This window comes from Corynebacterium stercoris (assembly GCF_024160105.1).
GTDB classification, from domain to species: Bacteria; Actinomycetota; Actinomycetes; order Mycobacteriales; family Mycobacteriaceae; genus Corynebacterium; species Corynebacterium stercoris.
Genome location: NZ_JAMFTQ010000018.1, coordinates 1 through 43,232 on the forward strand (window position 1 = coordinate 1; position 43,232 = coordinate 43,232).

General features: G+C 64.9%; 39 protein-coding genes and 1 pseudogene. 8 read left to right on the plus strand and 32 right to left on the minus strand.

Annotated elements, in window-relative coordinates; all coding sequences use genetic code 11:
• Window positions 1-484 precede the first annotated feature (484 nt).
• The 19 genes and pseudogenes from tyrS to M5J20_RS10240 all read right to left on the minus strand — a co-directional run bounded on the left by tyrS (window position 485) and on the right by M5J20_RS10240 (window position 20,706).
• Entirely contained in the window at window positions 485-1,756 is a 1,272-nt protein-coding gene (gene tyrS / locus M5J20_RS10150; RefSeq protein ID WP_253579236.1) for a tyrosine--tRNA ligase, read from the minus strand.
• Window positions 1,757-1,818: 62 nt separating this feature from the next.
• Window positions 1,819-2,001 (minus strand): Trm112 family protein, encoded by a 183-nt coding sequence (locus tag M5J20_RS10155; RefSeq protein WP_253579238.1) that lies wholly within the window; start codon window positions 1,999-2,001, stop codon window positions 1,819-1,821.
• 24 nt (window positions 2,002-2,025) lie between these two features.
• Window positions 2,026-2,670, minus strand: coding sequence for a hypothetical protein (locus M5J20_RS10160; RefSeq protein WP_253579239.1), 645 nt, complete (start codon window positions 2,668-2,670; stop codon window positions 2,026-2,028).
• Window positions 2,657-4,240, minus strand: a complete 1,584-nt coding sequence (locus tag M5J20_RS10165) for a vWA domain-containing protein (RefSeq protein ID WP_253579241.1) — start codon at window positions 4,238-4,240, stop codon at window positions 2,657-2,659. The genes M5J20_RS10160 and M5J20_RS10165 overlap by 14 nt, the downstream gene beginning before the upstream one ends.
• Entirely contained in the window at window positions 4,237-5,442 is a 1,206-nt protein-coding gene (locus M5J20_RS10170; RefSeq protein WP_253579243.1) for a hypothetical protein, read from the minus strand. The genes M5J20_RS10165 and M5J20_RS10170 overlap by 4 nt, the downstream gene beginning before the upstream one ends.
• A 39-nt stretch (window positions 5,443-5,481) precedes the next feature.
• Window positions 5,482-6,915 (minus strand): argininosuccinate lyase, encoded by a 1,434-nt coding sequence (gene argH, locus M5J20_RS10175; protein ID WP_253579245.1) that lies wholly within the window; start codon window positions 6,913-6,915, stop codon window positions 5,482-5,484.
• Between the two features lie 2 nt (window positions 6,916-6,917).
• Window positions 6,918-8,132 carry an argininosuccinate synthase gene (locus M5J20_RS10180; protein WP_253579247.1) on the minus strand — a complete coding sequence of 405 codons (1,215 nt, stop codon included), beginning with the start codon at window positions 8,130-8,132 and terminating at the stop codon, window positions 6,918-6,920.
• Between the two features lie 55 nt (window positions 8,133-8,187).
• Window positions 8,188-8,685 carry an arginine repressor gene (locus tag M5J20_RS10185; RefSeq protein ID WP_253579249.1) on the minus strand — a complete coding sequence of 166 codons (498 nt, stop codon included), beginning with the start codon at window positions 8,683-8,685 and terminating at the stop codon, window positions 8,188-8,190.
• On the minus strand, window positions 8,682-9,623 hold the full coding sequence (argF, locus tag M5J20_RS10190; protein ID WP_253579251.1) for an ornithine carbamoyltransferase: 942 nt from the start codon (window positions 9,621-9,623) through the stop codon (window positions 8,682-8,684). The genes M5J20_RS10185 and argF overlap by 4 nt, the downstream gene beginning before the upstream one ends.
• Window positions 9,624-9,626: 3 nt before the next feature.
• Complete coding sequence (locus M5J20_RS10195; RefSeq protein WP_253579302.1) at window positions 9,627-10,793, minus strand: acetylornithine transaminase; 1,167 nt, start codon at window positions 10,791-10,793, stop codon at window positions 9,627-9,629.
• A gap of 32 nt (window positions 10,794-10,825) precedes the next feature.
• A complete protein-coding gene (gene argB / locus M5J20_RS10200; protein ID WP_253579253.1) occupies window positions 10,826-11,779 on the minus strand; it encodes an acetylglutamate kinase in 954 nt (317 codons plus the stop codon).
• A gap of 29 nt (window positions 11,780-11,808) precedes the next feature.
• Window positions 11,809-12,975 (minus strand): bifunctional glutamate N-acetyltransferase/amino-acid acetyltransferase ArgJ, encoded by a 1,167-nt coding sequence (gene argJ / locus M5J20_RS10205; protein ID WP_253579254.1) that lies wholly within the window; start codon window positions 12,973-12,975, stop codon window positions 11,809-11,811.
• A 17-nt stretch (window positions 12,976-12,992) separates the two neighbouring features.
• The gene (gene argC, locus M5J20_RS10210; protein WP_253579256.1) at window positions 12,993-14,048 is read right to left on the minus strand and encodes an N-acetyl-gamma-glutamyl-phosphate reductase; all 1,056 of its coding nucleotides are present in this window, start codon (window positions 14,046-14,048) and stop codon (window positions 12,993-12,995) included.
• Window positions 14,049-14,092: 44 nt separating this feature from the next.
• A complete protein-coding gene (pheT, locus tag M5J20_RS10215; RefSeq protein ID WP_253579258.1) occupies window positions 14,093-16,645 on the minus strand; it encodes a phenylalanine--tRNA ligase subunit beta in 2,553 nt (850 codons plus the stop codon).
• Window positions 16,646-16,661: 16 nt separating this feature from the next.
• Complete coding sequence (gene pheS / locus M5J20_RS10220; RefSeq protein ID WP_253579260.1) at window positions 16,662-17,711, minus strand: phenylalanine--tRNA ligase subunit alpha; 1,050 nt, start codon at window positions 17,709-17,711, stop codon at window positions 16,662-16,664.
• Window positions 17,712-17,963: 252 nt separating this feature from the next.
• The gene (locus M5J20_RS10225; protein ID WP_253579262.1) at window positions 17,964-18,779 is read right to left on the minus strand and encodes a class I SAM-dependent methyltransferase; all 816 of its coding nucleotides are present in this window, start codon (window positions 18,777-18,779) and stop codon (window positions 17,964-17,966) included.
• A 59-nt stretch (window positions 18,780-18,838) separates the two neighbouring features.
• Window positions 18,839-19,135: pseudogene (locus M5J20_RS10230) on the minus strand (TrmH family RNA methyltransferase); the annotation flags it as partial.
• A gap of 113 nt (window positions 19,136-19,248) precedes the next feature.
• Window positions 19,249-19,641, minus strand: coding sequence for a type II toxin-antitoxin system VapC family toxin (locus tag M5J20_RS10235; protein ID WP_253579264.1), 393 nt, complete (start codon window positions 19,639-19,641; stop codon window positions 19,249-19,251).
• Between the two features lie 255 nt (window positions 19,642-19,896).
• On the minus strand, window positions 19,897-20,706 hold the full coding sequence (locus tag M5J20_RS10240; protein ID WP_253579266.1) for a TrmH family RNA methyltransferase: 810 nt from the start codon (window positions 20,704-20,706) through the stop codon (window positions 19,897-19,899).
• A 68-nt stretch (window positions 20,707-20,774) separates the two neighbouring features.
• Between M5J20_RS10240 and M5J20_RS10245 the strand changes: the two genes are divergently transcribed.
• Both M5J20_RS10245 and M5J20_RS10250 read left to right on the plus strand, forming a co-directional pair.
• Window positions 20,775-21,014, plus strand: a complete 240-nt coding sequence (locus M5J20_RS10245; RefSeq protein ID WP_253579268.1) for a hypothetical protein — start codon at window positions 20,775-20,777, stop codon at window positions 21,012-21,014.
• Window positions 21,004-21,432, plus strand: a complete 429-nt coding sequence (locus tag M5J20_RS10250) for a type II toxin-antitoxin system VapC family toxin (protein WP_253579270.1) — start codon at window positions 21,004-21,006, stop codon at window positions 21,430-21,432. Before M5J20_RS10245 ends, M5J20_RS10250 begins: the two co-directional genes overlap by 11 nt.
• Before the next feature lie 83 nt (window positions 21,433-21,515).
• On the opposite strand, the gene rplT is transcribed toward M5J20_RS10250, so the two are convergent.
• The 4 genes from rplT to uvrA all read right to left on the minus strand — a co-directional run bounded on the left by rplT (window position 21,516) and on the right by uvrA (window position 25,851).
• On the minus strand, window positions 21,516-21,902 hold the full coding sequence (gene rplT, locus M5J20_RS10255; RefSeq protein WP_253579273.1) for a 50S ribosomal protein L20: 387 nt from the start codon (window positions 21,900-21,902) through the stop codon (window positions 21,516-21,518).
• A gap of 48 nt (window positions 21,903-21,950) precedes the next feature.
• Window positions 21,951-22,145 carry a 50S ribosomal protein L35 gene (rpmI, locus tag M5J20_RS10260; RefSeq protein WP_234948832.1) on the minus strand — a complete coding sequence of 65 codons (195 nt, stop codon included), beginning with the start codon at window positions 22,143-22,145 and terminating at the stop codon, window positions 21,951-21,953.
• Window positions 22,146-22,173: 28 nt separating this feature from the next.
• A complete protein-coding gene (infC, locus tag M5J20_RS10265; RefSeq protein WP_437177646.1) occupies window positions 22,174-22,764 on the minus strand; it encodes a translation initiation factor IF-3 in 591 nt (196 codons plus the stop codon).
• Between the two features lie 231 nt (window positions 22,765-22,995).
• Window positions 22,996-25,851 (minus strand): excinuclease ABC subunit UvrA, encoded by a 2,856-nt coding sequence (uvrA, locus tag M5J20_RS10270; protein ID WP_253579275.1) that lies wholly within the window; start codon window positions 25,849-25,851, stop codon window positions 22,996-22,998.
• 95 nt (window positions 25,852-25,946) lie between these two features.
• Between uvrA and M5J20_RS10275 the strand changes: the two genes are divergently transcribed.
• The 3 genes from M5J20_RS10275 to M5J20_RS10285 all read left to right on the plus strand — a co-directional run bounded on the left by M5J20_RS10275 (window position 25,947) and on the right by M5J20_RS10285 (window position 30,015).
• Window positions 25,947-26,546 (plus strand): MBL fold metallo-hydrolase, encoded by a 600-nt coding sequence (locus M5J20_RS10275; RefSeq protein ID WP_253579277.1) that lies wholly within the window; start codon window positions 25,947-25,949, stop codon window positions 26,544-26,546.
• A 96-nt stretch (window positions 26,547-26,642) separates the two neighbouring features.
• Window positions 26,643-27,704, plus strand: a complete 1,062-nt coding sequence (locus M5J20_RS10280; RefSeq protein ID WP_253579279.1) for a DoxX family protein — start codon at window positions 26,643-26,645, stop codon at window positions 27,702-27,704.
• Window positions 27,705-27,792: 88 nt separating this feature from the next.
• Window positions 27,793-30,015, plus strand: a complete 2,223-nt coding sequence (locus tag M5J20_RS10285; protein WP_253579281.1) for a HelD family protein — start codon at window positions 27,793-27,795, stop codon at window positions 30,013-30,015.
• Between the two features lie 24 nt (window positions 30,016-30,039).
• Here the strand turns inward: M5J20_RS10285 and M5J20_RS10290 are convergent, their stop codons facing one another.
• From M5J20_RS10290 to uvrB, 3 genes are all read right to left on the minus strand, one after another.
• A complete protein-coding gene (locus M5J20_RS10290) occupies window positions 30,040-30,483 on the minus strand; it encodes a universal stress protein (RefSeq protein ID WP_253579306.1) in 444 nt (147 codons plus the stop codon).
• Between the two features lie 103 nt (window positions 30,484-30,586).
• The gene (locus M5J20_RS10295; protein WP_253579284.1) at window positions 30,587-31,045 is read right to left on the minus strand and encodes a universal stress protein; all 459 of its coding nucleotides are present in this window, start codon (window positions 31,043-31,045) and stop codon (window positions 30,587-30,589) included.
• A 26-nt stretch (window positions 31,046-31,071) separates the two neighbouring features.
• The gene (gene uvrB, locus M5J20_RS10300; protein ID WP_253579286.1) at window positions 31,072-33,165 is read right to left on the minus strand and encodes an excinuclease ABC subunit UvrB; all 2,094 of its coding nucleotides are present in this window, start codon (window positions 33,163-33,165) and stop codon (window positions 31,072-31,074) included.
• A 70-nt stretch (window positions 33,166-33,235) separates the two neighbouring features.
• On the opposite strand from uvrB, the gene M5J20_RS10305 reads away from it, so the two are divergent.
• Entirely contained in the window at window positions 33,236-34,120 is an 885-nt protein-coding gene (locus tag M5J20_RS10305) for a bile acid:sodium symporter family protein (protein ID WP_253579288.1), read from the plus strand.
• Here the strand turns inward: M5J20_RS10305 and M5J20_RS10310 are convergent.
• The 3 genes from M5J20_RS10310 to rpsA all read right to left on the minus strand — a co-directional run bounded on the left by M5J20_RS10310 (window position 34,117) and on the right by rpsA (window position 36,767).
• Entirely contained in the window at window positions 34,117-34,470 is a 354-nt protein-coding gene (locus M5J20_RS10310) for a DUF4259 domain-containing protein (protein WP_253579289.1), read from the minus strand. The two genes, M5J20_RS10305 and M5J20_RS10310, sit on opposite strands and share 4 nt — an antisense overlap.
• A 113-nt stretch (window positions 34,471-34,583) precedes the next feature.
• Window positions 34,584-35,180, minus strand: coding sequence for a dephospho-CoA kinase (gene coaE, locus M5J20_RS10315; RefSeq protein ID WP_253579291.1), 597 nt, complete (start codon window positions 35,178-35,180; stop codon window positions 34,584-34,586).
• 105 nt (window positions 35,181-35,285) lie between these two features.
• Entirely contained in the window at window positions 35,286-36,767 is a 1,482-nt protein-coding gene (gene rpsA / locus M5J20_RS10320) for a 30S ribosomal protein S1 (RefSeq protein WP_253579293.1), read from the minus strand.
• 241 nt (window positions 36,768-37,008) lie between these two features.
• Here rpsA and M5J20_RS10325 point away from each other — a divergent pair, with 241 nt between their 5' ends.
• Window positions 37,009-37,746 carry a class I SAM-dependent methyltransferase gene (locus M5J20_RS10325; protein ID WP_253579295.1) on the plus strand — a complete coding sequence of 246 codons (738 nt, stop codon included), beginning with the start codon at window positions 37,009-37,011 and terminating at the stop codon, window positions 37,744-37,746.
• 573 nt (window positions 37,747-38,319) lie between these two features.
• On the opposite strand, the gene polA is transcribed toward M5J20_RS10325, so the two are convergent.
• Window positions 38,320-40,959: a DNA polymerase I gene (gene polA, locus M5J20_RS10330; protein WP_253579297.1), complete on the minus strand. Its 2,640-nt coding sequence runs from the start codon at window positions 40,957-40,959 to the stop codon at window positions 38,320-38,322.
• Window positions 40,960-40,995: 36 nt separating this feature from the next.
• The gene (trhA, locus tag M5J20_RS10335) at window positions 40,996-41,709 is read right to left on the minus strand and encodes a PAQR family membrane homeostasis protein TrhA (RefSeq protein ID WP_253579299.1); all 714 of its coding nucleotides are present in this window, start codon (window positions 41,707-41,709) and stop codon (window positions 40,996-40,998) included.
• 47 nt (window positions 41,710-41,756) lie between these two features.
• On the opposite strand from trhA, the gene M5J20_RS10340 reads away from it, so the two are divergent.
• Window positions 41,757-42,068 carry a hypothetical protein gene (locus tag M5J20_RS10340; protein ID WP_253579301.1) on the plus strand — a complete coding sequence of 104 codons (312 nt, stop codon included), beginning with the start codon at window positions 41,757-41,759 and terminating at the stop codon, window positions 42,066-42,068.
• Between the two features lie 9 nt (window positions 42,069-42,077).
• Here M5J20_RS10340 and M5J20_RS10345 read toward each other — a convergent pair whose 3' ends face one another.
• A complete protein-coding gene (locus M5J20_RS10345) occupies window positions 42,078-42,731 on the minus strand; it encodes a LysE family translocator (protein ID WP_234948816.1) in 654 nt (217 codons plus the stop codon).
• Between the last annotated feature and the right edge of the window lie 501 nt (window positions 42,732-43,232).

The window sequence follows — 43,232 nt, forward strand, 5'->3', positions numbered from 1 at the left end:
ACTGCAAACAACCAACCCCACCATCCGACGAGGAAAAACATGGGGCTGGCCAAAAAACTTGCAAAAAATGATGCGAATCAATCATGAACCACACCAACAATGGCATCCCCATCAATGGATTCAAGACACCACCACCGGCACACACCAACCACACCCCAAAAACCAGGGTGCAGCCAATGCCACAGGCACACAACCAACCACAAACAAAAAATGCATTGGCACACTATCGAGTTCTCAAACAACACACGCACACTCGCCAGCCGAAACTTTGTCTCGGCCTCTGAAGCGGCTTGTACGACATTACTCACGCCTCTCAATCGTGTCAACCCGGTCTCGCCGCGGCTATTCCGACTGGATATGAACTTGAATATGTCGTCGCTCCGAAGAGCGTGTTGCACACTCTAGACAGCGAGGTGAACAGAACGCAAACTTTGCAGGTCAACGATCGCTATTGGGCTGATAGCTGGCGTCGAAAAGCGTGGTTCTAGACGCGCTTGATGCCGGCGAAGTTCTTCTTGCCGCGGCGCAAGACTAGCCACGCGCCGTGGAGGAAGTCGCTCTCGGCGGGAGTCCATTCGTCGGAGTCCACGCGCTGGTTGTTGGCGTAGATGCCGCCTTCCTTGATCGCGCGGCGGGCGGCGCCCTTCGAGTCGACGAGGCCTGAACCGACGAGAAGATCGAGGATGCCGGCGGGTTCCGCGGCCGGGGTCTCGAAGACGCTGGTTTCGGAAACAGCCGCGGCGAGGGTGCGCTCGTCGAGGTCCTCAAGCTCGGCCTTGCCGAAGAGAGCCTGGGCGGCGAGCTCGGCCGCCTCGCGTGCCTCACGCCCGTGGACGAGGTCCGTCATCTCCTGTGCAAGGCGACGCTGGGCCTCGCGCTTGAACGGACGTTCCGCAACCTCAGTTTCTAGGGCGGCGAGCTCTTCTTGGTCCAGGAAGGTGAACCAGCGAAGGTAGCGAACCACGTCTGCATCTGCGGTGTTCAGGAAGTACTGGTACCAGGTGTACGGGCTGGTCATTTCCGGATCGAGCCACAAGGAGCCGCCGCCAGTGGACTTGCCGAACTTCTTGCCCTCGGAGTCCGTCACCAGCGGTACCGTCAGTGCGTGAACGGAAGCACCGTCCATCCTGCGGTTGAGATCCACACCCGCGATGAGGTTGCCCCACTGGTCGCCGCCGCCGATCTGCAGGATGCAGTCGTGGTTGCGGCGCAACTGCACGAAGTCGTTCGCCTGCAGGATCATGTAGGAGAACTCGGTGTAGGAGATGCCGTCAGACTCCAAGCGGCGCTTCACCGTCTCGCGGCCCAGCATGGTGGACAGGGAGAAGTGCTTGCCCAGGTCGCGCAGCAGCTGGATGGCGGAGAGGTCCTTGGTCCAGTCGTAGTTGTTGACCAGCAGCGCGGCGTTGTCGCCCTCGAAGGAGACGAAGCGCGACAGCTGGCCGGAGATGCGCTGCGCCCAGTCTGCGACGGTGTCCTCGGAGTTGAGGGTGCGCTCCCCCACGTCGCGCGGGTCGCCGATCATGCCGGTCGCGCCGCCGGCGAGCACGATCGGGCGGTGGCCGGCGAGCTGGAAGCGGCGCAGCATGAGCAGCGGCACAAGGTGGCCGGCGTGCAAGGACGGGCCGGTGGGGTCGAAACCGCAGTAGAGCGTGATCGGCGCCTCGGTTGCGTCGCGCAGCGAGTCGAGGTCGGTCGACTGGTTGATCAGGCCGCGCCATTCCAGCTCGTCGACGATATTGGCGGGGGAAGTCATGGAAAGTTCACGCTCTTTCGGAGGTCAGATTGTGCGGGTGGGGGGCTTTCGACAGCTTTCGGCTAGTCGGCGGGTGCCGGGTAGGGCTGAGCTTCGTCGATAAGCAGGACCGGGATGCCGTCGTCGATGCGGTAGGCGACACCGAGACGCTCGTTGATGAGCAGCTGCGCCGCTTCGTCATACCGCAGGGTCCCCTTGTCCTGCGGGCAGACGAGGATTTCCAGCAACCGGGGATCAAGGCTCATGCCGTCGAATCCTACCCGCCGCACCTAACGATCCGCCTCTGGGTAGCTGGTGTCAAGACCCGGCAGCGCGCCGAACTCGTTGCGCAGGAACTGCGCCTGCGAGTCCATCGCGCGAAGGTTGTCCTGCAGCACGCCGTTCTTGATCCGCCCGACAGCCTCAGTAAGGGTCGAAAGCGAATCCACCATCACGTTCACCGCGGACTTGTCGCGGAACTGCGGCGCATCGAGGTACGTCGCGGTGACTTCCGGGTAGTACACCTTGATGATGTTCCACATCGTCTGGCGGTGCTCCGGTGTCGGCTCGAGATGGTCCCACTCGGAGAGGACGAAGCGGGCGTTCGATTCCAGCTCTTTGACTTGTGCGAGTACCGGCGTCGGCGAGCCGGCGTTGAACAGGCGTGACGACGTTTCCTGCAGAGCCTGCCCGAGGATGACCGGCGTGGGGGTGACCGGGGCCGGAGGCAGTGCCTGCTGCTTCGGCGGCGGGGTCAGCGCGACGCCGGCGCCGTACGCGGCCGCGGTAGCCAGCGGCCACAAATACCCCAGGCCGAACGCGAGGTGCAGCGCGACCACGATGATCGCGAGCAGCAAACCGACCTGGTTGCGGCGGGAGACGAGGAAGTTTGCGAAGGCGTTGCCGCCGCCGGCGCCCTGGTTACTGGTAGCCACGGATCTCCTTGAATGCTGCTTCGAGGTCGCCTCCGAGCGCGTCAAATACCTTGCCGCCGGTCATGGCGGCCAGCTCGCGCATTTCGCTTGCGTTCGCGCTGCCGTAGAGGATGACGAACACCGGAATGCGGCGTTTGTCCTCCGGGTACTCGGCGTAGACGTACTTGAGGTCCCGCATTGGCGGGCCGACGTTATCCTCGCCGTCACTGAACACGACGATGGACGGGATGCCTGCCGACGTGTCTGCGTAGGCCAGCGCATCAAGCAGCGTTCGGTACATCGCCGTCGATCCGCTCGCCTCGAGGCCGTCCACGTAGTCGGTGAGCACCTGCAGACTCTCCGGGTTGTTGCGGTCCACCACCGAAGTGACCGGCTCATTGGGCTGGTCGTCGAAGGACCAGAGCGTCACCTTCTCGCGGTCGCGCAGGGAGACATCGCCGGTCAGCGTCGAAGCGGAGCCGTCTACGAGCGAGTGCATGATGCTGCGCAGCGACTCGATGCGCTGGCCACTCATGGAGCCGGAGGTGTCCAGGATGAACGTTGTCGAGCCCGGTGCGCGGTAGCTGTTGTCGTAGGCGTAGAGCAGCTCATCCACCACGCCCTGATTAGCCGGGAACGGGAGCTCGATGACCTGCTGATTCGCTAGTTCCGACGGCAGGTTGCCTACCTGGGTGACCGGGCGGCGGAACGTGCTCGCGATCTCCTCCTGGTGGTCCATCAGCCAGTCGGCGAGCTCGCGGACGTGCTGCGCGGCCTCTGGGTTCGCGGGCTCAGCGAGGGTGGACAGCGGGTAGTCGGCGGAAATGACGCCGTCGGCAGGCACCACGACCTGAATCGGGTTGCCCTGCTCGCGCAGCTGGTGCAGCGTCGATTCGTAGTTCACGATGGCGTCGGCGCGGGTCGGGTCGGCGACGAACGCCTCTGCGAGCCAGCCGGAGGAGCCGGAAACCATTGCCTGCGCCTGGAAGAGTTGCTGCAGCGTCGGGCTGACCTTCTCCAGGTCCCCCGGGGAGAGCGCCTCGCCGGTGTCGGCAAGAGCTGTCGCCACCGCGACGAGCGCGGAGAAGCCGGAGTTGGAGGAAGAGGGGTTGGTCATGCCGAAGGTGAACTCGCCGGCCTCTGCGGCCTTCGCGAAATCGGTCCACGTCGGCTGCTGGGTGTCCCAGCCGAGCCGCCGCGCCGCCTCGTCCCACACGCCGAAGGCGACGGGGCTGGTGGCGATCTTCGTTTCGTCGGCAAGCTTGGCAGAGGCCCCGATCAAGTTCACGTAGCGGTTGGTGGCGAACCAGGTTGCGTCCACCTCGCCGTCGAACTCGCCGCGCTTGAGCGCCTGCGAGTTCTCCAGGGTGCCTGCGGGGAACTCGAGCTCGATGCCGAAGCCGAGGTCTTCCGATGCCTGCGCGATGAGCCCCTGCAGGTCCTTGAGCTCGGTCGCGGCGACGATGCGCAGGTCCGCTCCGGAGCCTTTGCTTTGCGACGACACCGAGCCGCTGCCGATCGTTTGCGTCGAACAGCCCGCCAGCGCGAGGGTGGCGAGCATGGCCATCACGGCCGCCCAGAGTTTCTTCACTGTTCCTCCTCCTCGTGCTTCGGCTGCGGGGCGAGGGTGCCGTAACGCATGCCCACGCCGTCGATGAGCTGCTCAAGCCGGTCGTAGTTCGGCGGGTCGATGGAGTTGACGTAGTCGGCCGGCGGCTGGAGGCCTTGCATTGCCATTTCGTCAGCAAGCGAGCCCGATGTCGCCGGGCGGAAGCCGTGGCGCGCCGCGAGTTGCTGAAGCTCGGGGTCGGTGGTGAGCAGACGGGCCAGCTCTTTGCCCTCCGGCGAGATGCCGACGATGCCGTGGTTGGCTAGCACGGTGGGGCTGAGCTGGAACAGCACCATGTCGTCGCGGATGCGCGATGTCGGGCTCATCTGCTCGCCGATGTACTGCGCCTCGTACACCATGACCATCGGGGCGGCACCCATGCCCTGGCTAAGGTATTCGCTGAACGGGCCGGAGGAGGAAGATTCCGAGTAGCCCTGGCCGGTGAAGAACGGCGAAATCTCCTCCACGAGGTAGCCAACATCGTCAGCGCGGGCCGGGTCGCGCTGCTGGAATTCCCAGGCCAAAATGCTCAGGTACATCGCTGCGGAGTTCGAGGTGCGGATATCCGTGGAACGGATCTGCACGTTGCGGGGCGACGGGAAGGCGTCGGAAAGCTCGCGCCAACGGGTGCCGGACTGCGCGAGGTCCACGTACTTCGCCACGTCAAGGACGTAGGAGCCGTTGTTCTCGGTGACCACACCTTGCTCGACGAGGATGTCCGCGATGGTCTGCCAGCTGGCCACCGCCATCGGGGAGAAGAACGGGAACTCCGCGTTCGCGCCGGAGACCTGCTCGCGCACCTTCTGCGTAGCCGGAGCGGAGGACGGAAAGACGAAGTCCTGCGCCGCGATGTCGATGCCGGTGGCGATCTGGCGCGAACCGGCCGTGGAGAAGCTCACCCGGTAGCCGAGCTCCTCGAGACGCTTGACCACATCCGGGTCCTCGAAGTACCCGCGCTTCTCGGAACCGATCACGCCCTGGACTTGGGTGACGCCGGGTTTGCCGAAGCCGCGGGGACCGTCAGCTTGTTCGCCACTGCCGCCGGCTCCGCCGAAACCGCCCCGCCCAAGAATGACTGCCGCGGCGACCACGCACAGCAAAACGACACCAAGCAGGATGGTCAGTCCGCGACCACCGCGCTTGGTGCCGTTCGACGTGCTCGACGCACTGCTGGGAACACTCATACGGCCATCGTAGAGTGACCAGACTTACGGCGCTGCGGTTTAACTCCGCACCGGTGCCTCCGCCCACGCGCGGTACTCGGCGTTCGCCCGCGCCAAGCGCTCGCGCTGCTCCTCAACGCGCGGGCGCGCCGTGCCGCCCCGCGTTGCGCGCGAGGCCACCGCACCGTCCACCGTCAGCACCTGCCGCACCTCGGGCTTCAGGCGCGTATCGACGCTTGCCAGCTCCTCATCCGTCAGCTCGTCGAGCCCCACTCCCCTGCTTTCCGCGATGCGGACGCAGGCGCCGGAAGCTTCGTGGGCCTCGCGGAACGGCACGCCCTGGCGCACCATCCACTCGGCGAGGTCGGTCGCCAGCGTGTAGCCCGCCGGGGCGAGCTCGCGCATGCGATCCTCATGGAATACCAGCGTGGATACGAGACCGGTGAACGCCGGCAGCACGATGCGCAGCTGGGCCACAGAATCGATGACCGGCTCCTTGTCCTCCTGCAGGTCGCGGTTGTACGCGAGCGGCTGGGCCTTGAGCGTGGCCAACAGGCCGGCGAGGTTGCCGATCAAGCGCCCGGACTTGCCGCGGGCCAGCTCAGCCACGTCCGGGTTCTTCTTCTGCGGCATGATCGACGAGCCGGTGGACCACGCGTCGTGCAGCGTAACGTAGCCGAACTCCGGCGTGGACCACGCAATGATCTCCTCCGCGAAACGGGAGAGATCAACCGCGATCTGGGCCAGCACGTACGCGGCCTCGGCCGCGAAGTCGCGCGACGCGGTGCCGTCGAGCGAGTTGTCGGCCGCAGAATCGAAGCCGAGCTCCTCGGCGATCGCCTCCGGGTCGAGCTGCAGGGACGATCCTGCGAGCGCGCCGGAGCCGTACGGCGAAACTGCGAGGCGCTTATCCAGGTCCTGGATGCGCTCGAGGTCGCGGAGCAGCGGCTGGGCGTGCGCCAGCAGGGAGTGCGCGAGCAGGATCGGCTGCGCGGCCTGGAAGTGCGTCTTGCCCGGCATGATGGCATCCGGGTGCGCCTCCGCTTGGACGACGATGGCGTCGACCAGGTCAGCGACATCGAGAGCCACACCGCGCACCGCGTCGCGCAGCCACATGCGGAACATCGCCGCGACCTGGTCGTTGCGGGAGCGGCCGGCGCGCAAGCGCCCGCCCACCTCGGGGCCGACGCGGTCGATCAGGCCGCGCTCCATGGCGCCGTGCACGTCCTCGTCCGTGGGCAGCGGCGCGAAGGTGCCGTCGGCTACGTCCTTGCCCAGTTGCTCGAGGCCGGCCAGCATGGTCTGCAAATCAGCGTCGGAAAGCAGCCCTGCCCTGTTGAGCACCTTGGCGTGCGCCGTGGAGGCCAGCACGTCGTACGGTGCCAGCACCCAGTCGAAGTGGGTGGACACGCTAAGCGCGAACATCGCCTCGGAGGGGCCGCCGGAGAAGCGTCCGCCCCAGAGGGCACCCTCGTTGGTTCCGTGCTGCTCCATGCCTACTTCTCCTGCGCGGCGGCAGATGCGCGGTCGCGCTTGTTCGCGATCTGGGAGGACAGGCCGTGCAGGCGCACGAAGCCCTTAGCCAGGGTCTGGTCGAAGGTGTCGCCCGTGTCGTAGGTGGCCAGGTTGAAGTCGTACAGGGAGTGGTTGGAACGGCGGCCGTTCACGGTGGCCTTGCCGTTGTGCAGCTCCATGCGGATGTCGCCGGTCACGTACTCCTGGGTGGACTCGATGAACGCGTCCAGGGAGCGCTTCAGCGGCGCGAACCAGAGGCCGTCGTAGACCTCCTCGGCCCAGCGGGCGTCGACGAGGCGCTTGTAGCGGGCCAGCTCGCGCTCGACGGTCACGTCCTCCAGCGCCTTGTGTGCGGTGATCAGGGTGATTGCGCCCGGTGCCTCGTACACCTCGCGGGACTTGATGCCCACAAGGCGGTCCTCCACCATGTCGAGGCGGCCGATGCCCTGGGCGCCGGCGCGGCGGTTGAGCTCTTCGATGGCCTCGAGCACGGTCACCTGGCGGCCGTCGATTGCCACCGGCTTGCCACCCTCGAAGGAGATGATGACCTCGTCCGGTGCGTTACCCAGCGCCGGGTCCTCAGTGTAGGAGTACAGGTCCTTGGTCGGCGGGTTCCACAGGTCCTCGAGGAAGCCGGTCTCAACCGCGCGGCCCCACACGTTCTGGTCGATGGAGAACGGGGATGCGGCGGACTGCTCGATCGGCAGGTCCTTGCCCTCGGCGTACTCGATGGCCTTGTCGCGGGTCCAGGCGTAGTCGCGCGCCGGCGCGACAATCTCCAGGTCCGGGTCCTGGTTGAGGAAGCCGACCTCGAAGCGAACCTGGTCGTTGCCCTTGCCGGTGCAGCCGTGAGCGACGTGGGTGCCGCCGAAATCCTGGGCGGCCTTCACCAGGTGCTTGACAATTAGCGGGCGGGAAATTGCGGAGACCAGCGGGTACTCACCTTGGTACATGCCGTTCGCCTTGATGGTGGGCAGGCAGTACTCGTTAGCGAACTCGTCCTTGGCATCGATGACGATGGCCTCTGCGGCGCCGCAGTCGAGCGCGCGCTGGCGCACGGACTCCATGTCTTCCCCGCCCTGGCCGAGGTCGAGGGCCACGGCGATGACGTCGCCCTCGAGCATCTCGCCGAGGTAAGGAATGGCCACAGAGGTGTCGAGGCCTCCGGAGTACGCGAGTACAACGCGGTTGGACATAAGTAGAAGCTCCTTTGAGAAGTTTTGGTTCGACCTTTGAGGATAGTGCGTGGGGCTAGTCGCGCTTGCGCGGGGCGTTGCCGAAGAGCTGCAGCGCGAGATCCTCGCCCGTGAGCGGTTCGCGCGCGAGGACGAAGACGGTGTCGTCGCCGGCAATGCAACCGACGACGGGGTCGAGGCCGACGCGGTCGATGTAGCTGGCGAGGTACTGGGCGGCACCCGGCGGGGTGCGCAGCACGGCGGTGCCGTACGAATAGTCGACGGAGACCACGAGCTCATCGATCATGCGCGCGAGCTTCTCGCGCGGACCGGTTTGCACCTCGCCGAGCACCTCCCTGTCGGATCCCACGGTGTAGAACGCGCGGCCGCCCTCCAGCGGCCGCACCTTGCGCGCCCCGAGCTCGTCTAGGTCGCGCGACAGGGTCGCCTGGGTGATGTCGATGCCCTCCTCCAGCAGCAGCTCGGAGAGCTGCACCTGGGACATCACCCGCGTCGAGGCGAGGATGTCCAGGATGCGGGCTTGGCGCGCAGTGCGGGAGACGGGCTGGGTCATCGCTGGTGCTCCAGCAGCCAGGCCAGCAGCGCTTTCTGGGCGTGGAGGCGGTTCTCCGCCTCGTCGAAGACACGGGAGGCGGGGCCGTCGATGACCTCGGCGGTGACTTCGCTGCCGCGGTACGCCGGCAGGCAGTGCAGGAAGATCGCGCCCTCGCCGGCGGCATCCATGACCTCCTGGGTGACCTGGTACGGCATGAACGGGGTGCGGCGGTCCTTGCCGTCGCCCTCCATGCCCATGGACACCCAGGTGTCGGTGATCACCACGTCCGCACCCTCCACGGCGGCGAGGTCGGACGTCACGGTCACGGCCGCGCCGGTCTCGGCAGCGCGGCGGCGCGCCCGCTCGACGAACTCCTCGCGCGGCAGGAAACCCTCCGGCGCGATGATCGCGGTGTCCATGCCGGCGGTGGCGAACCCGATCATGTAGGAGTTCGCCATGTTGTTGTCGCCGTCGCCGAGGTACACGGCGCGCTTCCCGCGCAGGCCCGCCGGCCCCTCCTCGGGGCAGCAATTCTCGACGATTGTTTGCAGGTCAGCCAGGATCTGGCACGGGTGCAGGTCGTCCGACAGCGCGTTCACGATCGGCACCGTGGCGGTCTCGGCCATGTCCAGCAGGTTCTGGTGCGCGTAGGTGCGCCACACAATGGCGGAGACGTAGCGCGAGAGCACTGCTCCGGTGTCCTGGTAGGTCTCGCCCTTGCCCATCTGAGAGTTGCCGGTCTCGGTGACAATCGCGTGCCCGCCGAGCTGCGCGATGCCCGCGTCGAAGGAGAAGCGGGTGCGTGTCGACGTTTTGTCGAAAAGCACCGCCACCGACTGGGGGCCCTCGAGCGGGCGGCGCGCATACGGCTCGCGCTTCATGGCCGCGGCCAGCTCGAGCACCTCGGCCTGCTCGGCTGGTGTCAGATCGTCGTCGGCAAGAAAGTGCCGTGGCATCGGTTACTCCTTCTCTTCGTTCGTCGTGTGTCGGGCGGTGTCCAGCGCCGCCGCGAAGCGTGTGGCCGCTTCGGTCAAGTCGTCGTCGATGATCACCAGCGGCGGGGTGAAGCGCACGACGCTTTCCGACGGCGCGTTCAGAATGACCCCGTGCGTGAGACCTGCCGCCACAGTCTGCTTGGCCACCGGGTCCTTCAGCACCGCGCCGAGCATCAGCCCGCGGCCGCGCACTTCGACCACGCCGTCGATGCGCTGCAGCTGCTCGACGAACGCGCTGCCCTTGCGGGCGACATCCGCGAGGAATTCGTCGTCGATAGTGGCAAGCACCGCCCCGGCGGCGGCGCAGGCGACGGGGTTGCCGCCGAACGTGGTGCCGTGCGAACCCGGGGTGAGCGTCTCGGCGACCTTGCCTGTGGCCAGAGCCGCGCCGATCGGTAAGCCGCCGCCGAGGCCCTTCGCCATGGTGACGATGTCCGGGCGCACGCCCTCCGGCAGGTCGTGCTGGAAGGCGAAGAAGGTGCCGGTGCGGCCCACCCCGGTCTGCACCTCGTCGACAACCATGAGGATGCCGTGGGCATCGCAGAGCTCGCGTACTGCGGCAAGGAAGCCTTCCGGTGCCGGAATGACACCGGTTTCTCCCTGGATCGGCTCCAGGAAGATGGCGGCGACGTCGGACGGGTTGATCTCTACCAGCTGGCGCAGGTAGTCGATGTCACCGTACGGGTAGTACTCCACGCCGGACGGCAGCGGCTCGAACGCCTTGCGCTTCGCGGGCTGGCCGGTTAGCGCGAGGGATCCCATCGTGCGGCCGTGGAAACCGTCCTGGGCGGCGAGGATGCGGCCGCGGCCGGTCAAGCGTGCGAGCTTGAACGCGGCCTCGTTTGCCTCAGCGCCCGAGTTGCAGAAGAACACCCGTGCGCTCTCGTCGCCAAAGCGGCGCACCAACTCACCCGCTACCTTGACCACCGGCTCGGACGCGAAGAGGTTGGACACGTGCCCGAGTGTGGACACCTGGCGGGTCACCGCTTCCACGATCGCCGGGTGAGCGTGGCCGAGCGCGTTGACGGCAATGCCGGCGAGCATGTCGATGTACTCGTTGCCCGCGTCGTCGGTAAGCACTGCCCCCTCCCCGGAGACGAGCGCGACCTGGGGCGGGCCGTAATTATTCATCAGACCTGCGTGCCAGCCGGTGAGGATCTCGCTCACTTCGCCTCGTCCTTCCTGAACACGGTGCCGTCCGGGTAGTGCGCGAGGTCGTAGGCGTCAGGAAGCACCATGGTGCCGATGCCGCCCATGGTGAGCAGCTCGAGCAGCACGGAGTGGGCGATGCGGCCGTCGATGACGTGCGCCGCGCGGACGCCGCCCTTGACCGCGGTAAGGCAGGCTTCCATCTTCGGGATCATGCCGCTGTCCAGGCTCGGCATCATCTTCTCCAGCTCGCCGACCTCGATCTTGGACAGGAGCGAATCCTTGTCCGGCCAGTCCGTGTACAGGCCCTCGACGTTGGTGAGCACCACGAGGCGCTCCGCACCGATGGCGGCGGCGAGCGCGCCGGCGGCCTCATCGGCGTTGATGTTGTACACGTTGCCGTCCGCGCCGGGGGCGATGCCGGAGACGACCGGGATGCGGCCGGCCTCGATGATGTCCATGACGGCCGAGGGGTTCACGTCGGTGATCGTGCCTACCAGGCCGATGTCCAGCTGCTCGCCGTCAACCTCGACGTAGCGCTTCTCGGCCGTGAACAGGCCGGCGTCCTCGCCGGAGGTGCCCACGGCGTAGGGGCCGTGGGAGTTGATCTTGCCCAGCAGGTCGCGGCCCACCTGGCCGAAGAGCACCATGCGCACCACGTCGAGGATCTCGGGCGTGGTCACGCGGAAGCCGCCGACAAATTCGCCGCCGTCGAGGCCGAGCCGCTTCATCATGGCCGAAATCTGCGGACCGCCGCCGTGCACCACCACCGGCTTCGCGCCGACAGTGCGCAAAAAGACCATGTCGGCTGCGAACGCGGCCTTCAAGTCCTCGTCGATCATGGCGTTGCCGCCGTACTTCACCACGACGATCTTGTCGCGGTAGTGCTGCAGCCACGGCAGCGCCTCTGCGAGCACGTGGGCGCGGGCCTCGTTGCTCAGGCTGCTGCTGAACGCTTCTACATCCATGCTGGATTCTTTCTGGTCTACGTCCTGGTTTAGGTGCTGTACGCGGAGTTGATCTCCACGTACGCGTGGGAGAGATCGGTGGTGCGCACGGTGGCCGTGCCCGGCCCGCCGGTGCCCAGATCCACCTCGACGGCAATGTCTGCGCCCGAGAGGTCCACGTCGCGCGCGCCCGGGGCGCCCGCGGAGGCCACGCAGACGGGCTGGCCGTTGAAGCTAACGGTGATGTTCTCCGGGTCCATCGCCGCGTCCGCCATGCCGACGGCCGCGAGCGTGCGGCCCCAGTTCGGGTCGGAGCCGAACATCGCGCACTTGAACAGGTTGTCGCGGCCGATCGTGCGCGCGGCGTTGAGCGCCTGCGCGTCATCCTCGGTGCCGGTCACGGTGATGGTGACGCGCTTGGTCACGCCCTCCGCATCCGCCTGCATTTGGGCTGCGAGGTCCGCGCACACGGCGTGGATCGCCTCGTCCAGCTCGTCCTGGCTCGGGGTGACGCCGCTCGCGCCGTTCGCAAGCACGATCACGGTGTCGTTCGTGGAGGTGGACCCGTCGATGTCCAGCGTGTCGAAGGTGACGGCCGTCGCCCTGCGCAGCGCAGCGTCCAGGGCTTCCTTGCTTGCCGACGCATCCGTGGTGACCACAACGAGCATCGTCGCCAGCGACGGCGCCATCATGCCCACGCCCTTGCCCATCGCGCCGACGGTCCACCCCTCGCGGGTGACCAGCGCCTCCTTGGCAACGGTGTCGGTGGTCATGATCGCCTCGGCCGCGGCGAAGGCATGCGCTTCATCGTTGCCTAGGTCCGCCGTGAGCTGGCCGATGCCGGTGCGGATCTTCTCCATCGGCAGCAGCTCGCCGATCAGACCGGTCGAGCACACCGCGATCTGGTTCGCGTCAATGCCCAGCTGCTCCGCCGCCAGCGCCTGGGCTTCGCGCGCGTCGGCATCGCCCTGCGCGCCGTTGCAGGCATTGGCGTTGCCGGAGTTAAACAGGACGGCCTGGCAGGTGCCGTCGGCAAGTACTTCCCTGCTCACCTTAACCGGCGACGCGAACACCTTGTTGCGGGTGAACACGCCGGCCGCGGTGAACTCGGGGCCTTCACTGACGACGAGCGCCATGTCCGGCTTGCCTGAGGGCTTGATGCCGGCGGTGGTGCCCGCGGCGGCGAAGCCGGCGGGTGCGGTGACGGATCCAATCATCGGTAAATCTCCTTAACTTAGGGCGCAACACCCTGGCGCGGCAGGCCCGCAGTCTCTTCGAGACCGAGCGCGATGTTCATGCACTGCACCGCGGCACCGCCGGTGCCCTTGGTCAGGTTGTCGATAGCGGAGGTCATCAGCACCACGCCTGCCTCCATGTCGATCTCCACTTGGACGTGGCACATGTTGGAGCCAACCACGTTCTGGGTTTGCGGCTGGGTCTCCTCCGGCAGGAGCCAGACGAACGGCTCGTCGCGGTACGCCTCTTCGTACGCCTCGCGGGCGAGGGTCGCGATCTTGCCCGCCGGAACCTTGCCGGCGATCGGTGCTGTGACGGTGGTGAGGATGCCGCGCGGCAGCGGCGCGAGAATCGGTGTGAAGCTCACGTTCACCGGCTTGTTGGTGACCTCCGCGATGTTCTGCGCGATCTCGGGGGTGTGGCGGTGGCGGCCGGCGGTGTTGTAGGCCTTCAGGGAGCCCATGGTCTCCGAGCCGAGCATGGGCACCGATGCCTTCTTCCCCGCCCCGGACACGCCGGTCACGGACACAACGCGCAGGTCCGGCTCAGCGATGCCGGCCTTGACTGCGGGCAGGGCGGCGAGGGTAGCCCCCGTCGGAAAGCAACCGGGCACCGCGATGCGGCGGGCGTTCCTCAGCTGCTCGCGGTGGCCCGGCATCTCGGGGATGCCGTACGGCCAGCTGCCCGCGTGCGGCGAGTAGTAGTACTGCTCCCACGCCCACGGGTCGCGGAGGCGGAAATCCGCGGCACAGTCGATGACCAGCGTCTCCGGCGGCAGCGCAGCGCCGATCGCCGCGGAGTAGCCGTGCGGCAGGCCGAGGAAGACCACGTCGTGCTTCGCAAGCGTTTCGACGTCCGTTTCCTCCACCACCATGTCCGCCAGCTGCGGCAGGTGCGGGGCTAAGGTGCCGAACCGCAAACCGGAACTGGAGTTGCCGGTGAGCGCACCGATCTCGAGGTCGCCGGCGAGATACGCCGGGTGGTTGAGTAAGAGACGGAGGATTTCGCCGCCCGCGTACCCGGTCGCGCCGGCGACCGCCACGGAAATAGTCATGCGGCTCAAGGTAGCAGTTTATGCACTTGGCCGCAAACTATTCGTTAGCCGCGCATTGTCGCGCCGTGCTCCTGGGCAGCGGCCTCAGCGGCGCGGAGGCGGGCCTCCGAAGCCTCGTCCTCGGTGAGCGTCTTATCGCCCGCACGGAAGACCAAACCGAATGCGAGCGACTTCTTGCCCTCGCCCAGCTGCTCCGAACGGTAGACGTCGAACAGCGCCACGCTCTCCAGCAACTCGCCCGCAGCCGCCTCGATAGTGCGGCGCACGGCCTCCGCCGGCACCGCCTCGTCGACAATCAGCGCGATGTCCTGGTTCACCGCCGGGAAGGAGGACAGCATCGGGGCCGGCAACTGCTGCTCCAGCGGCAGCGCGGTGAGATCGATTTCCATCGCGCACGTGCGCGCCGGCAGCTCGAGCGCCTCGAGGACCTGGGGGTGCAGCTCGCCGGCGTAGCCGACGGTGATCTTCTCGACCCCGGCGGTTTGAACAGTCAGCGCCGCGCAGCGGCCCGGGTGCCACGGCAGCTGCTGCGCCGCCTCGACATCGAGCTGGACACCGGCTGCGCTAGCAGCCACCCGCGCGGACTGGATGGCGTCAGCCCAGGTGTAGTCGCGGCCTTTGCCGAAGGGTCCGTCGAGCTCCTGCTGCCCCACCGCCACCGTTGCGGCGTGGAGGTGCTGCTCCGGCAGGGAGTCGACGAGCTCGCGCAAAGTGTCCTCGTCCGGGCGGGCCGCGACACTCGGCAGCGGGGAAACATCGCCGCGCTTCACCGAGGTCTGCGCCACGGAGTAGATCGCGAGATCGTGGCGGCCGCGCGCGACGTTGCGGCCGATCGCCTCAAGCATCGAAGGCAGCAACGTGGTGGCCAGGATGCCGTACTCCGCATCCAGAGGATTCTGCACCTTCACGGTGTTGCGGCGCGGGTCATCCGCCTCGAGGCCCCAAGCGTCGAAAGTGGTGTTCTTGATGAACGGCGTCGGGATGATCTCGGCGTAGCCCGAGTACGCCAGCGCGTGGGTAACCGCGCGGCGGCGGCGCTGCAGCGGGCTGAGGCCGCGGCCGCCCACCGGCGTCGGCAGAACGGACGGGATTTCGTCCAGGCCCTCGAGACGCACAATCTCCTCGATGAGCTCAACCGGCACAGTGAGGTCGCCGCGCCACGTCGGCGGGGTCACGGTCAGGGTGCCGCTGCTGTCCCCGGCCTCGGTGCCGGATTCGACCCGGCACCCCACCTCTTCGAGACGCTTCGTAATCGTCTCGACGCTGTACTCCACGCCGATGAGCTCGCTCGGACGGTTCACGCCCAGCTCAATAGGCTCGCGCGCCGGCACCTCGCCCACGATGGTCGCCTCCGGCGAGATGGTGCCGCCGGCTGCGTCGGCAAGCAGCGCGCAGGCAATGTCGAGCGAGACCTCGACGATGGCCGGATCCACGCCGCGCTCGAAGCGTCGCGATGCCTCCGAGGACAGCTTGTGGTGGCGCGCCGTCTTGGCCACGGTCAGCTCGTCCCAGGTCGCGGCCTCGAAGTACACGTTGATCGTCTCGTCCGAGATCTCGGAGGTGGTGCCGCCCATCACGCCGGCGAGCGACTGGATGCCGTTGTCGTCGGAAATCACCACGTCCGTCGGCAGCAGGGTGCGCTTGGTGTGATCCAGCGTCTCGAACTCCTCGCCGCCGGCCGCGTTGTGCACGTGCAGGCCGCCGGCGATCTTGTCCGCGTCGAACGCGTGCATCGGCTGGCCGGTGAGCAGCATGACAAAGTTGGTCACGTCCGTCGCCGCGTTCACCGAGCGAATGCCGGAGAGCATGAGCAGGCGCTGCATCCAGAACGGCGCCTGCGCCTTCGGATCAATGCCCTCCACCTTGCGCAGGCCGAAGCGCTTCGCCTTCGTGTCCGGCTCCAGGTCGATGTCGATGAGCTTTCCGCTTGCCGACGGCACCTTGCTCACGTCCACGCCAGCAACAGCCGGGTCCTCGGCCACATCGACGAAGGTGAGGTCGAAGGCCGACGCGATCTCGCGGGCCAGGCCGCGGGCGGACAGCGCGTAACCGCGGTCCGGGGTGATGTTCACGTCGAAAACGGTGTCGTCGGAGCCGAGCACCTCGCGCGCGTCCTGGCCGGGTTCGAGCCCTGCGGCTGCAACGGAAGCGTCGGAAAGCGTGATAATGCCCTCGCTCTTCGCAGTGAGTCCGAGCTCTGCTGCGGAGGCCATCATGCCGTTGGAGATGTGGCCGTAGGTTTCGCGAGCGGCGATGGCGAAGCCGCCCGGCAGGACTGCGCCCGGCAGCGAGACGATGACGGTGTCGCCCTCTTTGAAGTTGCGGGCGCCGCAGATAATGCCCTGCGGCTCGCCGGTGCCGTTCGCCTGGCCGACATCGACCTGGCAGTAGCGGATCGGCTTCTTGAAGCCCTCGAGCTCCTCGATCTCCAGCACACGCCCGATGACGAGCGGGCCGGTGGTCTCGGGCAGCGGCTGGTAGCCCTCCGTCTCGAAACCGACGCGCACGAAGCCGGCGTCGAGCTCCTCGTCGGTCGGGTTAAAGGTGTTGCTCGCGTTGTTGAGCAGGTCGGTGATCCAGTTCTTCGAAATCAGCATGTTCTCTCTCCTGCACTTATGCCTGGATGCCGAACGGAATGGTGAAGCGGACATCGCCCTCGACCATGTCGCGCATGTCCGTCAGGCCGTTGCGGAACTGCAACGTGCGCTCGAGGCCCATTCCGAACGCGAAACCTGTGTAAACCTCCGGGTCCACGCCCACCGCGCGCAGCACGTTCGGGTTGACCATGCCGCAGCCGCCCCACTCGATCCAGCCGGCGCCGCCCTTCTTGTTGGGGAACCAGACATCCACCTCGGCGCTCGGCTCGGTGAACGGGAAGTAGTTGGTGCGCATGCGGGTCTTGGTCTCCGGGCCGAAAAGCGTCTTGGCCAGGTGGTCTAGCGTGCCCTTGAGGTGGGCCATGGAGAGGCCCTTGTCCACTGCGAGACCTTCCACCTGGTGGAACACCGGCGTGTGGGTGGCGTCGAGTTCATCCGTGCGGAACACGCGGCCCGGGCAAGCGATGTAGACCGGCACGTCGCGCTCGAGCATCGTGCGCACCTGCACCGGGGAGGTGTGGGTGCGCAGCACCTGCTTGGATCCTTCTTCGCCGATGTAGAAGGTGTCCTGCAGCGTGCGGGCCGGGTGGTCCGGGATGAAGTTCAGGGCATCGAAGTTGAAGTACTCCGCCTCGACCTCGGGGCCTTCCGCGACCTCCCAGCCCATGCCGATGAAAATGTTCGCGATCTGCTCCGAAAGCGCGGTGATCGGGTGCATAGCGCCCGCCTGGCTGCGAGCAGTAGGCAGGGTGACGTCGACGGTCTCCTCGCGCAGCTGGCGCTCGCGGTGCTCCGTTTCCCGCTGCACACGCAGTTGGGCGTAGGCCTTCTCCGCCCGTCCCCTTGCCATGTTGACAAACCGGCCGGCATCTTTGCGTTGGTCCTTCGGCAGCGTGCCCAGCGCCCGGCGAGCTTGCGGGATCGGGGCCTTTTCCCCGAGGTGCAGGCGGTGCGCGTCTTCGAGCGCCGCAAGGTCCGCCGCCTTTTCGAACGCCGCGATAGCCTCGTCCGCAGCCCGATTCAGGTTCTCCTCGGTCAGTTCAATTTCGGGTTTGTCAATGCTCACTGAACACCCGCACCTTTCCACTTCGGCGGCATCACAAAACGTTCACAAGCATACCCGCGGGCATTCAACTGTCCCCTAGGAGGATAAGTTGTGCCCCACATCTATACGGTGCGGACTCTGGGTGCACGCCGAATCTCGAGCTGTTTGTGGTCAGGAGCGTGACAACTACCCCTTTTTAGACCGCCGTAGGACGGTTCAACATATACAGCACCATTTTTGCCGGGGTCAGTGCTTTAATCTAATTCCCTTTTTCTACACGCTGACATCGGGTTTTCGAGCGATGATAGCGATGCCGGTGAGATTGTCTCGATATTCATTAAAGGTTCTACGCATCTCCAGTACACGGTCACGCAAATCCCTATCCCTCGCTACGTTACGCAAAATCCGCAAAACTCCGCCAAAACCTTCATCTGCAAGATTGCGGCGCATTGTCAGTAGGGCCATCGGCTCAGTTCCAACCCATTCAATGTCGAAACCCGCCTCCTCCAACAACCCACACCATTCTCGGCGCGTAAGTGGGCGAGCATTCACGCGGATCGTTTTCGCTAGGCGCTTCCGCAACTGATCAGCGAGTTCTGCATCAATTGTGTCGGGGGTAAGTCCCAGCTCATGGATCGCATACAAACCACCTGGCTCCAGCAAACGGAAAGCTTCAGCAATAATTGCGCGCTTGCCTTTCTCACCTTGCATTGTCAGCATCGCCTCACCGACCACCGCCTGGGCAGAATTGCTTTCAAGACCGGTGGATTCGGCACTAGCATTGACCACTGTGCCACGCGATCCCACCACGGACTGCACACGTGTCACTGCATCCACATCTTGGTCTACACCGACATAGGACGCGATGCCCCGTTCAAGCATGATGGCGGCAGTTCGCCCCAACCCAGGCGCGAATTCCACCACCCTTTTGTCCTGCAGTTCTGCTGCATCCAACAAACGATTCGTCAGCTTCAAACCACCAGGACGTAAAACGCGCTTCCCAGCTCGAGCGAGCACCCAATGGCCTGAAGCAACGTTGGTCGATCGGTCGCTCTGCGGTAGTGGCGGTTGACTTCCTTTAGTTCCCATGAGGCCAACCCTACGGCGGACAATTAGGCTTGCCTACCCTTATGTTCATGTGATGGTGATCACGTTTCACGCAACGCTTTTGCTGACTCCCACAAACAAATGGACGCCGCCGTCGAAAGGTTCAAAGACTCGGCGGACCCCGCAATGGGAATGGTGACAGTGTCGTCAGCGGCCGCCAGGACGTCTTCCGGCAGTCCATGCGCCTCGTTGCCAAACAGCCACGCAGTGGGCGTATTCAGAGGCTCGCCGGGTTCGGCGAAGTTGAGGGCGCCGTTGGGGGTTGTTGCCAGCGTCGATAAGCCTGAAGCCCTGAGCTGACCGAGAACTCGGCGAATGTCGCGGTCGCGGGCAACGGGAGGCCGCGCTTGTCGGCAGTACGCTTCGGCGCACAGATGCGAATAACACCCGGTGGGGGTCTAACTCAAACGGATTTAAGTTCGATATGGTCTGCAGGTACAGCTGGGGAAGTTCAGTCAATCACCCGAATCGCGACCCGAGTCTGGGGAGCCGCGGCAAGCTTTGAGTCGCTGGTCACCAGAGTGGTTTCTAGCTTCTCTGTCAATGCAACGTAAGTGGCATCGTAAGCGGAAAAGTTTTCTTTCAGCCGCCACACGGCTCCAACCAGCTCTGAATGCGGATGGAAATTCACATTCAACTCGCTGAGAAGGTTGATTGTTTGAAGTGCCCTGCTTTCCGAGAGCAGTCCGGCTCGAACGCGCCGTCGGAGAACCTGTAGAGATTCCGTCCAAAGCAAGTGTGGTGCGTCAATGTCACCACGTGAGAAAGCTAGAAGTTCTGCAACTTTCTCACCCTTCTCGGTCCGTAGCAACAACTCCAGCATCGCCGAAGTATCCAGAACCACTACCTTGACTCCCGTTCGGCTCGCACCGACTCAACTATTGTTTCTGACCCGTACGGGACCGGATCAAGTTCTCTCCATTTGGCTAACCAGTCCGCGCGCTCACTGTTAACAAGGGATTGGCGCAGACGAAGTTCGATAACATCTGCAATAGTTGAGCTTGTCCGTTCCGCTTCCGCTTGTAAAAGGTCGACCAGATCGTCTGGAAGATTTCGTACAGTAATCTCCGCCATGCGTCTAATGGTGGATTGGCTGCGGTCACTCTGTCAAGGCCTTCGAGGACTCCCACAGGCAGATCGCGGCGGCGGTGGCCAGGTTCAGGGACTCGGCGCTGCCGTGGATCGGGATGGACACCCGGTAGTCGGCGGCGTCCAGCACGTCCGGGTCCAGCCCGTGGGCCTCGTTGCCGAAGAGCCACGCCGTCGGTTGCTGCAAGGCGTCGCCAGGCGAGGCCAGGTTGAGGTCGCCGGACATGGTGGTCGCGAACGTCGACAAGCCTGATGCTCCGAGCTGACCGATGACGCGCCTAACGTCGCGGTCGCGCGCGACGGGGATGTGGAACAGCGAGCCGGCGGTGGAGCGGACGACCTTGGGCGACTCCGGGTCGACGGTATCGCCGGCGAAGATGACGGCGTCGGCGCCCACGGCGTCAGCGATGCGGATGATGGTGCCGGCGTTGCCGGGATCGTTCGTCTCGACGCAGACCGCGACGAGGCGGGGGCGACCTTTGAGGATCGCGGGTACGGTCCAGAGCACTGGGCGACACACGGCGAAAATGCCGGTGCTGGTGACAGCATCAGCGAGGTGGTCGGCGGCCTTGTCCGTGATCGCGTGGGTGTACACGTCCATGTAGCCAGCGGCGCGGACGATCTCCTCGAAACGCTCGGCAGCCTCCTCGGTAACGAAGAGGTCCGTGGCAGCGCCTGTAGCGACGGCGGCCTCGACGGCGTTCTCCCCTTCCGCGAGGAACGCCTTCGCCTTCTTCCGGCCGGCGGCGCGCTTCAGTTTCGCGGCGTTGACCACGCGCGGCGTGCGCTCAGTGAAGGGTTCCGTGAAGTCGAGGGGCATGGTGGGGAGTGTACATCATTTCAAAATATGCGTTGTAGTGCGTCACCACTGGTGCTAGATTGGCTTTCATGAGGCTAACGATTCGGGTCGACGGTGAGGTATACGCGGCCGCCAAAGAGGAAGCGGCCGCGCGCGGTGTCAGCATCGGCCAAGCCATTAATGAGTTCGCTCGGGTAGGTCTCAAACACACCCCAGCGGTGGAACCATTTGTTCAGAAGACTTACCCAATGGGAATGAAGTTAGACTGCACAAATATCGCTGAGGTCCTCGACCTCCTCGACAACGAGGAACCCTACGGTGATCATTGACGCGAACATCCTCATCTACGCGGTGGACACAGAGTCTCAACATCACGAGGTTGCGCACCGATGGCTGACCAATGCAATGAATGGCCCCGAACGAGTGGGATTGCCCTGGGTCAGCCTCATCGCATTCCAGCGAATTACCACCCATTCCCGGATCTATCGCTCCCCGCTGGACCCGACTCAAGCCTCTGACATTATCCAAGCTTGGTTAGAACATCCTAATACCTGGGTGCCGTCGGCCGGAGAGCGTCACGCGGGCATCCTCAGAAGTCTGACCGTCCGCTCCGGCGCGACCGGAAACCTCGTCACGGATGCCCATCTTGCTGCTCTCGCAATCGAGCACGGAGCTTCTCTGGCTTCCTTCGATGAGGATTACCGAAACTTTCCCGATCTTCGTTGGATTCATCCGGCCCGCCAGTAACAGACCGCGCCGAGACAACAACAACGCCCCGCTCCCAACCGAGAAGGTTAGAAACGGGGCGTCGAAAAGCGGAAAGCTAAGGCTTACGCAGCGGCGACCGGTGCGTTGACGTCCTCCGGGAGGGCGTTCTTTGCAACCTCGCACAGCGCGGAGAACGCTGCGAAGTCGTTGACGGCGAGATCGGCGAGGATCTTGCGGTCCACCTCGACCTCAGCCAGCTTCAGGCCGTGGATGAGGCGGTTGTAGGTGATGTCGTTCATGCGGGCAGCAGCGTTGATGCGCTGGATCCACAGTTTGCGGAACTCGCTCTTGCGCTTGCGGCGGTCGCGGTACGCGTAGGTCTGGGAGTGCAGCCACTGCTCCTTGGCCTTGCGGTACAGGCGGGAGCGCTGGCCGCGGTAGCCCTTCGCGGACTTCAGAATCGCGCGGCGCTTCTTCTTGGCGTTGACTGAACGCTTGACACGTGCCATGAGTCTTTACTTCCTTATCGTTCTAGGTTTGTAGGGATCAGGCAGTGCTTAGGACATGCCGAGGAGGCGCTTCGCGCGCTTGACGTCAGCCGGAGCAACGTCGGTGGTGCCGGAGAGCTTGCGGCGACGCTTGGACGAGAGCTTCTCGTTGAGGTGGCGCTTACCGGCCTGCTCGCGACGCAGCTTGCCTGCACCGTTGACCTTGATGCGCTTCGCGGTGCCCTTGTGGGTCTTCTGCTTCATTTTCAAAGCCCTTCAGAGTTGTTTACGTTTACTTCTTGCCCTTGCGAGCCGGCCCGAACACCATGGTCATGTTGCGGCCGTCCTGCTTCGGACGGGACTCCACCACGCCGAGTTCCCCGATGTCTTCAGCGAGACGCTCGAGGAGGCGGTAGCCGAGCTCCGGACGCGACTGCTCGCGGCCGCGGAACATGATGGTGACCTTGACCTTGTTGCCCTTCTCTAGGAAGCGCTCAACATTGGCCTTCTTCGTCTGGTAGTCGTGCTCATCGATCTTCGGGCGGAACTTCTGTTCCTTGACCACGGTCTGCTGCTGGTTCTTGCGGGCCTCGCGGGCCTTCTGGTCCTGCTCGTACTTGAATTTGCCGTAATCCATGATCTTGCACACGGGCGGCTTCGCGTTCGGCGCAACCTCGACGAGGTCGAGGTCGGCGTCGTATGCCAGTTTGCGGGCATCATCCGTACGGACGATGCCAACCTGCTCGCCGGACGGGCCGACAAGACGAACTTCCGGAACACGGATGCGTTCGTTGATCCGAGCTTCAGCGCTGATGAGAACTCCTTGAGACGAAGGGAAACAATGTTGTCCGCTCCCGGCCCGCTCGTGTCGCTGCCCCCACACAAAAAACCCGCTCACCAGGGAGGTGGCGGGAGATCGTCCTAGTATCGGAAGGCGCACATCACGTGCTATTCCAACACCGTTGACCCGTATCCAACCTGGTGCGGTAAACGCTCCGGCGGCATGGGGTGGGATTCACTCCACTTGCGGCCCGCACGCCTGAGAAAGACGCACTGGGCGGTGTGCAGGGAAATGTACCATTCCCTGTGGCTGCACACCAAATCCGTCGGCAAGCTAGTGCTGCAGTACGCCCTTGAGGAACTGTCCTGTGAAGGAGCCCTCCACCTCGGCGACATCCTCCGGGGTGCCCTGGGCGACGACCGTGCCGCCACCGGAGCCGCCCTCGGGGCCCATGTCGATGATCCAGTCGGCGGACTTGATCACGTCGAGATTGTGCTCGATGACGAGCACGGTGTTGCCCTTTTCCACCAGGCCGTTAAGCACGAGCATGAGCTTGCGGATGTCCTCGAAGTGCAGGCCGGTGGTGGGCTCGTCGAGAATGTAGATGGTGCGGCCGTTGGAGCGCTTCTGCAGTTCCGACGCAAGCTTCACACGCTGGGCCTCGCCACCGGAGAGCGTGGTGGCGGACTGGCCGAGGCGGACGTAGCCGAGGCCGACGTCGACAAGCGTCTGCAGGTAGCGGTGGATCGACGTGATCGGCTCGAAGAATTCTGCGGCCTGCGAGATCGGCATGTCGAGAACTTCGGCGATGTTCTTGCCCTTGTAGCGCACCTCGAGCGTCTCGCGGTTGTAGCGCGCGCCGCCGCAGACTTCGCACGGGACGTAGACATCGGGCAGGAAGTTCATCTCGATTTTGATGGTGCCGTCGCCGCGGCACGCCTCGCATCGCCCGCCCTTGACGTTGAAGGAGAAGCGGCCCGCCTTGTAGCCGCGGACCTTCGCCTCCTGCGTCTCCGCGAAGAGGTTGCGGATCTTGTCGAAAACGCCCGTGTAGGTTGCGGGGTTCGAGCGCGGGGTGCGGCCGATCGGACTCTGGTCAACCTGGACAAGCTTGTCCAGGTGCTCGAGACCTTCGACGCGCTTTACGCGGCCCGGGACTTGGCGCGCGCCGTTGAGCTGGTTCTGCAGCGTGCGGGCGAGAATCTGGTTGACCAGGGTGGACTTGCCGGAACCGGATACGCCGGTGACGGCGACGAGCATGCCGAGCGGGAGGTCGACACTGACGTTGTCGAGGTTATTCTCGCGGGCGCCGACGACGCGGAGCATGCGCTCCTTATCCACGGGGCGGCGCGTTTCGGGCACCGGAATGATCTTGCGGCCCGCCAGGTAATCGCCGGTGAGCGAGTTCTTGGCCTCCAGGATGCCCTTCGGCTCGCCCTGGTAGACCACGTCGCCGCCGTACTCGCCGGCCTTCGGGCCGATGTCAATGAGCCAGTCCGCTTCGCGGATCGTGTCCTCGTCGTGCTCGACCACCACGAGGGTGTTGCCCAGGTCGCGCAGCTTTTTCAGGGTGGTGATCAGGCGCTGGTTGTCTCGCTGGTGCAGGCCGATGGACGGCTCATCCAGCACGTACAGCACGCCGGCGAGACCGGAGCCGATCTGGGTTGCCAAACGGATGCGCTGCGCCTCGCCGCCGGAAAGCGTGCCGGCGGAGCGCGCGAGGGTCAGGTAGTTCAGACCGACGTCGATGAGGAAGTGCAGGCGCGCCTGGATCTCGCGCAGGACAGCGCCCGCGATCATTTCCTCGCGGTAGCCCAGCACCAGGTTGTCCAAGTACGCGCTGGCGTCTTCGATGCTGAGCTCGGTGAGGCCTGCGATCGACTTCTCTCCGTGGGTGGTCGAATCCAGGCGCACTGCGAGGATTTCCGGCTTGAGACGGGTGCCGTCGCACGTCGGGCAAGGGATTTCGCGCGTGTAGGCCAGCAGGCGCTCCTTCTGCGTATCCGTCTCGGCCTGCTCCATCTTGCGCTCGAGGTAGCCGATTACCCCCTCGTACGCCGCACTGAACGAGCGCTGGCGGCCGTAGCGATTCTTGTAGCGGACGTTCACCTTCGTCTTCGAGCCGTGGACAAGGTGTTTCTGCTGGGTCTTGGTCAGCGAGCTGAACGGCGCGTGCGCGTCGAAGCCCTCTTCCTTGGCAAGCGCCTCGATGAGTTTGGTGAAGTAGCCCTTGTTCGGGCTCGAGTTCCAGATCTGGAATGCGTCGACAGCCGGGGCATCCGGATCCGGGATCACCAGATCGATGTCCACCTCCTTGCGCACGCCGAGGCCGTCGCATGCCGGGCAGGCACCGAAGGGAGAGTTGAAGGAGAACGCGCGCGGCTCGTACTCCTCCACGTCCAGCTTGTGGCCGTTCGGGCACGCCATCTTCTCGGAGAAGATTTGCACGCGCTCCGGATCCTCCGGGTCGAGGTCGACGAAGTCGAAGCCCACGAGACCGTCGGCAAGCTTGAGCGCCGTCTCCACAGAGTCGGTGAGGCGCTGCTTCTGGCTTGCCTTCACCGTGAGGCGGTCCACCACCACGTCGATGGTGTGCTTGACCTGCTTTTCCAGCACGGGCGGCTCGGTGAGCTGGTACGTCTCCCCGTCCACGTTCACGCGCGAGTAGCCCTGGGCGGCGAGGTCCTTGAACAGGTCCTGGAACTCGCCCTTGCGCTTGCGCACCACCGGGGCGAGGACCTGGAACTTGGTCCGCTCCTCCAGCGACAGGATCTGGTCCACGATCTGCTGGGGCGTCTGGCGGTCAATCACCGCGTCGCATACTGGGCAGTGCGGGGTGCCGGCGCGGGCGTAGAGGAGACGCAGGTAATCGTAGATCTCGGTGATGGTGCCCACCGTTGAGCGCGGGTTGCGGTTCGTCGACTTCTGGTCGATCGACACGGCCGGCGACAGACCGTCGATGTAGTCCACGTCCGGCTTGTCCATCTGCCCGAGGAACATGCGGGCGTACGACGACAGCGATTCGACGTAGCGGCGCTGGCCCTCCGCGAAGATGGTGTCGAACGCCAGCGAAGATTTGCCGGAGCCGGACAGGCCGGTGAAGACCGCCATCTTGTCGCGGGGCAGCTCGATGTCGATGCCTTTGAGGTTGTGTTGGCGCGCGCCGCGCACCGTGAGCCACTCAGCCACTTCGCCAGTACGTCCTTTACGTCTCGATTGTTGCTCAACCAACTTATCAACCACGCACACACCGGATACATTCCTCGCAGCTACGCTCTGGAGGCATGGCTGACATCACGCTGCACCGCATCTCCGTTTCCGACATGGACAACAACTGCTACTTGCTGGCCTCCGGGGAGCAGGGTTTGCTTATCGACGCTGCGGACGACGCCCCCGCGTTACTGAACCTCGCGAGCGACGCAGGCGTCACTATTACCGACGTGTTGACCACGCACCGCCACAAAGACCACGTGCGCGCTCTCCCCCGCATCCTCGAGGCGACCGGCGCCACCCACTGGGCCCCGTACGTGGAGGTGCCCGCGCTGCCCGCACCGGTAGACCAGGAACTGCGCGACGGCGACTACCTTGCGTTCGCCGACCACCGCCTCGAAGTCGCAATCCTGCGCGGCCACACCCCGGGCGGCGCCTGCCTGGCGGTCGAAATCGACGGCGTGACCAACCTCTTCGTCGGCGACTCGCTCTTCCCCGGCGGCGTGGGCAAGACGTCGTCGGAAGGCGACTTTGTTCGACTGTTCAACGATGTGAAGGCGAAGATCTTCGACCGCTGCGACGATGACACGATCGTCTGGCCCGGTCACGGGGAGCCGACAACCGTCGGCAAGGAGCGCCCGAACCTGGACGAGTGGTGGGAGCGGCGCTGGTAAACGGCCGCTTAACCCGGAGCCCGCCACCGACGGCGACGGAAATGTCTACAGTGGTGGGTAGTAATTGACCATTGAAGCAAAAGGATTGGTTAGCTCATGATTCGTAAGATCGCGCGCCCGATGCTGGCGTCGGTGTTCGTTATCGACGGTGTCGAGACGGTGCTCAACCCCGCGGGCCACAAGGAGTCCGCTGACAGCGTACTGAAGCAGGTCCGTGCGGCTGTGCCGCGCGAGTACCGCGCTTTCCTGCCGAAGGACCCGGAGACCGCCGCGCAGATCAACGGCGGTGTCAAGGCGGGTGCCGGCACCCTCTTCGCCCTCGGCAAGATGCCGCGCACCGCGGCCGCCCTGCTGACCGCCTCCTCCCTGGCTTCCATGGTGGGCCGCAACGCGTTTTGGGCTACCGATGACGCGGACGAGAAGGCTCGCCGCCGCACCGGCGCTCTCACCGACCTGGCTCTGACCGGTGGTGTGCTGCTCGCAACCGTCGATACCGCCGGCAAGCCGGACATGAAGTGGCGCGCGCAGAACGCTGCCCGCGTCGCTCGCAAGAACGTCCAGCAGGCCCTGCCGACCCAGTCCGAGACCGAGAAGGCCCTCAACAAGGCAGGCAACTGGTTCTCCGACGCTTCCGAGCAGGCTGGCCACTGGCTGTCTGACGCATCCGACCAGGTCGGCGACTACATCGACGACAACAAGGGCGACTGGAAGAAGGCCGCTTCCAAGGCTGGCGATGCTGCACAGGATTTCTTGGGCGACGCCAAGAAGCAGACCTCCAAGTTCCTCTCCAACGCCGGCGACTGGCTCGACGACGCCGCGGATGACGCACAGGACAAGTTCAACGACCTGAAGCCGTCCAAGTTCGAGCAGTACAAGGCGAAGCGCAAGGTCAACTCCGTGGTCGACGATCTGCAGTCCACCCTGGATGACCTGGGCCCGTCCGCAGTGGACAAGTTCAAGGCGAAGCGCAAGGTGAACAAGGCCACCGCCAAGCTGCAAGGCCGGGCGCAGGATGCAGTTGACAACCTTGAGCACGCTTGGAACCAGCTCGACGCTTCCCCGTCTTGGTGGACCAAGAAGAAGTGGGAGCGCAAGGCCAAGAAGGCTGAGAAGCAGGCCAAGAAGGCCGTGAAGAAGGTGCAGAAGAAGCTCGGCTAAGCTTCCCCACCGCGCACCGCGGCCCCGCCCCGCTTATCGGGTGCCGGGGCCGCTTTGCATTGCATGCTTAACGACGAAGGGACCACGGGTGACGGACAGAATTCAGCACGAAAAGGCGTACGTGGACGTGCTCTTCGACCACCTCCGTGAGGAGGTTGAGTCTGCGCGCCGGAAACTGGCCGAGGTGCAAGCCGATGTCGACCCCGACAACCCGGACGCAGACGCACTGGTTCGCCGCGAGACGGAATACCACGCGCTGAACGCAAAGCTCGACCAGCTCGGCGTTGCCGAGATCGGGCTGGTGTTCGGCCGCATCGATATCGCGGACGCTGATGCTGACAACCCGGTTCCCGGCCGCCCGGATCTTGACCGTCGCTACGTCGGCCGCATGGGCATCGACGACCGCGCCGACCACTACCGCACCCTGCTGCTGGATTGGCGGGCGCCGCAGGCCCGCCCCTTTTACCTGGCCACCACAGCCAAGCCGGAGGGTGTGGAGACGCGCAGCAACATCCGTATGCGCGGCCGCACCGTCACCGCGGTGGACGATGAGGTGCTCGCGGGCACCGACGCGGCTGCCACCGACGACACCGCGGAGAGCACCGCAAACGTCGGTTCCGAGGCAGCGCTGCGCCGCGCGATGAACGCGGCGCGCACGGGGCACATGCAGTCCATCGTGGAGACGATCCAGCGCGAGCAGGACGAGATCATCCGCGACGCCACCCGCGGCGTAATGGTCGTGCAAGGCGGACCGGGCACGGGCAAGACAGCTGTGGCGCTCCACCGCGTCGCATACCTGCTTTACACGTGGCGTGAGCAGCTGTCGCGCACCGGTGTGCTCATCATCGGCCCGAACCGAACGTTCCTCGACTACATCTCCCGAGTGCTCCCCGAGCTCGGCGAGACCGGCGTGGTGCTGAGCACGCTCGAGCGCCTGGTGCCGGGATTCCAACCAACGGCCACGGCGGCGTCGGAAAGCTTTGCCGCGCGCGAGGTCAAGGGCTCGGCGGAGATGGCGAACATTCTGAAGCGCGCAGTACAGGCGTACGAGACGGTGCCCGCAGACCCAGTGCCGCTGGACATCGACGGCGTGCGCATCGAGGCGACCCCCGCCATGGTGAAGGCCGCGCGCACCCGCGCCCGCCGCTCCCGCAAACCGCACAACCCCGCCCGCGCTGTGTTCGCCGAAGCCCTCACGCAGTCGCTGGCGCAGACGCTGGCGACACGCATCGGCGAGGATCCGCTGGGCGGCGCCAACCTGCTCTCTGCGGCGGACGTGGACCAACTGCACGACGACCTCGCAGACCACCCGCAGGTCCTCGACCTCATTGACGAGCACTTCCCGCAGCTCGCCCCCACCGACGTGCTCGAGGAGCTGCTCACCGCCCGCGAGCGTATCGCCGAAGCGGCCGGGGACTACGACGAATACACCCAGCAGGCCCTCTACCGCGAACCAGGGATCCCTTTCACCCCCTCGGACACGGCGCTCATCGACGAGCTCGCGGTCTTGATCGGCATTGTGGACCCGGAGGAAGAGCGTCGGAAAGAAGAAGAGGAGTGGCGCCGGCAGGTGGCGGAGGCGGAGGACGCGCTTGACATCCTCGCTTCCTCCGAGGCGACGGATAACGACGACGACCAGTTCGAGGCTGAGATCCTCTCCGCCGCGGATGTCATCGACCCAGAGACGCTCGCCGCCCGCCAGCAGGTGCGCGACATCCGCTCCACCGCGCAGCGGGCCGCTGAAGACCAGGCGTGGGCGTTCGGCCACGTCATCGTCGACGAGGCGCAGGAGCTCTCCCCCATGGAGTGGCGCATGGTGTTCCGCCGCTGCCCGTCGCGATGGATGACGCTGGTCGGTGACACCGCCCAGACCTCCTCCCCCGCCGGCGTGGACAATTGGACCGACGCCCTCGAACCATTCGTCGCCGGTCGTTTTCGCCTGCACGAACTCAGCGTCAACTACCGCACCCCGGCAGAGATCATGGCAGTCGCCGACGCGGTGCTGGAGCAGATCGGCGGCGGGTCGAAGCCGTCGGCAAGCATTCGCTCCACCGGGGTGCCGGTGGCGTACTACCCGCAAGAAACGGACCCCGCAGGGGTCGTGCGGGAGCTCGAGCGTGACGACGCTCGGTTGACCGCCGTGATCACCGCAGAGAACGTCGGCGAGATGAAGGGCCTCGAATTCGACAACGTGGTCGTCGTGGAGCCGGCGAAAATAGTAGAGGCCTCGCCACAGGGGTGGCAAGACCTCTACGTTGCAGTCACCCGGGCCACGCAGACCCTGACGATGATCGGCGAAATCCCGCTGTAAACGCGGGATTTCCACAGGTGGTGTTTAGCTCACGGTGTGAACGATCATGACGTCGCAGTCGGACTGGCGAGCGACGTCGGCCGGCACGGAGCCCAGCAGGCGGCCGGTGAGCGAGTTGATGCCGCGGTTGCCCACGACGAGCAGCTCAGCGTTGTTGTCGTTGACAATGGCCATGAGCGCCTCAACCGGGGTGCCCGGGCGGGTCGCGGTCTGGACATCGGTCGCACCGGCCTGGCGAGCGTGGTCGGCAGCAGCCTCGAGGTTCTTCAGCGCCTGGTCATCGCCCAGAATGGTGACGGAATCCTGGCGCAGCGCCTTGGACGCGTCCTCCTCCGAGCGGTAGTAGGCGGTGCCGATAACCAGGGTCGCGTCGAACGCCACGGCCATCTTGGCGGCGCGCTCCACTGCCAGCAGGGAGGACTTGGAGCCGTCGGAGCCGACGACGATGGTGTTGTAGTAGTTACCCATGTAAATGTTCTCCAAACATTGTCGAGTTTCGCCTAGGGCAGATAACGCCCAAGTGTAGCCCGTGCTTCGCGGGCGCGGTACGGCGGCTGCGCGCTAGGAGCGCTTACGCCAGATCGTCGACGCGCGTATCCACCAGCATCACGTCGACCGGGGACTTCTTGGCCACACTGCCCGGCACGGTGCCGAAGACACGTCCCGCGAGGCTGCGCATGCCCTTGTTGCCCACCACCAGCAGGTCCGCGTTGAATTCCTGCACCGATTCGAGCAGCACGCTCGCCGGCTGGCCGCCGCGGGATACGAGCTCCACATCCGGCGCCTGCTCCTCGGTGGCGATGTCCATCGCCTGGCCGAGGACCTCCTGCGCACCGGTCTCGGTGACCGTGTCGAGGGCGCTCAGCTCAGCGTTGGTGGAGTTCAGCATCGAGCCGGACGCGGAGTAGTGGGCGCAGATGATGGTCAGCTTCGCGCCGTACACGCGGGCGAGGCTGGCTGCGGTGCGGACGGCGACCATGGAGGTTGCGGATCCGTCGGTGCCGACGGCGATGGATGTGTACGAGTGCATTGCTTCTCTTTCTTTGGCCTGTCGGCTCAATTGCCAGTCTCTTTCATACCACGGAGCTCCTTGCGCAGGTCCGCGATCTCATCGCGCAACCTCCCGGCGAGTTCGAACTTGAGCTCGCGGGCAGCTTCACCCATCTGCTTCGTCAGATCGTCGATAAGCGCCTGCACCTCGTCGGACGCCATCCGGGACACATCGGGCTTATCGACGATCGCAGCTTCCCCGCCGGAACCTGCACCATCGTCCCCGTTCTCGTAGACCTGGTCGAGAATGTCGGCGATCGCCTTGCGCAGCGGCTGCGGGTCGATGCCGTGCTCCGTGTTGTAGGCGATCTGCTTTTCGCGGCGGCGCTCCGTCTCCTCGATCGCCTCCTGCATGGATTCGGTGATCTGGTCGGCGTACATGATCACCTCGCCGGAGACGTTGCGGGCGGCGCGGCCGATGGTCTGGATGAGCGACTTGGTGGAGCGCAGGAAGCCCTCCTTGTCCGCATCCAGAATGGCCACGAGGCTCACCTCGGGCAGGTCGAGGCCCTCGCGCAGCAGGTTGATGCCGACCAGCACGTCGAACTCGCCGAGGCGCAGCTGGCGCAGCAGTTCCACGCGCTGCAGGGTGTCGATGTCCGAGTGCAGGTAACGCACCTTGATGCCGTTATCCAGCAGGTAGTCCGTGAGGTCCTCCGCCATGCGCTTGGTCAGCGTGGTGACGAGCACGCGCTCGTCCTGCGCGGTGCGCTGGCGGATCTCGTCGATGAGGTCGTCGATCTGGCCCTTCGTCGGCTTGACCGTCACCTTCGGGTCGACCAGGCCGGTCGGGCGAATCACCTGCTCCACGAACTCGCCGCCGGCGGCCTCCAGCTCGTAGTCGCCGGGGGTCGCGGACATGTAGACGGTCTGGCCCACGCGCGCCTCGAACTCGTCGAACGTGAGGGGGCGATTGTCGACGGCGCTGGGCAACCGGAAGCCGAACTCGACCAGGTTGCGCTTGCGGCTCATGTCGCCCTCGTACATGCCGCCGATCTGGGGCACCGTGACGTGGGACTCATCGATGATGGTGAGGAAGTCTTCAGGGAAGTAGTCGATGAGCGTCGCCGGCGCGGATCCCGCCGGACGGCCGTCCATGTGGCGCGAGTAGTTCTCGATGCCGGAGCAGAACCCGACCTGCTGGATCATCTCCAGGTCGTACTCGGTGCGCATGCGCAGGCGCTGCGCCTCCAGGAGCTTGCCGCGGTTCTCCAGCTCCTCGAGGCGGTCGACGAGCTCCAGCTTGATGTCTTCGATGGCGCGTGCCATGCGGTCGTCCGTCGCCACGTAGTGCGTGGCCGGGAAGATGCGGACCTCGTCCTCCTGGCTGATCACATCACCCGTGAGCGGGTGGATGTAGTAGAGCGCGTCCACTTCGTCGCCGAAGAACTCGACGCGGACGGCGACCTCCTCATAGGCCGGGATGATGTCGACGGTGTCGCCCTTGACGCGGAAGGTGCCGCGCTTGAAGTCGATGTCGTTGCGCTCGTACTGGACGTCGACTAGCAAGCGCAGGAAGCGGTCGCGCTCCACTTCCTCGCCGACGCGGAGCACGATGGAGCGGTCGAGGTAGCTTTGCGGGGTACCCAGGCCGTAAATGCAGGACACGGAGGCGACCACGACGACGTCGCGGCGCGACAGCAGCGCGGAGGTTGCGGAGTGGCGCAGACGCTCCACATCGTCGTTGATGCTGGAGTCCTTCTCGATGTAGGTGTCCGTCTGCGCGATGTACGCCTCTGGTTGGTAGTAGTCGTAGTAGCTGACGAAGTACTCGACGGCGTTGTTCGGCAGCAGCTGGCGCAGCTCGTTTGCCAGCTGCGCGGCGAGCGTCTTGTTCGGCGCCATGACGAGCGTCGGGCGCTGCTGCTGCTCAATCAGCCACGCGGCGGTCGCCGACTTACCCGTACCGGTGGCGCCCATGAGCACCACGTCCTCCTCGCCGCGGCGCAGGCGCGCATCCAGCTCCTTGATCGCCGCCGGCTGGTCGCCGGAGGGCTGGTACTCCGAGATGACCTCGAAGCGCTTCTCGCGGCGCTCGATCTCGCCCACCGGGCGGAACTCGGAGTGGGCCAGCACGGGGTGTTCTGCAGCGAAAGCCATACGTGCAAGTGTATTGCTGCTGGCAAATCGGCGCGGCTGGGCGTTTGGCGGCCGGGGTACGGTGGGAACCATGTTTGAGCTGCTGCAAAACCTCATGTCGCCGGCGTCCATGGTCTTTGTGGTGGCGATGATGTTCTCTACCGGCTTGTCCCTGCGCGCCAAGGACCTCAAGGAAACCGTCTCCGGGTGGGAGTTCTTCCTGCGTCTGCTGCTGGTGAACTTCCTTGTGGTGCCGGGCATCATGCTTCTGTTTGTGCAGCTGGCGCGGCTCGATCACCCCTACTCCACCGGCATGCTCATTCACGCTTGCGTCGCGGGCGCGCCGCTGATCATGGCGCTGACGCAGCTGAGCAAGAACCCGATCGCGCTCGGTGCGACGGTGCAGATGGTGCTCATGGTGGCCACCGTGCTGATCATGCCGATCCTCCTGCCCGCGGTTCTGGGCATTGACGACGTTTCCTCCGGGGCGCTCATCAGGCCGCTCCTGCTCGAAATGGTCCTGCCCCTGGCCGTGGGCATGGTGATGTTCAACACCGCCCCGGGGCTCACCGAGAAGATCCGCCCGGTAGTGAGCAAGCTCGCCAACGTGGTGATGATGATCTTCCTCGTGCTCTCCGTCGTCGCCTTCGGCCCCTACTTCGCCGACCTCACTTTGTGGAAGGCGGTGGTCGTGGGCATGCTCGCCCTCACTGTGGCGTTCTACGTCGGCTACGGCACGGGTCTCGACGGCGGCGGGAAGAAATCCCAGCTCGGCGCGCTAGGTACCGCGCAACGCAACACTGCCGCGGGCGTGATCACGGCGATGGCCTTTGACGAACCGCTGGTCTTCATCACCTTTGTGTTCATCAACAGCTTCATGATGTTCGTGCTCATGGCGTTTGCGAAACGCTTCGGCGCAGGCAAGAACATGCCGCTGCTCTCCGCGCTGTTGGACCAGCAGCCGGTGGCGCGTTAGGAGGCGTACTTGCGAGTCGACTCGAGCCACTGGTCGAGCTCGCCAGCTTCCTGCCACATCTCGTAGAGCTCGGAGCCGCCGGGGCGCACCACTTCCGCAGCATTACGACGAATCCAGCGGCGGTCATCCACCGTGAAGGGGTACGTCAGCTCCTCCGCGGCGTAACCCTGTGGCGCGTGGCCGTTCAGTACTGCGGCGAGAGCGATGACCGACTCCGCCTCGTCGGCCGCGAGCGGCCCCCTGCCACAGTTGAACCGGAACTGGTCCATGCGGAAGGTGCCGTTCGCCAGCGCGGCGACAGCCTCCGATGCGGGGTCGTTGTCGAACGGCCCCGTGTCCCAAGTTCCCATGACGGGTCAATATAGGGGGCTTAGGTTAATGGCTGCTGTACGAGCGGTAAATGTCGTTGGTCCAGAACAAACACTTTAGGTTGCCAATAGTTTGCCTAACGCAAACTTCCCTGTCACAGCTCTCGGATCTCGGAAACCAGCGCTTCAACCTGCGGTTTCAGCTCCTCTAGCGAACCATTGTTGTCGATCACCACGTCGGCGGCGGCGCGGCGTTCTGCGTCGCCGATCTGTCGCGCGATCCGCGCCCGGGCATCGGTTTCATCCAACCCGCGCGAGGACACAAGGCGACGCACCCGCTCCTCCGCATCCACATCGACCACGACGGTGAGATCCATTTGCTCGTGCAACCCCTGCTCCACCAAGAGCGGCATATCGTACACTGCCGCTTTCGCACCCGCGGCCTCCGCAGCCGCGAACTGTCGCTCCGATTCTTCCCGAATCGCCGGGTGCGTGATCGCGTTGAGCTGCTGCGTCGTCTCCTCGGAGCCGAAAGCGCGGCGCGCGAGTTCGGCGCGGTTGAGCTGGCCGTCCTCCCCGATTAGATCGGCACCGAAGACCTCCCCCACCTTGGCCAAAACCGGCGAGCCAGGCTCCATGATCTGCCGCGCGATCTTGTCTGCGTCGACGACTGGAAACCCTGCGTCGGCAAGCATTCGTGCAACCGTTGATTTGCCGCTGCCGATGCCGCCGGTGAGCCCAATGCGCTTCATAGCGCCTAAAGATAGCAAAACGGCCTGTTTCCTCCCCTCGGTCGGAACCGAAAGGAAGGGAACAGGCCGCCGTCGGCTAGCGTGAGGCCCTAAACGGGCCAACGCTTAGTTGCCGGCGAGCTTCTCGCGCAGAGCAGCGAGCTGCTCGTCGGAAGCGAGGGAGCCACCCTGCTCCGCCTCAGCCTCGGCTGCCGGAGCGCCAGCCTCGGACTCGGAGGAGTAGTTGGTCTCAGAGGAGTAGTTGCCCTGGTCGGCGGACTGCTCCGCAGCCTCTGCGGCAGCGGCGCGGTGACGCTCGATCTGGGCGGTGTGAGCCTGGAAGCGGCGCTCTGCCTCGGCGTAGCGTGCCTCCCACTCCTGGCGAGCCTCCTCGAAGCCCTCCATCCACTCGTTGGTCTCCGGGTCGAAGCCCTCCGGGAAGATGTAGTTGCCCTGCTCGTCGTAGGAGTCGGCCATGCCGTAGCGGGACGGATCGAACTCCTCGGTGTAGTCCTCGTCAGCCTGCTTGAGGGAGAGGGAGATGCGGCGACGCTCGAGGTCGATGTCGATGACCTTGACCATGACCTCTTCGCCAACGGCCACAACCTGGTCCGGCACCTCAACGTGGCGCTGAGCCAGCTCGGAGATGTGGACGAGGCCCTCGATGCCCTCCTCGACGCGCACGAACGCACCGAACGGGACGAGCTTGGTGACCTTGCCCGGGACGATCTGGCCCACAGCGTGGGTGCGGGCGAACACGCGCCACGGATCCTCCTGGGTGGCCTTCAGGGAGAGGGAGACGCGCTCGCGGTCGAGATCGACGTCGAGCACCTCCACGGTGACCTCGTCACCCACGGTGACAACCTCGGACGGGTGGTCGATGTGCTTCCAGGACAGCTCGGAAACGTGCACCAGGCCGTCAACACCGCCGAGGTCCACGAAGGCACCGAAGTTGACGATGGAGGAAACGACACCCTTGCGGACCTGGCCCTTCTGCAGCTGGTGCAGGAAGTCGGAGCGGACCGCAGACTGGGTCTCCTCCAGGTACGCGCGGCGGGAAAGCACGACATTGTTGCGGTGCTTGTCCAGCTCGATGATCTTCGCCTCGAGCTCCTGGCCGATGTACGGATCCAGGTCGCGGACGCGGCGCATCTCGACCAGGGAAGCCGGCAGGAAGCCGCGCAGGCCAATGTCGAGGATGAGGCCGCCCTTGACGACCTCGATGACCGTACCGGTAACCGGCTGGTCGTTGGCCTGCAGCTCCTCGATCGTGCCCCAAGCGCGCTCGTACTGCGCACGCTTCTTGGACAGGATCAGGCGGCCTTCCTTGTCCTCCTTGGTGAGGACCAGGGCATCGATCTCGTCGCCGACCTCTACGACCTCGTCCGGGTCGACGTCGTGCTTGATGGAAAGCTCGCGGGTCGGGATGACACCCTCAGTCTTGTAGCCGATGTCGAGCAGAACCTCATCGTGGTCCACCTTGACAACGGTGCCGGTGACAATGTCGCCATCGTTGAAGTACTTGATGGTCGCGTCAACTGCGGCAAGAAATTCCTCAGGGCCACCGATGTCGTTGATGGCAACCTGGGGTGCGTTGGAAGTGCGCATATGTAAATGTGCTCCGAAAAATAGGAGATCGTATCTGACAGGAGCGCATCTCTCACCGCCCGCACATGCCGAGCACCGTACGGCAAAGGCCATCGGCGCAGGTTACGCTGGGGGAAGTGATCTCACGTCTGCACAGGGAGGGCCCTCCTATTACGGCTCCAGCCTGCGCGACGCCTAGATGCGCCCCTAGTACAGTAGTGACTTTGCCCAGCTAAAGCAAATAAACCGAGGGAGCCAGACCGTGTCCGACGCATCCCGCGCGAACCGCGCCTTTTGGGACGCCGACGCAGCACGCTACCACGCCTCCCACCCCGAGTATCTCGCCGGTTTCCACTGGTGCCCGGAGATGCTCGCCGAGGAAGACGCACACTTGCTTGGCGACGTTCGCGATGTGGCGGTCCTCGAGATTGGCTGCGGGTCGGCGCCGTGCGCCTCTTGGGTGGCTGCGCAGCAGTCAGGCGCCGGGTTCGTGGCCGGCTTCGACCTCTCTTCCGGGATGCTTGCGCGTGCCGACGGCTCAGTCCCCCTCGTGCAAGCCGATGTCCTGGCCATCCCCTTCGCGTCCGGCGTGTTCGACATTGTGTTCTCCGCCTTCGGCGGGTTGCCGTTCGTGCGCGATATCGATGCTGCTTTCGGCGAGGTCCGGCGCGTGCTTGCCGACGGAGGGAGATTCGTCTTCTCCGTCACCCACCCCATGCGCTGGGTCTTCCCCGACGACCCGGCATCAATGCAGGCCGAGATCAGTTACTTCCAGCGCGAGTACGAAGAGTACGACGAGAACGGCACCCTCACCTACGCCGAGTACCACCGCACTTTCGGCGACTGGGTCCGCACGCTGGGCGCCGCCGGCTCCTGGCTCGCCGACGTGATCGAGCCGGAGTGGCCCGCCGACCTCGATCTGGAGTTCGGCCAGTGGTCCCCCGCCCGCGGGGCAATCTTCCCGGGCACCGCGATCTTCGTGGCGTTCAAGGCCGGGTAGGTGGCCGGGGCGCGACTGGCGCTGCGAGCTCCCGCTGACAGCTCCCAGGTGGCAGCCCCAGGTGGCAGCCCCAGGTGGCAGCCCAGCTGGCAGCTCCCGCTGACGGCTCCCAGCTCGTAAGAATCTAAATATTCCTTCGGGGCGATTTTAACGTGCGCCATTTTCCCAGGTCAATCGGCTGTGAAGAACCTTAAGGAAAAAATTTCCGAATTCTTGCAGACGCAGGCCGGCGGCTGCACCCCCCAACCCTCAAGGTCAGGTTTTACCCCCGCTTCACCCCGCAGCGTTCCTCCAGTCGACAACCCCTCAGATTGAGTTAAGGTTCTTCTTAGCTTCACGAGGCAGGGCGAACGGCGGAGCGGGGGGCGCCGAACAACATGCGGAAATGGAGCTGCCCGGTCCGGGGGAACCGGGCCCCGGGGGCGCAGAGAAATGGGGGTCTCTGCGGTGGGGCGGGCGGAGCGAGCACGGAGAAGATCGCACCGCCCGCCTCGCGGCACCCTCCCCGCCTCGCGCGGCACCCTCCCCCCATCGCGGCGCGCAGGATCACTAGCGCCGCGCCAGTGCAAGCCTCTAGTGCGCGGCGTCGTCCCAGTTCGCGCCGGTGCCGGCCGAAACCTCCAGAGGAACGAGCAGCTCGATGGCTCCGTCCATCTCGCGTTCCACAATCTCGCGGACATGGTCGAGCTCGCCGGGCGCAACCTCCACGACGAGTTCGTCGTGGACCTGCAGCAGCACGCGCGAGGCGAGACCGTCCAAAGCGGCGTCGACACGGATCATGGCGACCTTGATGATGTCGGCGGCGGTGCCCTGAATCGGGGCGTTCAACGCGGCGCGCTCGGCGTTCTCGCGGGCGATGCGGTTGTCGGAGTTGAGTTCCGGCAGGTAGCGGCGGCGGCCGAACACCGTGGAGGTGTAGCCGTCGCGGCGGGCCTGCTCGACCACCTCGTCGAGGTAGCGCTTCACCCCGCCGAAGCGCTGGAAGTAGGCCTCCATGATCTGCTTCGCCTCGCCGGCGGAAATGCTCAGCTGGTTAGACAGGCCGAAGGCGGACAGTCCGTACACGAGGCCGTACGACATCGCCTTGACGCGGCGGCGCAACTCGGGCGTCACCTGGTCGATCGGCACGTCGAAAACGCGGGAACCGACGAAGTTGTGCAAGTCCTCCCCCGCCCGGTACGCCTCAATCAACCCGGCGTCCTGGGAGAGGTGGGCCATGACGCGCATTTCGATCTGGCTGTAATCGGCCGTCAGCAAGCACTCGAAGCCCTCGCCCACGGTGAATGCGGAGCGGATGCGGCGGCCGGCCTCGGTGCGCACCGGAATGTTCTGCAGGTTCGGCTCGGCGGAGCTGAGGCGCCCGGTAGAGGCGACGGTCTGGTTGAAGGTGGTGTGGATGCGGCCGTCGGGCTGGACGGTCTTGATGAGGCCCTCGATGGTGGACTTCATCTTCTGGTACTCGCGGTGCGCGAGCAGGTGGTCCAGGAACGGGTGCGGGTGCTTCTCGGCGAGCGCCTCGATTTCGCCGGCGGCGGTGGAATAGCCAGTCTTGGTCTTCTTCGTTTTCGGCAGCGCGAGCTTGTCGAAGAGCACGACGGAGAGCTGCTTCGGGCTCGACAGGTTCAGCGTGGGTTCGCCGACAAGCTGGCGCGCCTCCTCCTCGACGAGATCAACCTTCTGTGTGTAGTCCTTGCGCAGCTCCTCGAGTACGTCGAGATCGACGGCGATGCCGGCGTGCTCCATCTCCGCGAGGATGCTCACCAGCGGCAGCTCGAGATCGGCGTAGAGCTCGAAAGAATCGATGGCGCGCAGCTGCTCCGCCAGCTCCGCTGACAGCTCCAGGACTGCGGCGGCGGCATCGGTAAGCGAGGTGTCCCCGAGCAGGCTCAGCTGGTCCCCGCCGAGCGTGAGCTGGCGCTTCAGGTGGCGCTGGTACACATCCTCCAGCGCGTAGGTGCGCTGCCCGGGGCGCAGCAGGTAGGCGGCAATCGCGGTGTCGTGCGCAATCCCGCGCAGGGTCATGTCGCGTCCGCGCAGCATGTGGAACGCGGCCTTCGCCTCGTGCAGATACTTCGGCACGTCCGACTCGATCCACGCTTTCAGCGCCGCATCCTCGGCCGGTGTCAGGTCGGAGGCGTTGACCTGCACGGCGCGCCTGTGCTTATCGACGATTGCCAGCCCCACCACATCACCCATTCCGGGTGCCGGCGTGCCGGAGACGTAGAGGGCGAGACCGTCGCCCTCGCGCTGCGCCAACCATTCGTCGAGAGGCGTGTCCTCGACAACGACCTCGGGAAGCTCAACCGGCTGCGGGGTGTCGGAGGCGGCGCCGTCCGTCTTCACGGCGGCGAGGATGCGCTCGCGGAGGTTCACGCCGAACTCGAGGTCGTCGAAGGCTTGGGCAACATCGGTGATCTCAGCGGGCTTCAGCTCGAGGTCGCCGGGTCCGACGGGAAGTTCGACGTCGGTGATCATCTGGGTGAGCGTCCGGTTCATCTGGACCTGCTCGATGCGCTCGCGGAAGTTCGCTCCCGCCTGGCCCTTGACCTCCTCGGCGTGCTCGATGAGCCCGTCGAGGGTGCCGTACTGGACGATCCACTTGGCGGCGGTCTTCTCCCCCACCTTCGGAATGCCCGGCAGGTTGTCGGACGGGTCGCCGCGCAGCGCCGCGTAGTCCGGGTACTGCACAGGCGTCAGGCCGTACTTTTTCTCCACCTCGTCCGGCGTGAAGCGGGTCATGGTGGACACGCCGCGAGTCGGGTAGAGCACCGTGATGGTGTCGTCGACGAGCTGCAGGTAGTCGCGGTCGCCGGTGACGATGACCACCTCGAAGTCGCCATCGGCCTTCGCCTCGGTGGTGAGCGTGGCCAGGATGTCGTCGGCTTCGTAGTGCTCCTTGGACAGGGTCACGATGCCGAGGTCGCCGAGCACGTCCTCAATGATGGGCACCTGGCCCTTGAACTCCGGCGGGGCGGCTTCGCGCTGCGCCTTGTACTCCGGGAACATCTCGGTGCGAAACGTCTGGCGGCCCACGTCGAACGCGACGGCGACGTGCGTCGGCTCCTCGTCGTTCAGGATGTTGGCCAGCATGGACAAGAATCCGTACACCGCGTTCGTGTGCTGTCCACCGGACGTGGAGAAGTTCTCCGCCGGGAGGGCGTAGAAGGCGCGGAACGCCATGGAGTGGCCGTCGATAAGCAAAAGGCGCTTCATGTGCGCCCAGTGTAGTTGCGCGAGAAGAGCGCACCCCTACGCGCCCGTGGCCACCACAACCATCCAGATGGCCACCAAGTGCAGAATCGCCGCCACAATCGTGGCGGTGTGGAAATGCTCGTGATAGCCGTAGTAGCGCGCGGAGCGGCCGGGCCACTTGAAGCCGTACACCAGGGCGCCGAGTGTGTAGATCACGCCGCCGATGAAGATGAGGATGACCACGGCCGGGCTGGTCTCAGCCCAGAGCGTCGGCACGAGCGGGACGATAATCCAGCCGAGCCCCACGTACACCACCACGTCGAGCCAGCGAGGGTGGCTGATCCACACCAGATTGAGAATCACGCCGAGGATCGCGCCGATCCACGCTACTGCCAGCATGATCGCGGCCGTGCGCGCCTCGAACACCATGATGCACAGCGGGGTGTACGTGGCCGCGATGAAGATCGCGATGGTGGCGTGGTCCGCGCGCCGCCACCACTGCACCGTCGCCGCGGAGCGCCACGGCCAGCGGTGGTACATCCCGGACACGCCGAACAGCGTGATGATGCCCGCGCCGTAGATGGTCACGCCGAGCGCCTCTGGCCACGTCAGCGTCATCCACGAGAACGTGATCAGCACCGCGGATGCCAGCGCGAACAGCAGCGCGGCTCCGACGTGGAACCACCCACGCACCACCGGGCGCTCGCCGCGGTCCGCAACGACGTAGCTGCGCTCGACCTGGCCGTCTTTGAGCTCGCGAGTGATGGTCACGCTGGTAAGTCAACCACGAAGCGGACGTTCGCGGTAGGGGCACTTGCTTGCCGACGATCACTTCACGCCACTCGCAGTACGTTGAGCCTGATCCGAACACCGAATATTTTGTTCTGGAGCTGGATAGCCCGCAGCAGGTACGTGGGCGTATTGCTGGCGAGCACACCACTCGGGAAGTAAAGCAGTTCAAACTAGGCGAGCGTGCGACTGGCCAAGGTACGGGTATTGAGTGGGACCAGTACGTAGGTAAGCGGGTACGCATCACAGCCCCCGGCGATGCGATTTCGTACCCATCTGACACCAGCATGCCGCTCGGGATGCCGGGCTTCGGTTCAACCTTCAACTACAAGGTGTTGTAGCGCCCAGTTCTAGTTTACGAACGCCCCGAGACCAATCACGCCGTCTCTAATCATCCACATTGCTAATACGACAAAGATGGTTCCAGTGATGATGTCTACTAGGTAGCCGTAACGGTCAAGGAACCCAGCGAACACGTCAACCAAGAGTGCGAATCCAGCGGACATGATGAAACCAATCAAGACCAAGCTAAGCAGAATAATTGCGAACCATTCCCAGCCCATCTCAGGTTTCACAAACTGCGCAAAGACGGCGCCGAAAAATAAGACTGACTTGGGGTTCGATAGGTTCGTTGCCATTCCCACTCGAAAGGCTTGGCTGGCTGCATGCGACTCACCTTTCGCATCAGCGGGCATTGTGCTAGTTCCTGACCCCCATGCCTTAAAGCCGCTTCTTACCGCGCCAACGCCCATATAGATAAGATATGCGCCGCCGACCAGCTGTAGCACTGCAAGTAGCTGTGGGGCAGCTTGCATCAAGGCGCTCAGCCCAAGCAGTGATGCCGCAATCCAAATTGCGTAGCCCGCCATAATCCCGGTCGCGCAAGCCACGCCAGCAGCACGGGATTTAACACTAAAACGAATAATCTGGACAACATCGGGTCCTGGGACAGCGACGGCTGCCGCGAACACACCAATAAGCGCCAAGAAGTCGGTAAGCAGCACGGTCTCTCCCCGATCAATCGCAATTCCTGACGGGCGATCCTAAGACCGCCCCCCCCCGGGGAGTTATACCTCGGGGGGATTTCGGAAAACTCTTTGGCCACTACCAACGCGGCCTCGCTTTAGCCTAAGTTCCACGACCTTTGGTGTTTAGTTCCAAATCGATCCTAGCCGCCCCCTACACCTTGGCCTCAGACAGGAAATTGGAGGCGCACGTTCGCCAACCCGTGGATTGGATAGGGATTGTTTCGGGGATGCCCTAATCCTTGGGGGTACGGTCGCAGGTAGCCTGATCGCAGCACCGGAAACTTTGGGTGCGTCTCTCGCGGCGGGTGCGGTTGTTGCAGGGTCAGAGTGGAATGCCCTTAACTCATGCTTCGGTGTTTAGACCACGTGTTTAGTAACGGTGTGGTGGGTATCGGGTAACACCCGGGTGGGTTTGGAGTAACACCCAGGTGTTGTGGGGTGGGGTTAGGTTGTCAGTCGCATGTTGTCTCCTTCGAG

Excerpts from the sequence above, each read along its gene's own strand:
- tyrS (WP_253579236.1), bottom strand. The coding sequence starts at position 1,756 with ATGACTTCCCCCGCCAATATCGTCGACGAGCTGGAATGGCGCGGCCTG.
- M5J20_RS10155 (WP_253579238.1), bottom strand. The coding sequence starts at position 2,001 with ATGAGCCTTGATCCCCGGTTGCTGGAAATCCTCGTCTGCCCGCAGGAC.
- M5J20_RS10170 (WP_253579243.1), bottom strand. The coding sequence starts at position 5,442 with ATGAGTGTTCCCAGCAGTGCGTCGAGCACGTCGAACGGCACCAAGCGC.
- argH (WP_253579245.1), bottom strand. The coding sequence starts at position 6,915 with ATGGAGCAGCACGGAACCAACGAGGGTGCCCTCTGGGGCGGACGCTTC.
- M5J20_RS10180 (WP_253579247.1), bottom strand. The coding sequence starts at position 8,132 with ATGTCCAACCGCGTTGTACTCGCGTACTCCGGAGGCCTCGACACCTCT.
- M5J20_RS10185 (WP_253579249.1), bottom strand. The coding sequence starts at position 8,685 with ATGACCCAGCCCGTCTCCCGCACTGCGCGCCAAGCCCGCATCCTGGAC.
- argF (WP_253579251.1), bottom strand. The coding sequence starts at position 9,623 with ATGCCACGGCACTTTCTTGCCGACGACGATCTGACACCAGCCGAGCAG.
- M5J20_RS10195 (WP_253579302.1), bottom strand. The coding sequence starts at position 10,793 with ATGAATAATTACGGCCCGCCCCAGGTCGCGCTCGTCTCCGGGGAGGGG.
- argB (WP_253579253.1), bottom strand. The coding sequence starts at position 11,779 with ATGGATGTAGAAGCGTTCAGCAGCAGCCTGAGCAACGAGGCCCGCGCC.
- argJ (WP_253579254.1), bottom strand. The coding sequence starts at position 12,975 with ATGATTGGATCCGTCACCGCACCCGCCGGCTTCGCCGCCGCGGGCACC.
- argC (WP_253579256.1), bottom strand. The coding sequence starts at position 14,048 with ATGACTATTTCCGTGGCGGTCGCCGGCGCGACCGGGTACGCGGGCGGC.
- pheT (WP_253579258.1), bottom strand. The coding sequence starts at position 16,645 with ATGCTGATTTCGAAGAACTGGATCACCGACCTGCTCAACAACGCGAGC.
- M5J20_RS10225 (WP_253579262.1), bottom strand. The coding sequence starts at position 18,779 with ATGGGAACTAAAGGAAGTCAACCGCCACTACCGCAGAGCGACCGATCG.
- M5J20_RS10240 (WP_253579266.1), bottom strand. The coding sequence starts at position 20,706 with ATGCCCCTCGACTTCACGGAACCCTTCACTGAGCGCACGCCGCGCGTG.
- M5J20_RS10245 (WP_253579268.1), top strand. The coding sequence starts at position 20,775 with ATGAGGCTAACGATTCGGGTCGACGGTGAGGTATACGCGGCCGCCAAA.
- rplT (WP_253579273.1), bottom strand. The coding sequence starts at position 21,902 with ATGGCACGTGTCAAGCGTTCAGTCAACGCCAAGAAGAAGCGCCGCGCG.
- rpmI (WP_234948832.1), bottom strand. The coding sequence starts at position 22,145 with ATGAAGCAGAAGACCCACAAGGGCACCGCGAAGCGCATCAAGGTCAAC.
- M5J20_RS10275 (WP_253579277.1), top strand. The coding sequence starts at position 25,947 with ATGGCTGACATCACGCTGCACCGCATCTCCGTTTCCGACATGGACAAC.
- M5J20_RS10280 (WP_253579279.1), top strand. The coding sequence starts at position 26,643 with ATGATTCGTAAGATCGCGCGCCCGATGCTGGCGTCGGTGTTCGTTATC.
- M5J20_RS10290 (WP_253579306.1), bottom strand. The coding sequence starts at position 30,483 with ATGGGTAACTACTACAACACCATCGTCGTCGGCTCCGACGGCTCCAAG.
- M5J20_RS10295 (WP_253579284.1), bottom strand. The coding sequence starts at position 31,045 with ATGCACTCGTACACATCCATCGCCGTCGGCACCGACGGATCCGCAACC.
- uvrB (WP_253579286.1), bottom strand. The coding sequence starts at position 33,165 with ATGGCTTTCGCTGCAGAACACCCCGTGCTGGCCCACTCCGAGTTCCGC.
- M5J20_RS10305 (WP_253579288.1), top strand. The coding sequence starts at position 33,236 with ATGTTTGAGCTGCTGCAAAACCTCATGTCGCCGGCGTCCATGGTCTTT.
- M5J20_RS10310 (WP_253579289.1), bottom strand. The coding sequence starts at position 34,470 with ATGGGAACTTGGGACACGGGGCCGTTCGACAACGACCCCGCATCGGAG.
- coaE (WP_253579291.1), bottom strand. The coding sequence starts at position 35,180 with ATGAAGCGCATTGGGCTCACCGGCGGCATCGGCAGCGGCAAATCAACG.
- rpsA (WP_253579293.1), bottom strand. The coding sequence starts at position 36,767 with ATGCGCACTTCCAACGCACCCCAGGTTGCCATCAACGACATCGGTGGC.
- polA (WP_253579297.1), bottom strand. The coding sequence starts at position 40,959 with ATGAAGCGCCTTTTGCTTATCGACGGCCACTCCATGGCGTTCCGCGCC.